Origin of the sequence: Pseudonocardia oroxyli (genome assembly GCF_900102195.1) — a bacterium.
GTDB lineage: Bacteria > Actinomycetota > Actinomycetes > Mycobacteriales > Pseudonocardiaceae > Pseudonocardia > Pseudonocardia oroxyli.
In genome coordinates, this window is sequence record NZ_FNBE01000006.1 from 1 (window position 1) to 56,078 (window position 56,078).

Annotated in this window: 50 protein-coding genes, 4 tRNA genes, 1 rRNA gene and 1 pseudogene (1 of these 56 running past the window's edge); 26 read left to right on the forward strand and 30 right to left on the reverse strand. The window is 74.3% G+C overall.

The features are described 5' to 3' along the window. The 3 genes from BLS43_RS10510 to BLS43_RS10520 all read right to left on the reverse strand — a co-directional run. Positions 1–268 (reverse strand): 16S ribosomal RNA (locus tag BLS43_RS10510); the annotation flags it as partial. Positions 269–778: 510 nt separating this feature from the next. After that, the gene (locus BLS43_RS10515) at positions 779–2,950 is read right to left on the reverse strand and encodes a bifunctional copper resistance protein CopD/cytochrome c oxidase assembly protein (RefSeq protein WP_093081425.1); all 2,172 of its coding nucleotides are present in this window, start codon (positions 2,948–2,950) and stop codon (positions 779–781) included. Between the two features lie 42 nt (positions 2,951–2,992). Then, on the reverse strand, positions 2,993–3,784 hold the full coding sequence (locus BLS43_RS10520; RefSeq protein ID WP_093081430.1) for a PP2C family protein-serine/threonine phosphatase: 792 nt from the start codon (positions 3,782–3,784) through the stop codon (positions 2,993–2,995). A gap of 153 nt (positions 3,785–3,937) precedes the next feature. On the opposite strand from BLS43_RS10520, the gene BLS43_RS10525 reads away from it, so the two are divergent. Continuing rightward, a tRNA-Arg gene (locus BLS43_RS10525) sits at positions 3,938–4,011 on the forward strand. A gap of 125 nt (positions 4,012–4,136) precedes the next feature. Next, positions 4,137–4,490, forward strand: a complete 354-nt coding sequence (locus BLS43_RS10530) for a GNAT family N-acetyltransferase (protein WP_218129779.1) — start codon at positions 4,137–4,139, stop codon at positions 4,488–4,490. 6 nt (positions 4,491–4,496) lie between these two features. Here BLS43_RS10530 and BLS43_RS10535 read toward each other — a convergent pair whose 3' ends face one another. The 4 genes from BLS43_RS10535 to BLS43_RS10550 all read right to left on the reverse strand — a co-directional run bounded on the left by BLS43_RS10535 (position 4,497) and on the right by BLS43_RS10550 (position 7,229). Continuing rightward, positions 4,497–5,129: a hypothetical protein gene (locus tag BLS43_RS10535; RefSeq protein WP_093081444.1), complete on the reverse strand. Its 633-nt coding sequence runs from the start codon at positions 5,127–5,129 to the stop codon at positions 4,497–4,499. After that, entirely contained in the window at positions 5,126–5,389 is a 264-nt protein-coding gene (locus BLS43_RS10540; protein ID WP_093082550.1) for a WhiB family transcriptional regulator, read from the reverse strand. The genes BLS43_RS10535 and BLS43_RS10540 overlap by 4 nt, the downstream gene beginning before the upstream one ends. 194 nt (positions 5,390–5,583) lie before the next feature. Then, positions 5,584–6,141, reverse strand: a complete 558-nt coding sequence (locus tag BLS43_RS10545; protein ID WP_093081449.1) for an isochorismatase family protein — start codon at positions 6,139–6,141, stop codon at positions 5,584–5,586. Then, positions 6,138–7,229, reverse strand: a complete 1,092-nt coding sequence (locus BLS43_RS10550; protein ID WP_143029999.1) for an App1 family protein phosphatidate phosphatase — start codon at positions 7,227–7,229, stop codon at positions 6,138–6,140. Before BLS43_RS10550 ends, BLS43_RS10545 begins: the two co-directional genes overlap by 4 nt. A 135-nt stretch (positions 7,230–7,364) precedes the next feature. On the opposite strand from BLS43_RS10550, the gene BLS43_RS10555 reads away from it, so the two are divergent. From BLS43_RS10555 to BLS43_RS10565, 3 genes are read left to right on the forward strand one after another with little or no spacing between them, the layout of a single operon-like run. After that, positions 7,365–8,033, forward strand: coding sequence for an ABC transporter ATP-binding protein (locus BLS43_RS10555; protein WP_093081458.1), 669 nt, complete (start codon positions 7,365–7,367; stop codon positions 8,031–8,033). After that, the gene (locus BLS43_RS10560; RefSeq protein WP_093081463.1) at positions 8,030–9,238 is read left to right on the forward strand and encodes an ABC transporter permease; all 1,209 of its coding nucleotides are present in this window, start codon (positions 8,030–8,032) and stop codon (positions 9,236–9,238) included. Before BLS43_RS10555 ends, BLS43_RS10560 begins: the two co-directional genes overlap by 4 nt. Before the next feature lie 13 nt (positions 9,239–9,251). Beyond that, complete coding sequence (locus BLS43_RS10565; protein WP_093081467.1) at positions 9,252–10,820, forward strand: HlyD family efflux transporter periplasmic adaptor subunit; 1,569 nt, start codon at positions 9,252–9,254, stop codon at positions 10,818–10,820. A 76-nt stretch (positions 10,821–10,896) separates the two neighbouring features. Here BLS43_RS10565 and BLS43_RS31640 read toward each other — a convergent pair. Next, positions 10,897–11,508 (reverse strand): annotated as a pseudogene (locus BLS43_RS31640) (NAD(P)H-dependent flavin oxidoreductase); the annotation flags it as partial. Between the two features lie 100 nt (positions 11,509–11,608). Between BLS43_RS31640 and BLS43_RS10575 the strand changes: the two are divergent. Next, positions 11,609–12,226 carry a hypothetical protein gene (locus BLS43_RS10575; protein ID WP_143030000.1) on the forward strand — a complete coding sequence of 206 codons (618 nt, stop codon included), beginning with the start codon at positions 11,609–11,611 and terminating at the stop codon, positions 12,224–12,226. Here the strand turns inward: BLS43_RS10575 and BLS43_RS10580 are convergent. Next, on the reverse strand, positions 12,190–12,759 hold the full coding sequence (locus tag BLS43_RS10580; RefSeq protein WP_093081479.1) for a class I SAM-dependent methyltransferase: 570 nt from the start codon (positions 12,757–12,759) through the stop codon (positions 12,190–12,192). The genes BLS43_RS10575 and BLS43_RS10580 overlap by 37 nt on opposite strands. 98 nt (positions 12,760–12,857) lie before the next feature. Between BLS43_RS10580 and BLS43_RS10585 the strand changes: the two genes are divergently transcribed. Further along, positions 12,858–13,151 carry a YciI family protein gene (locus BLS43_RS10585; protein WP_093081483.1) on the forward strand — a complete coding sequence of 98 codons (294 nt, stop codon included), beginning with the start codon at positions 12,858–12,860 and terminating at the stop codon, positions 13,149–13,151. 5 nt (positions 13,152–13,156) lie between these two features. Here the strand turns inward: BLS43_RS10585 and BLS43_RS10590 are convergent, their stop codons facing one another. Then, positions 13,157–13,942, reverse strand: coding sequence for a sigma-70 family RNA polymerase sigma factor (locus BLS43_RS10590; protein WP_093081487.1), 786 nt, complete (start codon positions 13,940–13,942; stop codon positions 13,157–13,159). Between the two features lie 159 nt (positions 13,943–14,101). Between BLS43_RS10590 and BLS43_RS10595 the strand changes: the two genes are divergently transcribed. After that, positions 14,102–14,923 carry an enoyl-CoA hydratase/isomerase family protein gene (locus tag BLS43_RS10595; RefSeq protein ID WP_093081491.1) on the forward strand — a complete coding sequence of 274 codons (822 nt, stop codon included), beginning with the start codon at positions 14,102–14,104 and terminating at the stop codon, positions 14,921–14,923. Here the strand turns inward: BLS43_RS10595 and BLS43_RS10600 are convergent. From BLS43_RS10600 to BLS43_RS10610, 3 genes are all read right to left on the reverse strand, one after another. Further along, positions 14,908–15,495, reverse strand: coding sequence for a hypothetical protein (locus BLS43_RS10600; RefSeq protein ID WP_143030001.1), 588 nt, complete (start codon positions 15,493–15,495; stop codon positions 14,908–14,910). The two genes, BLS43_RS10595 and BLS43_RS10600, sit on opposite strands and share 16 nt — an antisense overlap. A gap of 112 nt (positions 15,496–15,607) precedes the next feature. Beyond that, positions 15,608–16,702, reverse strand: coding sequence for an alpha/beta hydrolase (locus BLS43_RS10605; RefSeq protein ID WP_245707418.1), 1,095 nt, complete (start codon positions 16,700–16,702; stop codon positions 15,608–15,610). Positions 16,703–16,723: 21 nt separating this feature from the next. Beyond that, a complete protein-coding gene (locus BLS43_RS10610) occupies positions 16,724–17,734 on the reverse strand; it encodes a CobW family GTP-binding protein (RefSeq protein ID WP_093081499.1) in 1,011 nt (336 codons plus the stop codon). A gap of 33 nt (positions 17,735–17,767) precedes the next feature. Here BLS43_RS10610 and BLS43_RS10615 point away from each other — a divergent pair, with 33 nt between their 5' ends. Genes BLS43_RS10615 through BLS43_RS10625 form a run of 3 tightly spaced genes read left to right on the forward strand, consistent with a single transcriptional unit; the run spans position 17,768 to position 20,176 of the window. Beyond that, entirely contained in the window at positions 17,768–18,205 is a 438-nt protein-coding gene (locus BLS43_RS10615; protein WP_093081502.1) for an SRPBCC family protein, read from the forward strand. After that, a complete protein-coding gene (locus tag BLS43_RS10620; RefSeq protein ID WP_093081506.1) occupies positions 18,202–19,239 on the forward strand; it encodes a winged helix DNA-binding domain-containing protein in 1,038 nt (345 codons plus the stop codon). Before BLS43_RS10615 ends, BLS43_RS10620 begins: the two co-directional genes overlap by 4 nt. After that, the gene (locus tag BLS43_RS10625; RefSeq protein WP_245707419.1) at positions 19,232–20,176 is read left to right on the forward strand and encodes a carbohydrate kinase family protein; all 945 of its coding nucleotides are present in this window, start codon (positions 19,232–19,234) and stop codon (positions 20,174–20,176) included. The genes BLS43_RS10620 and BLS43_RS10625 overlap by 8 nt, the downstream gene beginning before the upstream one ends. A 157-nt stretch (positions 20,177–20,333) precedes the next feature. Here BLS43_RS10625 and BLS43_RS10630 read toward each other — a convergent pair whose 3' ends face one another. Beyond that, on the reverse strand, positions 20,334–21,320 hold the full coding sequence (locus BLS43_RS10630; RefSeq protein WP_143030002.1) for a glycoside hydrolase family 16 protein: 987 nt from the start codon (positions 21,318–21,320) through the stop codon (positions 20,334–20,336). Between the two features lie 188 nt (positions 21,321–21,508). Between BLS43_RS10630 and BLS43_RS10635 the strand changes: the two genes are divergently transcribed. Genes BLS43_RS10635 through BLS43_RS10650 form a run of 4 tightly spaced genes read left to right on the forward strand, consistent with a single transcriptional unit; the run spans position 21,509 to position 23,998 of the window. Then, complete coding sequence (locus BLS43_RS10635) at positions 21,509–21,898, forward strand: cupin domain-containing protein (protein WP_093081515.1); 390 nt, start codon at positions 21,509–21,511, stop codon at positions 21,896–21,898. Between the two features lie 44 nt (positions 21,899–21,942). After that, entirely contained in the window at positions 21,943–22,278 is a 336-nt protein-coding gene (locus BLS43_RS10640; RefSeq protein ID WP_093081518.1) for a YciI family protein, read from the forward strand. Next, complete coding sequence (locus tag BLS43_RS10645) at positions 22,275–23,456, forward strand: RNA polymerase sigma factor (RefSeq protein ID WP_093081522.1); 1,182 nt, start codon at positions 22,275–22,277, stop codon at positions 23,454–23,456. Before BLS43_RS10640 ends, BLS43_RS10645 begins: the two co-directional genes overlap by 4 nt. Next, positions 23,453–23,998, forward strand: a complete 546-nt coding sequence (locus tag BLS43_RS10650; protein ID WP_093081527.1) for a DUF1707 SHOCT-like domain-containing protein — start codon at positions 23,453–23,455, stop codon at positions 23,996–23,998. Before BLS43_RS10645 ends, BLS43_RS10650 begins: the two co-directional genes overlap by 4 nt. 7 nt (positions 23,999–24,005) lie before the next feature. On the opposite strand, the gene BLS43_RS10655 is transcribed toward BLS43_RS10650, so the two are convergent. From BLS43_RS10655 to BLS43_RS10680, 6 genes are all read right to left on the reverse strand, one after another. Further along, on the reverse strand, positions 24,006–25,010 hold the full coding sequence (locus BLS43_RS10655; RefSeq protein ID WP_093081532.1) for a PHP domain-containing protein: 1,005 nt from the start codon (positions 25,008–25,010) through the stop codon (positions 24,006–24,008). Positions 25,011–25,081: 71 nt separating this feature from the next. Beyond that, positions 25,082–26,554 (reverse strand): CYTH and CHAD domain-containing protein, encoded by a 1,473-nt coding sequence (locus BLS43_RS10660; protein ID WP_143030003.1) that lies wholly within the window; start codon positions 26,552–26,554, stop codon positions 25,082–25,084. 36 nt (positions 26,555–26,590) lie between these two features. Next, positions 26,591–27,997 carry an AMP-binding protein gene (locus BLS43_RS10665; RefSeq protein WP_093081542.1) on the reverse strand — a complete coding sequence of 469 codons (1,407 nt, stop codon included), beginning with the start codon at positions 27,995–27,997 and terminating at the stop codon, positions 26,591–26,593. A gap of 37 nt (positions 27,998–28,034) precedes the next feature. Next, positions 28,035–28,976 carry an NAD(P)/FAD-dependent oxidoreductase gene (locus BLS43_RS10670; protein WP_093081546.1) on the reverse strand — a complete coding sequence of 314 codons (942 nt, stop codon included), beginning with the start codon at positions 28,974–28,976 and terminating at the stop codon, positions 28,035–28,037. Positions 28,977–29,052: 76 nt separating this feature from the next. Next, positions 29,053–29,988 (reverse strand): o-succinylbenzoate synthase, encoded by a 936-nt coding sequence (locus BLS43_RS10675; RefSeq protein WP_093081551.1) that lies wholly within the window; start codon positions 29,986–29,988, stop codon positions 29,053–29,055. A 15-nt stretch (positions 29,989–30,003) separates the two neighbouring features. Then, entirely contained in the window at positions 30,004–31,449 is a 1,446-nt protein-coding gene (locus tag BLS43_RS10680; RefSeq protein WP_093081556.1) for a flavin-containing monooxygenase, read from the reverse strand. 63 nt (positions 31,450–31,512) lie between these two features. Between BLS43_RS10680 and BLS43_RS10685 the strand changes: the two genes are divergently transcribed. Further along, entirely contained in the window at positions 31,513–32,103 is a 591-nt protein-coding gene (locus BLS43_RS10685) for a TetR/AcrR family transcriptional regulator (protein ID WP_093081561.1), read from the forward strand. A gap of 55 nt (positions 32,104–32,158) precedes the next feature. Next, positions 32,159–32,884 carry a siderophore-interacting protein gene (locus tag BLS43_RS10690; RefSeq protein WP_093081564.1) on the forward strand — a complete coding sequence of 242 codons (726 nt, stop codon included), beginning with the start codon at positions 32,159–32,161 and terminating at the stop codon, positions 32,882–32,884. Between the two features lie 25 nt (positions 32,885–32,909). Here BLS43_RS10690 and BLS43_RS10695 read toward each other — a convergent pair whose 3' ends face one another. Beyond that, entirely contained in the window at positions 32,910–34,433 is a 1,524-nt protein-coding gene (locus BLS43_RS10695) for an acetyl-CoA acetyltransferase (RefSeq protein WP_093081568.1), read from the reverse strand. Positions 34,434–34,541: 108 nt separating this feature from the next. Between BLS43_RS10695 and BLS43_RS10700 the strand changes: the two genes are divergently transcribed. The 7 genes from BLS43_RS10700 to BLS43_RS10730 all read left to right on the forward strand — a co-directional run bounded on the left by BLS43_RS10700 (position 34,542) and on the right by BLS43_RS10730 (position 44,823). Further along, positions 34,542–35,285, forward strand: a complete 744-nt coding sequence (locus BLS43_RS10700) for a response regulator transcription factor (RefSeq protein ID WP_093081573.1) — start codon at positions 34,542–34,544, stop codon at positions 35,283–35,285. A 4-nt stretch (positions 35,286–35,289) separates the two neighbouring features. Further along, complete coding sequence (locus BLS43_RS10705; protein WP_093081578.1) at positions 35,290–36,726, forward strand: sensor histidine kinase; 1,437 nt, start codon at positions 35,290–35,292, stop codon at positions 36,724–36,726. Positions 36,727–36,791: 65 nt separating this feature from the next. Continuing rightward, positions 36,792–38,774 carry a glycosyltransferase family 39 protein gene (locus BLS43_RS10710; RefSeq protein ID WP_093081584.1) on the forward strand — a complete coding sequence of 661 codons (1,983 nt, stop codon included), beginning with the start codon at positions 36,792–36,794 and terminating at the stop codon, positions 38,772–38,774. A gap of 156 nt (positions 38,775–38,930) precedes the next feature. Beyond that, on the forward strand, positions 38,931–40,214 hold the full coding sequence (locus BLS43_RS10715; RefSeq protein ID WP_093082559.1) for a bifunctional glycosyltransferase family 2/GtrA family protein: 1,284 nt from the start codon (positions 38,931–38,933) through the stop codon (positions 40,212–40,214). Between the two features lie 10 nt (positions 40,215–40,224). Then, positions 40,225–42,270 carry an ArnT family glycosyltransferase gene (locus tag BLS43_RS10720; RefSeq protein ID WP_093081589.1) on the forward strand — a complete coding sequence of 682 codons (2,046 nt, stop codon included), beginning with the start codon at positions 40,225–40,227 and terminating at the stop codon, positions 42,268–42,270. A gap of 46 nt (positions 42,271–42,316) precedes the next feature. Next, positions 42,317–43,885, forward strand: coding sequence for an AMP-binding protein (locus tag BLS43_RS10725; RefSeq protein ID WP_093081594.1), 1,569 nt, complete (start codon positions 42,317–42,319; stop codon positions 43,883–43,885). 56 nt (positions 43,886–43,941) lie between these two features. Beyond that, positions 43,942–44,823: a ferredoxin family protein gene (locus BLS43_RS10730; RefSeq protein WP_093081599.1), complete on the forward strand. Its 882-nt coding sequence runs from the start codon at positions 43,942–43,944 to the stop codon at positions 44,821–44,823. A gap of 44 nt (positions 44,824–44,867) precedes the next feature. Here the strand turns inward: BLS43_RS10730 and BLS43_RS10735 are convergent. The 4 genes from BLS43_RS10735 to gltX all read right to left on the reverse strand — a co-directional run bounded on the left by BLS43_RS10735 (position 44,868) and on the right by gltX (position 46,713). Then, positions 44,868–44,940 (reverse strand) — tRNA-Glu (locus BLS43_RS10735). A 60-nt stretch (positions 44,941–45,000) separates the two neighbouring features. After that, a tRNA-Glu gene (locus tag BLS43_RS10740) sits at positions 45,001–45,073 on the reverse strand. 44 nt (positions 45,074–45,117) lie between these two features. Beyond that, positions 45,118–45,189 (reverse strand) — tRNA-Gln (locus BLS43_RS10745). Positions 45,190–45,246: 57 nt separating this feature from the next. Continuing rightward, a complete protein-coding gene (gene gltX, locus BLS43_RS10750; protein WP_093081610.1) occupies positions 45,247–46,713 on the reverse strand; it encodes a glutamate--tRNA ligase in 1,467 nt (488 codons plus the stop codon). Positions 46,714–46,778: 65 nt separating this feature from the next. On the opposite strand from gltX, the gene BLS43_RS10755 reads away from it, so the two are divergent. Next, a complete protein-coding gene (locus BLS43_RS10755; RefSeq protein WP_093081615.1) occupies positions 46,779–48,053 on the forward strand; it encodes an FAD-dependent oxidoreductase in 1,275 nt (424 codons plus the stop codon). Between the two features lie 91 nt (positions 48,054–48,144). Next, a complete protein-coding gene (locus BLS43_RS10760; protein ID WP_218129780.1) occupies positions 48,145–48,459 on the forward strand; it encodes an EthD family reductase in 315 nt (104 codons plus the stop codon). A 75-nt stretch (positions 48,460–48,534) separates the two neighbouring features. On the opposite strand, the gene BLS43_RS10765 is transcribed toward BLS43_RS10760, so the two are convergent. The 5 genes from BLS43_RS10765 to ilvC form a co-directional block, all read right to left on the reverse strand. After that, positions 48,535–49,578, reverse strand: coding sequence for a 3-isopropylmalate dehydrogenase (locus tag BLS43_RS10765; RefSeq protein ID WP_093081625.1), 1,044 nt, complete (start codon positions 49,576–49,578; stop codon positions 48,535–48,537). A gap of 236 nt (positions 49,579–49,814) precedes the next feature. Beyond that, positions 49,815–52,817 carry a S8 family peptidase gene (locus BLS43_RS10770; RefSeq protein WP_143030004.1) on the reverse strand — a complete coding sequence of 1,001 codons (3,003 nt, stop codon included), beginning with the start codon at positions 52,815–52,817 and terminating at the stop codon, positions 49,815–49,817. A gap of 190 nt (positions 52,818–53,007) precedes the next feature. Then, the gene (gene serA / locus BLS43_RS10775) at positions 53,008–54,615 is read right to left on the reverse strand and encodes a phosphoglycerate dehydrogenase (RefSeq protein ID WP_093081633.1); all 1,608 of its coding nucleotides are present in this window, start codon (positions 54,613–54,615) and stop codon (positions 53,008–53,010) included. A gap of 95 nt (positions 54,616–54,710) precedes the next feature. After that, positions 54,711–55,718 carry an LLM class flavin-dependent oxidoreductase gene (locus BLS43_RS10780; RefSeq protein WP_093082564.1) on the reverse strand — a complete coding sequence of 336 codons (1,008 nt, stop codon included), beginning with the start codon at positions 55,716–55,718 and terminating at the stop codon, positions 54,711–54,713. 154 nt (positions 55,719–55,872) lie between these two features. Then, positions 55,873–56,078 carry the 3' end of a ketol-acid reductoisomerase gene (gene ilvC / locus BLS43_RS10785; RefSeq protein ID WP_093081638.1) on the reverse strand. 799 nt of this gene lie beyond the right edge of the window, so only the last 206 of its 1,005 coding nucleotides appear in the window; its start codon lies off the right edge, out of view; the stop codon is at positions 55,873–55,875.

The following is a 56,078-nucleotide window of genomic DNA, read 5'->3' on the forward strand; positions in this document are numbered from 1 at the left end:
GCCTTGGTGGGCCATCACCCCACCAACAAGCTGATAGGCCGCGGGCCCATCCCCCACCGAAAAACTTTCCACCAACCCCCATGCGAAGGAAGGTCATATCCGGTATTAGACCCAGTTTCCCGGGCTTATCCCAGAGTGGAGGGCAGGTCGCCCACGTGTTACTCACCCGTTCGCCGCTCGTGTACCCCGAAAGGCCTTACCGCTCGACTTGCATGTGTTAAGCACGCCGCCAGCGTTCGTCCTGAGCCAGGATCAAACTCTCCAACAAAAACTGGCTCTAGCTGACAGGCTCGCCCCCGACGGGATCGGAGAAACGAGCCCCAAAAAGAACTGGCACAAACCGCCAGTCCCGATAATCTAGCTCGACACACTGTTGAGTTCTCAAAAGACACCCGCACACCATGGAACGCCTCACGAGGAGGTGAACGTCCGGGGCGTCAGTCGTTCTGTTCGAGAGCCTACCAGAACCTGACCGGCTCGGAGGCAACTCTCTTATGTTACTTCGTTCGGAGCGCCGGGGCAAGCCCTGGTTTCTCCGGCCGAAGCCCGCGTGACTCCACCCTGCTGGGTGTCGCTTCCGCGGAGGTGGTCCCCATCTCGGCTAGCGGACCCGTTCCGGAGATCCGGCCCGTTTCGTCTCGCTGCCCGCCGTGGCGACGAAGAGAAAGTTACACACCCCCTCCAGGGCCACGCAAATCGCCCCCCTGAAACGTGGTGTGACCTGCGAAAACAGTCCGAAACCGGGGTCACGGAAGATGATCTTGGATGCGCCGAACGGTCAGCCCTGACGGAGCTCGTCCGACGGGCTCCGACCAGGCTCGACGTCCTCGGCCACGCTCGCCGGAGCACGCACCGAGGTGCCCTCCGGGCGTCGTTCGTCGGGCGCCGCGGCCTCCGAAGAAATCTCGGAAATCTCCGGAGACGCGCCGGACGGTGCCTCTCCCCGGGCCAAGCGGCGCAGCATCGCGTTGTACGCCTTGAGGTCCGCATCGCCGTCGGCGTCGGCCCGACGATCATCGCGTCGTGCCGACCGCTCGTCGTGGCGCGACCATTGGACGAGCAACGCGACCAGGACGATCAACAACGGCACCTCGCCCGAGGCCCACGTGATCCCGCCGCCCAGGCGTTGGTCCACCAGCGGGTCGGTGACCCACGGCAGGGCCAGCGAGCGGTAGAAGTCGCCCCCGATGACCTGGTCCGCTCCCATCAGCGCCACCCCGAAGAAGGCGTGGAAGGGCACCGACAGGAAGAGCACCCCCAGCTTCACCACGTGGTTGAGCCGCCGCGGCGCGGGGTCGACCCCGATGATCGGCCAGAAGAAGATCAGGCCCGCCAGCAGGAAGTGCACGTTCATCGCGACGTGCGCCCAGTGCTCGTTCAGCGCCCAGGCGAACAGGTCCGAGAAGTAGAGCGCGTAGTAGGACCCCACGAACACCGGCAGCGCGAAGAGCGGGTGGGTCACGAAGCGCGCCACCGGCGAGTGCACCGCGGCGAGGATCCACTCCCGCGGCCCCGGCGGGTTCCCCCTGCCCGCCACCGGGATCGCGCGCAGCGCGAGGGTGATGGGCCCGCCGAGCACCAGGAGGATGGGCACCACCATCGACAGCATCATGTGCATCGCCATGTGGGCGCTGAACATCGCGGGCGCGTACTTGCCGACCCCCGAGCTCGTCGCCACCAGGAACACCGCGCACCCGGCCAGCCAGGCGATCGTGCGCCCCACGGGCCAGGCGTCCCCGCGGCGCCGCAGCCTCCGCACGCCGAGCAGGTAGAGCACCGCGAGGAGCACCGCGGCGGTGCCGAGCAGCAGGTCGAAGCGCCAGTCGAACACCAGCCGCGCGAGGGTCGGCGGCCCGTCGAGGTCGTACCCGATCACCACCTCCGTCCTCGACGGCGGCGCCGCGGCCGTGGCGGGCGGCGCCGAGCGGCCGAGGGCGACGGCCAGCCCGATCGTCGCGAGCATCAGCAGCACCTCGACGCCGCCGAGTCGCAACAGTGCCCGCCGTTCGCCCCGACCCGCAGCGTCCACGGTGTGCCTGCGGTGCAGGGCTCCCAGGCCACCCAACGCCAGCAGGGCCACGGTCTTGCCGAGCAGCAGGGCGCCGTAGGTGGTCCCCACCAGGTCGGGCAGTGGCACCCGGATCAACGCGTTGATCACACCGGTGGCGGCGAGCACCACCCAGCACCACAACGCGACCCGGGAGAACCGCCGCACCGCCACCCCGAGCACGTCGGTGTCCCGGTGCGCCGCCAGGGACAGGACCGCCACGAGACCACCGACCCACACCGAGGCGGCGAGCACGTGCAACACCAGGCTGTTGGTCGCGACGTCGTGCGCCCCGCCGGAGGCGGAGTGCCCGGTCAGCGCCACCGGTAGCGGGCCGGCCAGCGCGAGGCCGAACGCGACGACCGTCCACCCCCACGTCAGCACCACCCGGGTGGCGACCAGGACGAGCAGGGCGACGATCGCCGTCAACAGCCACGACAGCGAGTCCGACAGCTGCGGGATGAGGCTCAGCAGCAACGACGGGTCGAGCACCTGCCCGACCGGCCTGCCCACCGCGTCCGCCGCGGTCAGCGGCACCAGCAGCAGCGCGCACGCCGCCCAGGCCGCCGCGGCCCACGAGGCGGCCCGCAGGCCCCGGTAGCCCGGGACGTCCAGGTACCCGTTCGGTCGCGGCGGCACGAAGAACGCGGCGAGCAGGAGGAACCCGATCGTGAGGACCGCAGCGACCTCCCCCGCGGCGCGCACCGCCGGGAGACCGATCGCCGTGAGCGTTCCGGGGTCCGGCAGGCCCAGGTTCTCGATGGGCCGAGACCCGGTGAGCGCGGTCAGCCCCCCGGCGACCAGCACGGCCACCGCCGTGCCGAGCCCGACCAGCCCACCGATGCCGGACGGCGGGCGTTCGGCCTGCTCGGGCGGGCGGGTGTCGGACGACGTGGCGGACATGACCCCAGGCTAGGCCGTGTCCCTCGGGCGGCGGCGCGGGCGCTAGCTGCGCACCTCGGCGGCAGCCCCGACGAGCCGCAACGGATGCGGGGCCACCTCGCTCGCCTCCACGACGTCCGCGACGATCGCCGTGATGTTGTCCGGTCCCCCGCCGTCGTTCGACAGGGTGATCAGCTGGTCGACGGCCACCTCGGGCGGGGTGGGAGCGGCCAGCACGTCGAGCACGGCCTGGTCCGGCAGCACCGCGGTCACCCCGTCGGAACACAGCAGGAAGCGGTCGCCGGGGCGCGGGTCGAGGAACTCGAGGTCCGCCTCCACCGGGTGGTCGGTGCTCAGCGCGCGCATCAGCACCGAACGCCGCGGGTGCACGAGCGCCTCCTCGGGCGTGATCTGCCCTTCGTCGACGAGTTGCTGGACCATCGTGTGGTCGCGGGTGATCTGGGTGAGCGCCCCGTCGCGGCACAGGTAGATGCGGGAGTCGCCGACGTGCGCCAGGGCCAGCCGGTCGCCGTCGAGCAGCAGCGCGACGACGGTCGTCCCCATCCCCTGGGTGTCGGGATCGGTCTGGGCGTGCTGGGCCAACCGCGCCGAGGCGTCGTCCACCGCGGCGGTCAGCTCGGCGAGCAGATCCAGCCCCGAGGCGTCCGCGGGCAGCCGCTCGTCCATGTCGATCATCGCGGCCACGGTGAGCGCGCTGGCGAGCTCACCGTGCGCGTGTCCCCCCATGCCGTCGGCGACGACGAGCAGGCGGTCCCCGGCCGCACCGGAGTCCTCGTTCGCGGTGCGCCGACGCCCGACGTCGGAGCCGATCGCGGAGCGCAGTCCCAGTGCCATAGGGGACAGTATGGATCTCGCCCCCCGAGGCCGTGCGGGCGGACACCGCCGAACCACCGGGTGACGTCGGGGAACGGCGCCCACCGCACCCGGACGGGGTGATCGGAGGGGCGGGCATGCCTTAGGCTCTGGCCCGGCGGCCACCGGCCCCAAGCCCTCGTAGCTCAGCTGGATAGAGCAAGAGCCTTCTAATCTCTAGGTCGCAGGTTCGAGTCCTGCCGGGGGCACACATGAGGCGAATCGCGCCCCTGCCCGGCCCGCGGTGGTGTGCCGCGTTCGTGCAGGTGCGCCCGGGAGGGCTCGCGGTTCCGCCCTCCCGTCACGTCATGCTGCCGATGAGCCCGGCCCGGCGGTGAGCGACGTCGAGCCGTGGGCACGGCAGGTGCACGACGCGCGCAGCCCCTACCCCGCACACGCCCACTGGCTGGAGATCGGCTGGGCCGTCCGCCACCGGTTCCGGGGGCAGGGGTACGCGACCGAGATCGGACGGGCCGGCCTGGTCTTCGCCTTCGACGTCCTCGGCGCCCGCGCCGTGGTCTCCTGCACGCTCCGCCACAACGACCGCTCGCGCGCCGTCATGGAACGCCTCGGCATGAGGCTCGCCGGTGAGATCGCGAGCCGCGGCCTGGTCGAGGGGGCCGTCCGCGAGCAGGACGACGCCCCTTACGTCGTGCACGTCCTGCTCCGCCACGAGTGGCCCGGATAGGCCCCCTCAACGGTCGCTGCCGAGGTGTCGGCGGGGGTCGCTGTTGGCTCGGGGGTGGGAGGCGAGCCACCGGCCGAAGCCGTGGGGGTCGCGGCGTTCGAGCTCGTCGAGCAGGGCCTGCCGGATGGCCGCGACCTCGCAGCGTTCCTCGACCGGCATGTCCTCCAGCACCCAGAAGCTGCGTTGCCACGCGATGCAGAGGGACGCGGTGCTGAGCCGGTGGGTCCGCGCGGGCAGCGGCCCGGCCGGCGCCGACCCCGCCGGGTGTCTGGAGGGCCGGGGCCGGGGGGCCACGAGCCGCTCACGCCACCGGCGGCGGAGACCGCGATGCCGCCACGCCCACACCGCGGCCGCGGCGACCGCCACGAGGATCACGGGCGCCGTCGCGGGCCCGAGCACCACGCCGACGCCCGCGACCACGCAGGACGCCGGTATCGCGACCCCGGTGGCGACGGCGCCGCGGCGCGCGGCGAGGGCAAGGTCCGGGCGGACGCCGTACACCAGGAACGCGACGGTCGGGCCCACGACGAGCAGCGCGACGATCCACAGCACCAGCACCGCGGACGGCGCCCCGACCAGCCCGACGGCGGCGGCGAGGGCCGCGGCCGACGCCGCCAGGGCGCGCAGGACGCGGTTCACGATCCCGCCCGCCGCAGGACCGTCCGGTCGTGCTCGTCGGTGCCGCCCCAGATCCCGACGCTCCGGGTCGACAGCGCCCACCGCAGGCAGTCCGTCCGCACCGGGCAGCGGCGACACACCGTCTTGGCCATGGCCCGTTGCAGCAGGGCGGGGCCGCTGGTCCCGGTGGGGAAGAACAGCTCGGGATCGATGTCCTCGGTGTGACACACCCCCCGGTCGGTCCAGGCCGCACTCGGACGCCCGGGGCGGGTCGGGCTCATCGCCACCACCGGCCCCGCGGGAGGCACCCCGTCGAGCGGGGGCGGGCTGACTGGGATGCCATCGATGACCTCGGCTCTCCGGAGGAGGGGACACGGAGCGGACGACGACGGCCGGACCACGGGGACGTGGTCCAGCACTTGCCCGGCCGGTCCGGCCTAAACCACCGGATTCGCAGAAGCCGCGGCGGCCTCCCTCACCAGGTCACGTCGGCCGCCGGGACCACCTCGGTGCGCACCCCCGGGTACTCGGTGTCGCCGACGACGAAGTTGGTGAACGCGACCATCTCGCGCGCACCGACCGGCACCGAGCTGCCGTCGGGCAGGGGCAGGTCCCACGGGCCCTCGTCGGTGGTGTGCCCGTCGGCGACCAGCACCGTGTCGTAGCCCTCGATCTGCGACCGGGCGGCGGTGCTGCGGATGCACGCGTCGGTGGCCGCGCCGCACAGCACCAGCCGGGTCACCCCCAGCGCGTCCAGCCGGGCCTTGAGGTCGGTGTCGGCGAAGGAGCCCAGGTAGCGCTTGCCCAGCACGGTGTCGCCCGCGCCGGGCCGCACCTGCTCCAGGATCTGCCAGGTGTCGGACCCGGGGACGAAGGGTCCCGCCTCGTGCTGGATCCAGATCACCGGCACCCCGTCGGCCCGGGCGCGGTCGATGAGCCCCGCGATGCGGCCGACGACCGCGTCGCGGTCCCAGCCCTCGGCCGTGTTGCCCTGCTGGACGTCGATGACGAGGAGCGCGGTGGTCGGGGTCATCGTTCTCCCACGGTCTCGGTGCGCACGGCGGCGACGGCGGCGGGCTGCAGCAGCCCGATCCGCGCGGCGTGCACGGCGATCTCGGTGCTGTCGCCCACGGTGAGCATCGGGACGCCGAGGGCGGTGATCCGCTGCGCGAGGGCGCGGACCTCCCGGTCCCGGCGCACGTCCCAGGCCGCGGTGCGGCGCACGTAGATGGCGCGGACGCGGTCCGGGGCCGCCTCGGCGACGGCGGCGTAGATCTCGGGATCGAGCTGGCCGGTGTCGCCGACGAGGACGAGCGCGAGGCCGGGGTGCTCGTCGAGGATGTGCCGGATCAGCCCGGTCTTGTGCTCGCGCGCGCCGATCCGGAACAGGTTGCCGTGGCCCGGGCCCCAGTCGGTGAGCAGCAGCGGCCCGAGCGGGAAGCGGCGCAGCGCGATGAACTCCAGCAGGGTGCTGTGCAGGTTCCACGGGCTGGTCGACACGTAGAACACCGGCCGCGGGACCTCGGTGTCCACCAGCGCGCGGTACAGCGCCGCCGAACCCGGCAGCGGCGCCCGGTCCTTCGTCTCGGTCAGCAGCGAGGCGCGCAGGAAGGCCAGCCCGCGACCGACCCCGGTCTCGAGGATGGTGTCGTCGACGTCGCTGACCAGGGCGACGTCCGCGCGCGGGTCCACCACGAGCACCTGCGCGACGGAGGTGGTGCCGTCCGCCAGTCCGATGTCGACCTTCCGCCAGCCGGGCTCCAGCCCGGGCCGGTCGATGACGGCGTCGACGTAGCCCTCGGCGTCCGCCCGCACCTCCTGCTCCCCCGCCGGGGTGCGGATCAGCACGCGCGCCCGCGGGATCTCGATGGTGAAGAACCGGCTGAGGCTCTCCAGCAGCACGCGCCGCCGCGACGGCGGCCCCGGGTCGCCGGGTTCGGTGTCCGCGTCCGGGTGCCCCATGGCGATCCGGGCGCCGATCCGCACGCGTTCGGGGGTGCCGTGCCCGAGGAACGGGATGACCAGCGGCCTGCGCCGCCCCCGCACGAGCACCACGAGGATGACCACCCGGCCGAGCAGCCGCTCCGCCAGCTCGGCGACGCGGACGAGGACGGCCTTCACGTTCACAGGATGCAGCCTGACGGGGCGACGATCTCGGCGCCACTCCGGGTGCTCACCCACAGCGACCCCCCGTGTCCACCGAACGGGACGATCACTGCGACCCGCTCCGCTCGTTAGGCCGAACGGGGGAACAACATGATCGAGCTGGAGCACGTGTCCAAGGTCTACCGGACCGGGGACATCGAGCTGCGCGCGCTCGACGACGTGTCCCTGCGCATCGACGACGGGGACCTCGTCGCGATCATGGGGCCCTCGGGCTCCGGCAAGTCGACCATGATGAACATCCTCGGCTGCCTGGACGTTCCCAGCTCCGGCACCTACCGGCTCGACGGCGTGGACGTCGGCGGGCTCTCGGACAACCGGCTCGCCGACATCCGGCTGGAGAAGATCGGCTTCGTCTTCCAGTCGTTCAACCTGCTGCCGCGGACCTCGGCCATCCGCAACGTCGAGCTGCCGATGGTCTACGCCGGGATCAAGAACCGACGTGGGCGGGCGCAGCGGGCGCTGGCCAGGGTCGGCCTCGGCGACCGCACCCACCACCAGCCCAACGAGCTCTCCGGCGGCCAGCAGCAGCGCGTCGCCGTGGCCCGGGCGCTGGTCACCGACCCGTCGATGATCCTCGCGGACGAGCCGACGGGGAACCTGGACACCGCCTCCACCGTGGACGTGATGACCCTGTTCGTCGAGCTCCACGAGGCCGGCCGGACCGTCGTGCTGATCACCCACGAGCCCGAGGTGGCCGAGTTCGCCAAGCGGGTGATCACCCTGCGGGACGGCCGCGTGGTCGAGGACGTGCGCCGGTGACCGTGTGGGAGTCGGCCCGGATCGCGCTGCGCGGGCTGCGGGGCAACACGCTCCGCTCGGCGCTGACCATGCTCGGGATCATCATCGGCGTCGCGGCGGTGATCATCCTGGTGGCCTTCGGCAACGGGCTGCAGCGCTTCGTCGCCGACGCCTTCGGCCCGCTCGCCAACCAGATCCAGATCGGCAAGGACCAGGGCGGGGTGGGCGCGAAGGACCTGACCGACGCGGACGTCCGGGCGCTGCGGGACACCGCGCGGGCCCCGGCGATCGGCACGGTCAGCGCGTCGGTCGCGGGGTCGGCGCAGCTGCAGCTCGCCGGCGGCGGCTCGTACCGGACCGGGATCAGCGGCGTCGAGGCGGACTACCTCGACGTGAGCAACCGCGAGCTGCTCGTCGGCTCCTTCTTCGACGACCGGCAGGCCACCGGCAAGGCCAAGGTCGTGGTGCTCGGACCCAACCCGGTGGCGTCGCTGTTCGGCGGGCAGGCCGGGGAGGCGCTGGGCCGGGACGTCCGGATCGGGCGCACCTCCTTCCAGGTCGTCGGGGTGCTCGCGCCCAACGGCCAGCAGGACGACGTCGCCGTCATGCCGCTGGGCGCCGCGCGCAGCTACCTGCTCGGCGGCGGGGACGTCGTCGACTCGGTCACCGTGCGCGCGGTGTCCACCGACGCCGTGCCCCAGGCCGTCGAGCAGGCGACGGCGATCCTCGACCAGCGCCACGGCATCCGCGACGCCGAGGACCGCGACTTCACCGTCACCGCTCTGCAGAGCCTGCTCGACCAGTCCTCGCAGGTCCTGAGCTTCGTGACGATCTTCGTGGCGGCCGTGGCGGGCATCTCGCTGGTCGTCGGCAGCATCGGCGTCGCCAACATCATGCTCGTCACCGTCACCGAGCGGACCCGGGAGATCGGCATCCGCAAGGCCATCGGCGCGCGCCGCCGCGCCATCCTCCAGCAGTTCCTGATCGAGGCCATGGTGCTCACCGGGATCGGCGGGGTCATCGGGATCCTGCTCGGCATCGGGATCTCCGCCGTGGCCGGGATCGTGCTCCCGCAGGCGATCCCGGACTTCCCCCCGCCGTCGGTGTCGGTCGGGTCGGTGGTGCTCGCGTTCGGGGTGAGCCTGCTGATCGGCCTGCTCGCGGGCGGGTTCCCGGCCAACCGCGCGGCGCGGATGCGCCCCATCGACGCCCTCCGGCACCAGTAAGGGGTACCTCCACATGTCTCGCACCCGGCTCGCGTGCAGTCTGCTGCTCGCCGGACTGTTCGCGACGGCCTGCACCTCCGAGCAACCCCCCGCGCCCACCGTCGTCGTGGACCGCGGTGCGGTGTCGCAGGTCGTCTCGGCGTCCGGCTCGCTGGTGTCGATCACCCAGCAGAACCTCGGCTTCGCCGACGGCGGGCAGGTCGCCGAGCTCCTGGTGAAGGTCGGTGACACGGTGGCCGCGGGCCAGCCCCTGGCCCGGCTCGACGACGCCGCGGCCCGCTCCCAGATCGCGAAGGCCCAGGCGGGCCTGGACCAGCAGAACGCCACGCTCGGCAAGGTGAGCGGGGCGAACACGGTGGCGTCGGCGCAGGCGGCCCTGGACTCGGCCCGCTCGGTCCTCGACGCGACCCGGTCCCAGGTGGACGCCACGAACGCGGCGGACGAGTCGGCCGTGCGCCGCGCCCGGGTCCAGCTCGACTTCGACCGGTCGCAGCTGGAGCGGGCGAAGAAGCAGCTCGCCGCGGCGAAGGCGGCCTGCGCCTCCCCGACCACGCCGACGACGACCGCGCCGCCCGCGCTGCTCGCCATGGGTGGTACCGAGGGCAGCGCGGACGCCGCGGATCCCGCCGCCGCGTGCCAGGAGCAGGTCGCGACGGCCCAACAGGCCGTGCAGACCGCGAAGGGCACCGTGATCGCGTCCGAGACCGCCCTCGACTCCGCCGAGGGCAAGCGGAGCGTCGACGCCGCGTCCGGCCGTGTCTCGATCGCCAACGCCGAGCAGGCGGTCTCCAGCGCCGAGCAGCAGCGGGCGGGTGCCGCGAACGACGCCCCCGCGGACGTCGCCGTCCAGGACGCCGTCGTGGCGGACGCGCGCAACACCCTCGCCGACGCGCAGCGGGCCCTCGCCAACACCGTCCTGCGCGCTCCGGTCGCGGGCACCGTGTCCGCGATCAACGGGGCGGTCGGGGACTTCCTGTCGGCCGCCGGCGGCGCGAGCGCGCTCGCGCCCGGCAGCGACGCCCGCATCCCCGAGGCCGTCGGGACCGCGACGGCGGGCGGCGCGGCGGCCTCCCCGGCCGCGAGCGCCTTCATCACCCTCAACGACCTGCAGACCTACCAGCTGGTGGTGCCGTTCGAGGAGAGCGACGCCGCACGGGTGACCGCGAACCAGCCGGTCGACGTCTCCGTGGACGCGGTCCCGGACCTGACCCTGCCGGGCACCGTGGTCGCGGTGGCGCCGACCGCGGACCAGATCTCGGGCGTCGTCAGCTACTACGCGACGGTCGTGCTCAACCAGACCGACCCGGCGCTCAAGGACGGCCAGACGGCCCAGGCCGACGTCCGCACCGACACCCGCGAGAACGTGCTCCGGGTGCCCGCCTCGGCGGTCCGCCAGGAGGGCGGGAAGTCGGTCGTCAGCGTGCCGGGCCCGGACGGCACCCCGGTGACCAGGGAGTTCACCCCCGGCCTCGTCGGCGACCGGTACACCGAGGTGCGGTCCGGCCTGGACGAGGGCCAGCAGGTGCTGCTGCCCCAGGCCACCGTGGGTGCGACCCCGCAGGGCGCCCGCGGCGGCGGGTGAGGCCCGGGGGGCCACCCCACGGTGGGATAGCGGTCAACCCGCGAGATGGCGCCGCGCCAGCGACGCGCACGTGCACCGGGGACTCCCGCGTGGCGACCATCCGCGTGCCCATCTGCACCCCCTCGGCGCCGAGCGCGAAGGCCGCCGCCATCGAGCGACCGTCGGCGATCCCGCCCGCGGCGATGACCGGCACCCCGACCTGGGACGCGACCAGCGGCAACAGCACCATGGACGAGACCTCGCGCGGGGCCTTGAACCCCGCGCCCTCGCTGCCCTCGACCACCAGCCCGTCGACCCCGGCCTCGATCGCCTTCCGCGCGCCCCGCAGCGACGGGACGACGTGGAACACCGTGAGCCCCGCCTCCTTGAGCCGCGGGGTGTGGGCGGTGGGCGACCCGGCGGACGTCGTGACGAAGCGGATCCCCTCCTCGACGATCATGTCGACGATCGCGGGGTCCTTGACGAACGCCAGCGGCAGGTTGACCCCGAAGGGCTTGTCGGTGAGCTCGCGGGTGCGGCGGACGTCCGCGCGCACCTCGTCGATCCCCGACGACCCCGGGACCAGCCCCATCGCGCCCGCCTCGGAGACCGCGGCGACGAGCGTCGGCTTGGCGATGAACCCCATCGGCGCCTGCAGGATCGGGATGTCCACGCCGAGCAGCTGCGTCACGCGGTTCGCGAAGGCCACGACGTCAAACTAGACGATCGTTCACTCAGTTGTCGAGGTTGCTCCACGAAACGATACGACCGTATTGACGTCGGCGGACCGTTGTCCATACGATCGTATTGTGAAAACGACCGGATTCGGTGCGGTGGCCGCGATGGAGCGGGACGGCTGGGCGAGCCTGGGGCGCTGGGTGCGGCGCCGCCCGGACGTCGAGCCCGACACGCAGACGTTCGCCTACCACGGCGCCACCCTGCCGCTGATGATCGTGTTCACCGTGGTCTCGGCGCTGGAGGTCGTGGCGGTCGACGTGATGGTGCCCTGGTCGCCGGCGTGGCTGTGGCTGCGGGTCACGCTGCTGGTCGTGGGGGTCTGGGGCGTCACGTTCGCGCTCGGGATGGTGGCCGGGGTGCTCGTGCACCCACACACGGTCGGACCGGACGGGATCCGGATCCGCGGCGGGCGCGCGCTCGACATCCGGCTGCCCACCCCCGCGATCGCGCGCGTGCGGGCCGCCCGACGCACCCGGGACGGGAGGTCCGTGCAGGTCGAGGACGGCGTCCTGTACCTGCCCGCGGCGAGCCAGACCACCGTCGAGATCGAGCTGACCGAGCCGCGCGCCCTGACCGTGCCGCGACTCGGGGAGGTCACCGTGCGGGCGATCCACCTGCACGCCGACGACGCGCGCGGGTTCGCCCGCGCCGCTCAGCCGGACCGCTCGACGGGCCGTCGGGCGCAGTAGACGAGCGCGGGCGGCACGTTCGCCCAGATCGTGCGGGTGAGCACGAGCTCGTCGAACGCCGCCCGCAGCTGCCCGAGCTGGCGGCGCGACGGCGGGGCCCACCGCGTCCAGGTGTAGGTGAACTGGGTGAACACGCCCTGCGGGCCGAGCACCGAGGCGATGGTGCGCGGCAGGTCACCCCCCGCGTAGGCGGCCCACGGGAGCCCGCTGACGACCGCGTCGACCGTCCGGACGCCGCGCTCGGCGAGCATCGCGGGGAGGTCCTGCGCGCTGCCGGTCACCACCTCGACCTGCGGGAACCGCTCCCCCAGGGCCGCCGCGAGCCCGCGGTGCAGCTCCACGGCGACGTGTCGTCCGGGCGCCCGCTCCTGCAGCGCCGCGGTGAACACCCCGGTCCCCGGACCGAGCTCGACGACCACCGGCGCCGCCCGCGGCACCGGCCTGACCATCGCCCGGGTCAGCGCCGCCGAGCTCGGGGTGATCGAGGCCGTCGCGAGGGGGTCGCGGACGAACTCGCGCAGCAGGACCGTCATGCCCACCAGCCTCGACGCCGCACCTGAACAGGTCGTGAGCGGCGATCGTCGCCATAGCGACCATCGCCGCTCACGGCGGGACCTCTAAGGTTTCGTCCATGGCCTTCTTCGCCGTGACCTACAGCTATTCCACCGACGACGCCACCCGCGACCAGGTGCGCGCCGAGCACCGCGACTACCTGCGCGAGCTCGCGACGGAGGACGCCCTGCTGCTCTCCGGCCCGTGGGCCTCGGGCGAGCTGCCCGGCGCCCTGCTGCTCTTCCGGGCGGACGACCGGGCGGCGGTCGAGGAGATCGTGGCGAAGGACCCGTTCACCGAGGCGGGCGTGATCAGCGAGTACTCGGTCACGGAGTGGGAGCCCGTGCTGGGCACCCTCTACAGCGAGATCTGACCGGACTACGTCAGCCCCTTCCGGAGCTCGGCGAGGGTCTTCGCCAGCAACCGGGAGACGTGCATCTGCGAGATGCCCATCCGCTGCGCGATGGACGTCTGGGTCATCTCGTCGAAGAACCGCAGGATCAGGATCTCCCGCTCGCGTGGCGGGAGCTCGTCCAGCAGCGGACGCAGGGCCTCGCGGTTCTCGACGAGCTCGAGCCGCCCGTCCAGGTCGCCCAGTCGGGCGACGGGGCTCACACCGTCCGGGTCGTCGCCCCCGTCGAGGGTGCCCGCGTGCTGGTTGGCCTGGGCGTCGAGGGCCTCGATGATCTCCTCGACGTCGACGCCGAGCCGCGCGGACAGCTCGCTCGGTCGCGGCGCGCGGCCGAGCTCGTGTGACAGCGCCCCGGTGGCGTGGCGGATCGACACGCTCAGGTCCTTGAGCCGCCGCGGCACCCGCATCGACCAGGTGCGGTCGCGGAAGTAGCGCAGCATCTCCCCGCGCACGCACGGGACCAGATAGGACAGGAAGTCCCCGCGGGAGCGCTCGGGGTCCCACCGGTCCACCGCCGTGATCAGCGCGATCGTGCCGACCTGCTCGAGATCCTCCATGCCGCCGGGGTAGCCGCGGCCGTGTCGGCGGGCGAGGTTGCGCACCACCGGCAGGTAGCCGAGCACGAGCTCGTCGCGCAGGGTCTGCCGCTGCGGGTCGGCGGGATCGAGTTCCGAGAAACGCTCGAGGACGGGCATCAGCTCGGCGTACTCGTCGAGCCCCTGGACGTGCTTGTGCGGGGCGACGGTCGTCATCGTGGGTACGGCCCTCCTACGGTGGTTGATCACCGACTGCGGAAGGGCGGACTTCTTCACCCAGGTCTCCCGACCGTACCCACACCCGAGCAGGACGGCATCTGGTGCGCGGCCCGGCCGTCGTTTAACGTTCGTTCGTTCGGCTACGAGGAGGTAGGCATGTCCGTGGTGGAGGTCGACCGTCCCCGCGAGGGGATCGTCCGGATCACGCTGAACCGTCCCGAGCGGCTGAACACGCTGACGGGCGAGCTGGTCGCCGCGCTCTTGGCGGAGCTCACCCGACTCGCGACGGACCGGACCTGCCGGGTCGTGGTCCTGACCGGGGCCGGTCGCGGGTTCTGCGCGGGCCTGGACCTGACCGGCTACACCGGCACGCAGGAGCAGCCCGCCGACGAGGCCCCCGCCCCGCACGTCGACCCCATCGCGGGCCTGGACCGCCAGCGGGACATCGCCCGGCTGGCCGTGCAGCTGCACCAGCTCCCGCAGCCGGTGATCTCCGCCATCAACGGGCCCGCCGCGGGCGGCGGACTGGCGCTGGCCTGCGCGAGCGACATCCGCATGGCGGCGACGGGGGCGGTGTTCGCCGTCGGGTTCCTCCGTGCGGGCTTCTCCGCCTGCGACATCGGGCTCTCCTGGCTGCTCCCGCGCATCGTCGGGACCGGGCGGGCCCACGAGCTGATGCTGACCGGGCGGCGCTGGGACACCGCCGAGGCCCTGCGGATCGGCCTCGTCACCCACGTCGCCGAGCCCGAGGACCTCATGGACCTGGTCCTGGAGGAGGCCGCGGAGATCCTGCGGAACCCGCCCTTCTCGGTGGAGCTCACCAAGCAGGGCATGTGGGCGTCGGTGGAGAACCCCAGCTTCACCAACGCGGTGGAGTTCGAGAACCGCCAGCAGATCCTGTCCAGCCTCACCGCCGACCGCGCCGAGGCCGCCCGGGCGTTCCTGGAGAAGCGGGATCCCGACTACGTCTGGGGGTGAGCGACCCGCAGCTCGGGCCTGCTGGGCGGGTCGGCCAGGCGGCCGATCTCGGCGGCCGCGTCGCCCGAACCCTGCACGCCCGCCCACAGCAGCTCGGGGAGCCTGCGCTGCCGGTCCACCCGTCCGGTGACCCACGAACGGGTGGCGGCGAGGCGCTCGGCCTGCTCGCACAGCGCCCACGGGCGCGAGCCCCGGTCGGTCACGTCCGTGAAGTGGGGCGCGCCGCCGGTACGCCTGCGGTAGCCGCGCTCCGGGCCGGACACGGCGTGCACCAGGGTCAGACCCAGTCCGGCCAGCCCGGTCGCGGCGACGACGCCCGCGAGGAACCAGAGCAGGCCGAGCAGCCAGCCGTCGGCGAGCAGGAGGGCCGTCGCGGCGCCCGCGGCGAGCACGGCCAGCGCCGTCGTGCCCGCGGGCAGCCGGGTCCAGACGAGGGTGCCGTCGTCGTCGATCACGTAGCGGGTGCCCGCGATCAGGGCGGGATCGAACACCCGGTACCCGTGGCGGGTGCGGATCAGGGTGGGGAGTCGGTCGACAGGGGTCTGCCTACGGAAATCGGGGGACGTGCTCACTACTGCCTCGTACGAAAAGCGGGCCGACCGGGAACGCAGGGGCGGTCTCCCGCCCCTGCATTCATCGCAACCGAGAACACCCCTGTTACGTGCCGGAAACGTGATCGAGACCTCAGGCCGTCCGGCGTGTTGCGAGCGTGTCGCGACCCGACCCGGTGAGGGCCAGGGCGGCGCGCAGGGCGCTGGCGGCGTCGAACGTCGCGTCGTGCGCGGCCCGGCTGAGCGCGGTGAAGCTGGCGTAGCCGTGGGTCAGCCCGGCGAACCGCCGCGCGACGACGGGCACGCCCGCCTCGCGCAGCCGCTCGGCCAGCTCCTCCCCCTCGTCCCGCAGCGGGTCGAAGCCCGCGGTGGAGAGGTAGACCGGCGGCATGCCGGAGAGGTCGGTGGCCCGCAGGATCGCACCGCGGTCGTCGTCCACCGGGACGCCCTCGGGCAGGTACATCTGTTCCATCTCGGCCAGCGACGCGGCGGTCAGGCCGAAACCGCTGCCGAAGTCCGCCCGGGAGCCGCCGGTGCGGTCGGCGTCGGTCGCCGGGTAGAGCGCGACGACGAACGCGGGCACCGGCTGGTCGGCCACGGCCTGCTCGTGCGCCACGACGAGCGCGAGGTTCCCGCCCGCGCTGTCGCCGCCGGTCGCGATCAGCGTCTTCTCGGCGCCCAGGTCCTCGGCGTGGTCGCACGCGTACCGGAACGCGGCCAGCGCGTCGTCGAGCGCCGCCGGGTAGGGGTTCTCGGGCGCGAGCCGGTACTCCACCGACAGCACCCGTACACCCGCCTGCGCGCACAGCAGGCGGCACAGGGGGTCCGCCGAGGCGATCGAGCCGTAGACGAACCCGCCGCCGTGGTAGTAGACGAGCAGGCCGGAGCGCCCGTCGGCGCCCGGGGGCGTGTACAGCCGGGCCGGGATGGGGTGGGCGGCCCCGTCGACGAGCAGGTCCCGGGCCACCACGTCGTCGAACACCCCCTCGGCGGCCAGCTCCGCGGCGTCGTCCGCCTGGCGGCGCTGCTCGGCCAGCGCGGCCGTGCCGACCTGGGTGCTCGCGTACCAGCCGAGCGCGGTGTTGAGCAGCTGCAGGTCGAGGTCCAGGAGCTGGCCCTCCAACCGCACCTCGCGCCCGGCGAGCACCCGCTTGAGGGGCCGCGGGAGCCCGAACAGCAGCCGGATCGCGAGTCGCCACATGAGGACCCGCAGGGAACGCGTGATCACGCCCCCGATGTTACTCGCGAGTCACCCACCGAAGGTGTACCGCAGCACCGGCAGCATGGCGTCCGGGTCGGTGCGGCTGTCGTCGTCGACGACGCAGGCCGCCAGCTCGGCGCGGATGGCCGCGGTGTCGATCCCCGACCCGATGAGGACCAGGCTGGTGCGGCGCGGCTCGCCCGCAGCCCAGCGGGTCCGGCGGAAGCGGACGTACCGCCCGACCGTGTGCAGCACGTAGCGCTGCCGGTGCCCGGGCACGCCGAAGGCGACCACCCCCTTGATCCGGTACACCCCGGCCGGGCGCCGGTCGAGCAGGTCCCGCAGGCGCTGCGGGTCCAGCGGCTCGTCGCTGGTGAACGACACGGAGTCGTAGGTCGCGTGCAGGTGCGCCGCGTGATCGTCGGCGTGGTCGATCGCCTCGCCCAGCATCAGCTGCCTGCCGGGGACGACGGTGATGTCGAAGAGCAGCCGGGGGTCCACGGCGGAGTGGGTGGCCGGGACGATCGGGGCGGCGTCGTTGAGCTCGCGCAGCAGCCTGCGCACGCGCCAGACCTTGCCGGGGTCGGCACGGTCGACCTTGTTGAGCACCAGCAGGTCCGCGAGCCCGACGTGCTTCTCGACCGTGGGGTGGCGGCGCAGCAGCGCCTCGAACTCCACGGCGTCGACCATCTCGACCAGCCCGCCGAACACCAGGCGCGGGTTCCCCGCCGCCAGGACCATCTGGACGAGCGTGCCCGGCTCGGCGATCCCGCTCGCCTCGATGACGATCACGTCCGGGCCGTCCCGGTCGTCTCGCACCAGGCGGTCCAGGACCGGCCCGACGCCGTCCTCCCCCACCGCGCAGCACAGGCACCCGTTGTCCAGCGAGATCGTGCCGCCCGACCCGGACACCAGCATGGCGTCGATGCCGACGGCCCCGAAGTCGTTGACCACCACGGCGATCCGCGCGCCCCCCGAACGGGCGAGGAGGTGGTTGAGCAGCGTCGTCTTCCCCGAGCCCAGGAACCCGGCGACGACCACGACCGGGATCCTCCGCATCCGCCTAGAACTACCAGAGGGCAGGATGAGCCCATGGCACAGGTGACCGCGACCGCCGAGAAGACCGTCCCCGCCCCCGTCGAGGCCGTGATCGCGGCCGTCGCCGACTACGCGACGACCCGCCCGAAGATCCTCACCGAGCAGTACACCGACTACGCCGTGCTCAGCGGCGGGCAGGGCGACGGCACGTCCGCGACCTGGAAGCTGCACGCCACGAAGAAGCGCACCCGGCACGTGAAGGCCGAGGTCACCCAGCCCACGCCGGAGACCGTGGTCGAGAAGGACGCGAACTCCTCGATGGTGACCACGTGGCGGGTCGTTCCCGCGGGCGAGGGCGCCTCGCAGGTCTCGATCACCACGACCTGGAACGGCGCGGGCGGGATCGGCGGGTTCTTCGAGAAGACCTTCGCGCCCAAGGGCCTCGCCCGGATCTACGACGGCGTGCTGGAGAACCTGCGCAAGGCGGTATGAGGACGCTCTCCGCCGAGGCGCAGCGCAAGGCCCTGCTGGGCAGGCAGCTGCTCCTGGAGCGCGCGCCGCTGGACCCGGTGCGCGCGGTCGAGAAGGTCGGCGGGCTGCAGACGCAGTACTCGCCGTCCGGCTACGTGGGGCTGTGGTCCCGGCTCGCCGCGTTCTCCCGGGACGATCTCACCGAGGCCTTGCACCGCGGGCGGATCGTGCAGGGCTGGATGATGCGCTGCACGATCCACATGGTGTCCGCGGCGGACTGGGCCCCCCTCACGGAGGCCGTGCGGGAGGCGCGTCGCGCGCTCTGGCTGCGGACGGTGCCGGCGGCCCGGGAGCTGGACATGCCCGCCGTGGCGGCCACGGTGGCGGAGCTCCTCGCGGACGGGCCGCGCAAGCAGGCGGAGATCACCGCGCGGCTGGTCGCGGACGGGTTCCCCACACTCGCCTGGCAGGGCGTGCAGCTGTGGCTGGACCTGGTGCGCATCCCCCCGGCCGGGACCTGGGACTCGCCGCGGGCGCACGTCTACGAGCTCGCGTCCCGGTGGCTGCGCGCGCGGTCGGTCACCGACCCGCAGGAGCTGCTGGTCCGCCGGTACCTGGGCGGGTTCGGGCCCGCGACCCCGCAGGACGTCGCCCGGTACGCGGGCTGGTCGATCACCGACACCCGGGCCGTCCTCGCGCGGATGTCGCTGCGGGAGTTCGCCGACGGGTTGGTCGACCTGCCCCGCGCCCCCCTGCCCGCCCCGGACACCCCGGCACCGGTCCGCTTCCTCGGCCCCTGGGACGCCGTGCTCCTGCTCGGGCACGCCAAGCGCACCGGGATCCTGCCCGCCGAGCACCGGGACAAGGTCTTCCACGTGCGGATGCCGCAGTCCACGCCCACCTTCCTGGTCGACGGCCGGGTGGCCGGGACCTGGACCCACCTCGACGGGGCCGTGCGGGTCACCCCGTTCGCGCCGCTGTCCCCGGCGGCGCGGGACGAGGTGGACGCCGAGGCCGCGCGACTGGCGGCGTTCTACGCTGTCGGGCGTGGCTGATGTGATCGCGGTCGCGGGCGAGGCGTTGGTCGACGTCGTCCCGGCCCCTGCCGACGGGTACTTCGAGTTCGCGCCCGGGGGCAGCCCGGCCAACGTCGCCGTCGGGCTGTCCCGGCTGGGCGTCCCGGCCCGGATGCTCGCCCGCCTGGGCACCGACCTGCTCGGCCGCCGGTTGCGGGCCCACCTGCAGGACAACGGGGTCGACCTCACGCACGCCGTCGAGGCGACCGAGCCGTCCTCCCTGGCGATCGTCGAGGTCTCCGCGGACGGGGTCGCGGACTACGACTTCCGCATCGACGGCACGGCCGACTGGCAGTGGACGGCGGCGGAGCTCACCGGCGCCTTCGACGACGTCGTGGCCGTGCACTCCGGGTCCCTGGCCCTGACCCAGGAGCCGGGGGCGTCGGTGCTGCGGGCGGCGCTGGCGAAGGCCGCCGCCACCGCGACGATCAGCTACGACCCCAACGCCCGCCCGCGCCTGATGGGCGACGCCGCGGGCGTCCTGCCGGGGGTGTACGAGCTGCTGGGCGTCTCGGACGTGGTCAAGGTCAGCGACGAGGACCTGCGCTGGCTGCTCCCCGGGACCCCGCCCGGCGAGGTCCTCGACGACTGGCTCACCCGCGGTCCCGCGCTCGTCGCGATCACCCTGGGCGGCGACGGGGTGCTGGCGGGCACCTCCGCGGGGCTGCGGACGACGGCGCCCGGCCGCGCCGTCGACGTCGTGGACACCGTGGGCGCCGGGGACTCGTTCTCGGCGGCGCTGCTCGCCGGGCTCGCCGGTCGCGGGCTGCTGGGCGCCGCCCGCCGCGCGGCGCTGCGCGAGGTCGAGCCCCTGGTGCTCGACGAGATCCTCGAGGAGGCGGTCACCGCCTCGTCGATCACCTGCTCCCGCCGCGGGGCCCAACCCCCGACGCGCTCCGAGCTCGACCGCGGCTGACGCCGCCCGTGCGTGGTAAGTGGTGCCAGAGCACCACTTACCACGCACGACCGCACGCGCACGGGGACGGCGACGAGGGCTCCCCAGCATCGTCGCCGTCCACGTGGTTCACGGGAGCGAGGCGGCCCCAGTACCTTTCGCCCCGCCCCCGTGAGTCTCAGTCGCCCCGGCCGGTCCGCGCCGCGCCGCCCGCGCTGCCCGCGCCGTCCGGGACGGCGGCCGCGGGCAGCTCGTCGAGCGGCTTCGGGGTGCGGTCGGGGTGCAGGTCCCCCTGGCCGGTGGCCGGGGCGCCCGGGGCGAGTGACAGCTGCGCCGGGACGCTCTCCGGCAGCGCCCACTGCCGGGCCCAGTCCAGCTGCATCGAGGTCTCGCCGAAGACCGGCGGGAACATGTCGAGCTGGACGGTCATGTTCATGGCGCCGGGCGGGAAGTGGCCGGTCTCCGTGGTGGAGTACCACTCCTTGCCGTCGACGTAGGCGGTGATCCGCTCGGGGGTCCACTCCAGCGCCCACGCCGTCCACTCGGTGGCGTCGTGGGTCACCGTGCCGTACTCCTGGTCGTTGTTCTCGCCGTAGTGCAGGAAGAAGTCGGCGTCCTGCCGGTCGTCCGCGCTGATCTCCATCCAGTCGATCTCGCCGCCGACGGGCCAGTCCTCCTTCACCGGCCACAGCAGGATGACCGGGTGGTAGCCGCCCGCGCCCGGGGCGGAGCGCACGCAGGCCTCCCAGCGGCCGTACTGCTGACCGGGGTGCCAGCTCATCGCGCCGGTGTCGCCCTGCTCGTCCCCCGCGACCGTCACGACGCCGTCGGCCACCGTGATCTGCTCCGGCGTCCGCTGCCCCTTCTTGTCGTGCCCGGGCTCGGGGCCGTAGGCGTGCCAGTCCGGCGGCAGGCTCGTGCCGTCGAAGTCCGACTGCCGGGTGGGCCGCCCCCAGCCGAGGGTGTCCGCGGCGGTCGTGGCGCAGTGGGACGGCTGCGTGCCGGACGGGGCCGGCTCGGCGGCCGGGACGGGAGCCGGCTCGGCGGCCGGGACCGGGGTCTGCTCGGCGGCCTCGGCCGGGGTCGCGGCGAGGCCGGTCAGTGCCACCACCGCGCACCCACTCAGCGCGAGGGCGAGCATCCGCGACCGGACCGTGGAGCGCATCACGAGCACCTCTTGTCACATCTGCATCAGGACTGCGCTCATTTCACACCAGATCGTGAGGGATTCCAGCCCAGTCACCCGGTCGCGCGCCACCCTTTCGTGGCCGAGCGCACTCGCGACACTGCTCACCGTCACCACGGGTCACGGTGGACTCTCACCACCCGTGACCGGCCGGCAGACTCGGGCGAATGCCGCCACCCGCGCTCGCCACCGCCCTCGACCTGGCCCCGCACCCCGAAGGAGGGTGGTACCGCCGCACCTGGACCGCGCCCGTCACCGTCCAGACCGAGTACGGTCCGCGACCGAGCGCCACCGCCATCCTGTACCTGCTCGACGGGGAGTCACAGCGCCATCGGGTCCGCTCGTCCGAGCTCTGGCTGTGGCACTCCGGCTCCGGGGTCGAGCTGTGGATCGACGGTGGCCGCTACTCCCTCGACGCCCACCACCCCCAGCAGCTCGTCCCGCCGCACGCGTGGCAGTCCGCCAGGCTCGCCGGGCCGGAGCCCGCCCTCGTCTCCTGTGTGGTGTCCCCCGGCTTCGACTTCGCCGACTTCGAGCCGGCTGTCGATCCGGGCTGATCCCGTTCGTCGTCACCACGACCGACCGACAGACGGAGGACATCGTGAAGTACATGCTGCTGATCTTCGCCGGCACCGACGTGACCGAGCCCGAGTGCACGTTCCAGGACTGGCAGGTGTGGGACGAGACGCTGCGGGACTCCGGGGTCAAGGTCTCCGGCGAGTCCCTCGCCGATCTCGTCACCGCGACGACGGTGCAGGTGAGGCAGGGTGCCCGCACGGTGACGGACGGCCCGTTCGCCGAGACCCGCGAGCTGCTCGGCGGGTTCGTGGTGATCGACGTGCCGAACCTGGACGTGGCCCTGGACTGGGCGGCCTCCTGCCCCGGCTCCCGAGACGGCGGGGCGGTCGAGGTCCGGCCGGTCGCCGACTTCGGATGATCGAGCAGGTCTTCCGCGAGGAGCGCGGGCGGCTGCTCGCCGCCCTCGTGCACCGCTACGGCGACCTCGACCTGGCCGAGGAGGTGTGTTCCGAGGCCGTCGAGGCCGCGCTACGCACCTGGCCGCGAGACGGTGTGCCCGCGAAACCCGGTGCCTGGCTGTTGACCACCGCCCGCCGCAAGGCCCTCGACCGGCTGCGCCGGGACAAGGCCTACGCGCAGCGGCTCGCCCTGATCGCGGCGGAGGGCGAACGCCACGAGCCCGCGCCGGAGCTCGCGGACGGCCTGCCCGACGAGCGGCTGCGCCTGTTCTTCACCTGCGCCCACCCCGCGCTGGCGCCGGAGGACCGCACCGCGCTGACCCTGCGCTGCCTCGCCGGGATGGAGACCCCGGAGGTGGCCCGCGCCTTCCTCGTACCCACCGCGACGATGGCGCAGCGGATCGTCCGGGCGAAGAAGAAGATCCGGCAGGCGCGGATCCCGTTCCGCGTCCCCGGGCCGGACGAGCTGCCCGCGCGGCTGCCCGGCGTCCTGCAGGTCGTCTACCTGGTCTTCACCGCCGGGTACGCCGACGACCGGGTGGACCTCGCGGAGGAGGCGGTCCGGCTGGGCCGGATCCTGCACCGGCTCCTGCCGGCACGCGAGGTCGCCGGCCTGCTCGGGCTGATGCTGCTGACCCGCGCCCGGAACGGGACGGTCCCGCTCGAGGAGCAGGACCGGACCCGGTGGGACGCCTCGGCGATCGCCGAGGGCACCACGCTCGCCGAGACGTCGCTGACCGGCGGGCCGCCCGGACCCTACGGGGTGCAGGCGGCGATCGCCGCGCTGCACGCCGAGGCCCCGTCGGTCGCGGAGACCGACTGGGCGCAGATCGTCGCGCTCTACGACGTGCTGTACCGGCTGAGCCCCGGCCCCGTCGTCGCGCTGAACCGGGCGGCGGCCCTCGCCCTGCGGGACGGGCCGGAGGCCGGGCTCGCGGCCCTGCCCGCGGACGCCGAGCTCCGGACCTACCCCCTGCTGCCCGCCACCCGCGCTGACCTGCTCGAACGGCTCGGTCGCACGGCCGAGGCCATCGCGAGCTACGAGGAGGCGCTGCGCCTGGCGGGCTCCGACGCCGAACGGGACCGGCTCCGGAACAGACTGGACCGAATCGGACAAAACACTAAGCTCGGGGAATGACCGCCGCGCTCCCGGACGATCTCGAACCCCGCCGCCGCGCGGCCCAGCAGCAGCTGGAACGGGCGGTCGGCGAGGGCCGCCTGACGCTCGACGAGTTCACCGACCGGGCGGGCGCGGTCTGGGCCGCGGGCTCCGGGGCCGAGATCGAGCGGACCACCGCGGACCTGCCGGTCCCCGTCGTCGGCGGCACGAAGCCGGGGCGCTCGGCCCTCATCGGGGTGATCGGGGACATCACGCGCCGCGGACGCTGGTCCCTGCGCCGCAGGACGACGGCCGTGCTGCTGATCGGAGACGTCGACCTCGACCTGCGCGGCGCCGTCGTCGAGCAGGGGACGGAGCCGATCACCGTCGGCACCTGGTCGGTCCTCGGGGACACGGTGCTCACCGTGCCGGAGGGGGTGGAGGTGGAGGTCGGCGGCTTCACCCTGCTCGGGGACCGCAAGGTCGATCTCGCCCCCGTGCCGCGCGTCCCGGGGACCCCGGTCGTGCGGGTGCGGGTGTGGGGGCTCATCGGGGACGTCACGGTCCGCTCCGCCCGCTGAGGCCCGCTCAGGCGAGCAGCTGCTCCACCGGTCGGGTGTTGCGGATCCGCTCCGCAGGCACCCCGCACTGCACGGCGCGGGTGCAGCCGTAGTCGAGCCAGTCCAGCTGTCCGGGGGCGTGGGCGTCGGTGTCGAGGGTGAACTCGCACCCCGCCTCGACCGCGAGCCGGAGCAGCCGCTTCGGCGGGTCCAGCCGCTCCGGGCGCGAGTTGATCTCCACGGCGACGCCGTTCTCGGCGCAGGCGGCGAACACGGCGTCGGCGTCGAACTCCGACTCGGGCCGCGTGCGCCGCCCGGTGACCATCCGCCCGGTGCAGTGCCCCAGCACGTCGACGTGCGGGTTCGCCACGGCCGTCAGCATCCGCTCGGTCATCTCCGCGCGCGGCATCCGCAGCTTCGAGTGCACGCTCGCCACGACGACGTCGAGCTGGGCGAGCAGCTCCTCCTCCTGGTCCAACGCCCCGTCGTCGAGGATGTCCACCTCGATGCCGGTGAGCACCCGGAACCCGCGCAACCCGGCGTTGAGCTCGGCGATCTGCTCCAGCTGGCGGCGCAGCCGCTCGGGGGACAGGCCGTTCGCGACCGTCAGCCGCGGCGAGTGGTCGGTGATCACCACGTACTCGTGGCCCAGCGTGATCGCGGTCTCGACCATCTCCCAGAGCGGGGAGCCGCCGTCGGACTGGTCGGTGTGGCTGTGGCAGTCCCCGCGCAGCGCCTCCCGCAGCGCGACGGCGGCCTGGTCCAGCTCCACGCCCTCGGTCGCCTCCAACCGGCGCAGGTAGACCGGCACCTCCCCCGCCAGCGACTCGGCCACGCAGCGGGCGGTCACCTCGCCGACACCCTTGACGTCCCGCAGGTCCAGCGTCGCGACGTCCTTGCCGCGCGCCGCCTCCGTCCGCAGCGCGGCGGCGGCGTTGCGGAAGGCCCGGACCCGGTAGGTCGACTCGTGCGCGCGCTCCAGCAGGAACGCGATCCGGCGCAGATCGGCGATCGGGTCCCGGGCGGCCGTCATCGTCTCATTCTGCGGCTTCGCCGCCCGTGCGTGGGAAGTGGTGCCAGAGCACCACTTCCCACGCACGACCGTCAGCGGGAGGCGAGGCCCTCCTCGATGCGGGCGGCGTCGGCGAGCGCGCGGCCGTAGAGGATGCCGAAGGTGAAACCGTTCTCGCCGTCGGTGTGCGCGCGGGCCCCCAGGTCGCGCAGGACCTCGCGGCTCACCACGGCGTCCTGGTGCTCGCCGAGGGCTCGCGTGTGGGCCTTGAGCGCCGTGGGCTTGCGGCCGGCCACCTCGACGGCGTAGCGGGCCCGCTTGCCCGCCTTGCGGGCGTCGTGGAGGGCGACGTCCGCCCCTTCGCCCGCGACGAGCGCGCGCCGCGCCGCCTCCAGCCGCCTGGTGAACCGCTTGCGCGCCTTCGCCTCGCCCGCCTTCAGCCCCTTCGTCGACCGGGCGTCCTTCGCCAGCGGCGGGTCCTGCAGGAACCGCTCGAGCGCACCGCGCAGCGCGGTGTAGCGGTCAGAGTCGAGCGCGGCGAGCGTGGCGGCGCGCGCCTCGGCGCGGGCCCGGGCGAAGTGCCGGGTGACCTGCGCCTGCACCGACCCGAGCACGAGCTCCGCCGGCAGCGCGTCGATCTCCCGCACGATCCGCTCCTCCTGGACCTCCAGGTCGCGGGCCCCCGCGAGCGCCCGGCCGAGCCAGCGCAGCTCCTCGGCGAGCGCGTCCGCCCGCGGACCCCGCAGCAGTGAGTCGTAGGCCTTGAGCGCGCTGCGGATCCGGCGGGCCGCGACGCGCATCCGGTGCACGGCGTCCTCCTCGTCGCGGCGGGCGCCGATGTCCGCGGCGGCCAACCGGTCCGCGTGGGTGCCGAGGTAGACGAGCAGCGCCGCACCCGCGGAGCCCTTGCGGCCACGGGCCCGTTCGGGCGCGGGGGCCGCGGTCCGGCGCAGCAGGGCGTCGAGCTCGGCCTCGGCCGTCGCGTCCGTGGGGACCGCCGCGGCCTGGGCCAGGCGCTCCCGGAGCGCGTCGGCGAGCGCCGGACGGCTGGTGGTCACCTCCGCCTCGGACCAGTTCTCGAGGGCGGTCTCGGCGCCGAGGGTCGCGAGCTGGACCTCGTCCCGCACCAGCGCGGCGATCTCGCGGTTGTTGCCCCCGCGCAGCGACGCCCGGGTCCGCACCCGGCGGATCCGACCGACCGGCCCGACCTCGGCGCCGCGGAGCACGCCGCGGACCAGCTCGTGCAGCTCGTCGGGCAGGGCGGGGTCGACGCCCTCGACGTCCGGCGGCGGCGCCGGGACGCGGAGCTGCTCCCCCTCGACGGCGTCGGGCAGGTCCAGGTGCCAGTGCGCCTCGGTGCTCGAACGGTGCACGGCGAGCACGATCCCCGAGGTGGCCAGCCGCAGGTCCGGCGAGTCGTAGCGCTCGACCTCCAGGACCTCCTGGTCGCCCTCCGCCACGGACCGGACGCCTGCCAGCCCGCTCAGGTTGGGCGCGCCCGCCCGGGCGGGGGCGCGGTAGTGCACGGACGAGGACGCGGCGGAGGTGGTCGTGCGCACAGACATGCTCCAGGGGTGCCCGACCCGGCCGCGCGTCAATCGTCAGGGTGACAGCAGCTTCTTCTGGACCTTGCCCATGGCGTTGCGCGGCAGCGCGTCGGTGTAGCGGATCTCGCGGGGCCGCTTGTGGGGTGCGATCAGCGACGCGACGTGGTCGATCAACACCGACGGCGCGGGCGGCACCCCCGTCGCGACGACGTGCGCCACGATCCGTTCGCCCAGGTCCGGATCGGCGACCCCCACCACGGCGGCCTCCGCCACGTCCGGGTGCTCCAGGAGGGCGTTCTCGATCTCCCCGGCCCCGATCTTGTAGCCGCCGGACTTGATCAGGTCCGTGGCCTGCCTGCCGACGAGGGCGAGCAGGCCGTCGTCGGTCCAGCGGCCGATGTCGCCGGTGCGGAACCAGCCGTCCGCGGTCCGGGCGGCGGCGGTCGCGTCGGGCAGGTCGAGGTAGCCCGAGAACAGCTGCGGCCCCCGGACCTCGACGGCCCCGAGCCCGTCGCCCTGGTCGACCAGCCGGACCTCGGTGCCGGCCAGCGGCCGTCCGACGGTCCCGACCACCGGTTCCTCGTCCGCCCTGGCCGCGGTGAGGATGAGGGTCTCGGTGAGCCCGTAGCGTTCCCGGACGGCGAGCCCCGTCGTCTTCTCGATCCGCGCGTGGTCGACGGCGGTGAGCGCAGCGGAGCCGGAGATCAACAGCCGGGCGCCGCCGACCGCCTGGGCCGCAACGGGATCGGCCTCGAAGTCCGCCGCGAGCCGGTGGTAGTGGGTCGGAACGCCGAACACCATCGTGGCGCCGCCCGCGACGGCGGCGGCCAGCGCGGCGCCCGAGATCGCGCCGAGGTGCAGCAGCGAGCCGCCGCGGCGCAGCGGGCCGATCGTGCCGAGGACGAGGCCGTGCACGTGGAAGATCGGGAGGGCGTGGGTGAGGCGGTCCGCGGCGGTCCAGGCCCAGGCGTCGGCGAGGGCGTCGAGGTCGGCGGCGAGGGCGCCGCGGGAGAGCACGGCGCCCTTCGGCGGGCCCGTCGTGCCGCTGGTGTAGACGACCAGTGCGGGGCTCGCGGGGTCCGGCTCGGCCGGGACCGGCGCGGGCTCCGGGCGGGCGGCCACGTCGACGGCGATCCGCGGCAGGTCCACGGGGACGTCCTCACCGGGCGCGGCCAGCACCAGCTCCGGCGCCGAGTTCGCCACGATGTGCGCCAGCTCCCGTGAACCCGCCTTCGGGTTGATCGGCACCACCGGGACCCCGGCGCGCAGCCCCGCGACGATCCCGGTCGCCGCCGCGAGCGTGGGCGTGGCCCACACCGCCACCCGGCTGCGCCCGGCCAGCCGCGCCCCGAGGTGCGAGGCGAGCGCCGCCAGCTCCCGGTAGGTCAGCGCCCCGTCGGGGAAGGCGAGCGCGGGAGCGTCGGAGGGATCGAGCAGGCCGGGCAGCAGCGCGTCGGGCATGGGCGCATTATGCGTGGCCGACCCGACCCGGCCCGGGTCAGCGGGTGTGGCGGCGGGCGATCTCGCGGCCCAGGAGGTGACCCGAGCGCCAGGCCGTCTCGATGCGGGAGCTGCCCCACCCGTCGCCCGCGAGCGCGATCCCGTTCTCCCCCAGGTGGAACGGCTCGGCGCGGGCGTGCTCGGGGGCGGCGAAGCGCCAGCGGTGCGCGTCGGTCCAGACGGGGTCGTCGGTGAGGTCGAGGAGCTCCCGCACCGCCTCGACGACCATGGGCACGGCCGCGGCGGGGTCCGCGTCGAACCGGCGCGCCACCTCGGCGGTGGTGTGCGACACCAGGACCGGGACGTCGTCGCCGCGCCGGGCGCCGTCGTCCGCGACCAGGGTGAGGACGGGATGGTCGTTCACGAACGCGGCGGCGAGCTCGGGCCAGGCCCGCGCCGGGTACCCGGCGGCCACGGTGACGGTCGGCCGCCACGGCCGGTCCGCGAGCAACGCGACCTCGGGGAGCCCCGGGTCGAGGACCCGGGCGGCCTGCGGATCGGGCATGGCCAGCACGACGACGTCCGCGGGCTCGCCGTCCACCCGCGGGCCGGCCTCGACCCGGCCGACCTCGCGGCGCAGCTCGACGTCCAGCCCCTCGGCGAGCGCGGCGACCAGGCTGCGCAGCCCGGCGGGCGCGGCCCAGCGCATCGGGCCCGGCGCACGCGAGCGGTCGCCGTGCTCCAGGACCGCGAGCTCGGCGGTCCACGGCCGGGCGAGCCCGGCGGACCGCCACTCCGCCACGACCTCGGCGAACTCCGGGTCCCGGACGGTGAAGTAGGCGGCGCCCATGTCGACCGGGCGTCCGTCGTGCGGGGAGCTCGCCATCCGCCCGCCGACCGTGGCGGCGCGGTCGACCACCCGCACGGGGATCCCCGCGGCGGCGACCGCCCGGGCACACGCGACCCCCGCGAGCCCGGCCCCCACCACCACGACGCTCATGACGGGGCCAGCCTAGAACCGATTCCACCGCGGGCCCAGCCCACGCCCGAGTGACCACATCCCGGCCCGATGGCGGTCAGGTGATGAGGCGGCCGGCTCTCTCCCGCCACCACCGCGTGCGTTCGGCGTCCGCCGCGACCTGGTGGCGGCGGACGGGGTCGGGGGCGCGGCGCAGGACCGGGAGCTCGCCGTTCACCGGGAGCAGGCGGTCGGCGTCGGCCACGACGTCGGTGGTGAACAGCCGCCCCGTCCCGAGGCCGCAGGCGTAGTCGAGCGACGGGAGCGCCGCGGCCAGCGCGATCTCCGCGGCCAGCCCCACACTGGACTCCAACGCCGAGGACACCACGCAGGGCAGCCCGACCGCCTCCGCCACCTGCAACGCCCGACGCACTCCGCCGAGCGGGAGGGCCTTGAGGATCGCGACGTCCGCGGCGTCGGTCAGCGACACCCGCAGCGGGTCGGCGGCCCTCCGGATGGCCTCGTCCGCCGCGATCGGCACGTCCACCCGGCGCCGCACGGCCGCGAGCTCGTCGAGGGTCGCGCACGGCTGCTCCACGTACTGCAGTCCCCCCGCGGCCCGGTCCAGGGCCCGGATCGCGACCACGGCCTCGTCCACGGCCCAGCCCGTGTTGGCGTCCACCCGGACGTGCCCGGCGGACCCGAGGGCGTCTCGCACGGCCGCGACCCGCTCGAGGTCCTCCCCCGCGGAGTCCGGGTGGTCGGCGACCTTGACCTTCGCCGTGGCACATCCGCTGGCGCGCACCATGTCCGCGGCCTGCTCGGGCCCGACGGCGGGGACGATGCAGTTCACCGGGACCATCTCGCGGACGGGCGCGGGCCAGCCGTCGAACGCCGCCTCCCGCGCCCCGGCGAACCAGGCCGCGGCCTCGGCGTCGGGGTACTCCGGGAAGGCGCAGAACTCACCCCATCCGGCGGGGCCCTCGATCAGCAGCCCCTCGCGGACGGTGGTCCCGCGGAACCGGGTGGTCAGCGGGATGGCGTAGACGTCCACGGCGCCCGACGGTACTCAGGCGATCATCTCGTGGTGCCCCGGGTCGATGCGGCGGGTGCGTCTGCGGAAGCTGAAGGTGTAGCCGGGCCACAGGGTGCGGTTGCGGCCGTGCTCGTCGAGGTACCAGCTGGCGCAGCCGCCGGTGGCCCACACCGCCGTCGACAGCCGGTCCTGGATCTCGGCGTTGAACCGGGCCTGGGCCTCCGGCCGGGTGTCGATCGCGACGGCGCGGTGCCGGTCGACCGTGCGCATGGCGTCGAGCACGGTGTCGACCTGGGACTCCACCATGAACACCATCGAGCTGTGGCCCAGCCCGGTGTTCGGGCCCACGATCGTGAACAGGTTCGGGAAGCCCGCCACCGTGGTGCCGAGCAGCGCCTCCGGGCCCTCGGCCCAGGCGTCGGCCAGCTTGACCCCGTCCCGCCCGGTGATCGCCATGCTCGCCAGCCCGTCCGCGACCTTGAACCCGGTCCCGAACACGATGACGTCCGCGGGGTGCTCGACGCCGTCCGCGGTCACCACGCCGGTCTCGGTGACCCGGGAGATCGCGGCGGTCTCCACCGCGACGTTCGGGCGGCGCAGGGCCGGGTAGTAGTCGTTGGACATCAGGATGCGCTTGCAGCCCATGGTGAAGTCGGGCGTGACCGTGCGGCGCAGGTCGGGGTCACCCGCGAAGACCTTGCGCAGGTAGGCCTTTCCCAGCCCCTGCACGGCCCGCATGATCCGCGGGTGCAGGAAGCCCGCGACCAGTGCCTCGTGCCGCCAGTAGAGCGAGAGCCGCTGCAGGCGCTGGAGCAGCGGGAACCGGCGGAACCGCCGCCGCGTCGACGAGGAGATGGGCCGGTCCGGCTTCGGCAGCACCCAGGGGGCGGTGCGCTGGAAGAGGGTCAGCCGCGCGACGTCCGGCGCGATGGCGGGCACGAACTGGATCGCGCTCGCGCCGGTGCCGATCACCACGACCCGCTTGCCCGCGAGATCCACCGAGTGGTCCCACTGGGCGGAGTGGAAGGCGGTGCCCGCGAAGCGGTCCAGCCCCTCGATGTCGGGGACCTGCGGCTCGTGCAGGGCGCCGGTGCCGAAGACCACGAACCGGGCGCGCAGGGTCTCGCCGTCGGCGGTGCGGACGTCCCAGGCGGTGCCGTCCCACTCGGCCCCGACGACCTGCACGCCGAACCGGATCCGGTCGCGCAGCCGGTAGCGGTCGGCCGTCGCCTCGAGGTAGGCGCGGATCTCCGGCTGGCGGGCGAAGGTCCGGGTCCAGTCCGGGTTGGGGAAGAACGAGAAGGAGTAGAGGTGGGACTCGACGTCGCACGCGCAGCCCGGGTAGACGTTGTCCCGCCAGGTGCCGCCCAGCGAGTCCCCCTTCTCGAGGATCAGGAAGTCCCGGCGGCCCGCCTCGTCCAGCTTGACGGCGGCCCCGAGACCGGCGAACCCGCTCCCGACGATCAGCGTGTCGATCATGGCGTCCCCTCCCTTGGGTGTTACCGGCGGTAACTTACCACCGGTAACCTGTAGGGTCGAGCCATGAGGACCCGGTTCACCCGCGCGGAACGGGAGGCTCAGATCCTCGACGCGGCCGTGGCCGTGTTCACCGAACGGGGCTACGCCAACACCTCGATGGACGCCGTGGCCGAGCGGGTCGGCGTCACCAAGCCGGTGTTGTACACCCATTTCGGCAGCAAGGAGGGCCTGCTGCTGGCGTGCGTCACCCAGGCGCGGGCGCAGCTGCTCGAGGCCACCTCGCAGGCCGCGATGGAGGCGAGCGGGCCGGAGGACATGCTCCGCCGCGGCACGCTGGCCTTCTTCCGGTTCCTCGACGATCGGCGCGGTTCCGCGCTCGTCTACGCCGAGTCGAGCGTCACCGCCGAGGCGATCGAGGACATCCGGGCGCAGCAGACGGACTTCATCGCGTCCCTGCTCGGGGCCGCCGACCCGACCGCGGACCCGCAGCGCCTGCAGGGCTGGGCACGGGTGATCGTCGGCGCCTGTGAACGGTTGGCGCACTGGCGCAAGCAGGACCCGTCGGTGACCGCCGAACAGGCCACCGAGTACCTCATGGACCTCGCCTGGCAGGGCCTGGGCGCACGCGCAGGCGATTCGGGTCGTGCGCGGTAAGTGGTGCTCTGGCACCACTTACCGCGCACGGGCGACGAAGTCGCAGAATAAGACCGTGACGACGACCGCCCCTCGCCTGCTCCAGGTGCGCCGCCGCACCGACGTGACCCCGCGCATGATCCGGGTGACCCTCACCGGTGACGAGCTCGCGGGCTTCCCGGGCGAGGGCCCGGACCGTCGGATCAAGATGTTCTTCCCGGTCGAAGGGCAGCTGCGGCCCGCGGTCCCGCGGGCGAGCACGGGTGGTCCGGTGTGGCCGACGGGTGAGGCGCGCCCCACCATCCGCACCTACACGGTCCGCCGCTTCGACCCCGCGGCCGCGGAGCTGGACGTCGACTTCGTGGTGCACGACGGCTACGGGCCCGCCGCCGCGTGGGCGCAGGCCGCCGAGCCCGGGGCCTGGGTCGGGGTGTCGGAGCCCGGCGGGCGCTGGGAGCCGCAGGAGGCCGACTACCACCTGGTGATCGGGGACGAGTCGGCGCTGCCCGCGATCGCGACGGTGCTCGAGGCGCTGCCCGGCGCCACCGTGCTCGGGTTCGTCGAGGTGGCGGACGCCGCCGAGGAGCAGGACCTGCCGGTGACCTGGGTGCACCGCGGGGACGCCCCCGCCGGGGAACCGCTCGTGGCGGCGGTCGAGAACGCGGTCCTCCCCGAGGGCGTGGGCCAGGCGTGGCTCGCGGGCGAGTCCGCCGCGGTGAAGGAGATCCGCGCACACCTGTTGGGCCCCAGGAGGTTCGACCGGCGCAAGGTCTACGCGACGGGGTACTGGCGGGCGCGCTGACCGCCGTAGCCGGATCAGCTCGGGATCACGGTGCCGGGTCCACCTGGATGCGCTCGCCGACCCGCGTGACCCGCACCCGCCGCCCGACGACGGCCTCCCCCGGTTCCCCCGCGGGGCCGTCCGGGAAGAGCGTGAGCGTGCGGGCGCTGGCGGCGTCGCCCTCCGCGGTGCACCCCGCGATGCGGTCGCCGTCGTCGGTGAGCGCGATCAGGTAGGCCTGGGCGGGGTGGCCGTCCCGGTCGTACTCGACGGTCGCGGCCTCCACCGTGACCTCCCCCGCCGCGTCCACCAGGCGCGGGCCCGGCTCCGCCGCGTCGTGCGGGACGGGATCGCCGACGTACCCGTCGACGTGCGGTTCCGCCGCCAGGACGACGGCGTGCTGGCGCGTCAGGTACCCGCCGTTCGCGTGCACCAGCGCCGTCCGCGCGCCCGCCCGGATCCGGTGGGCGCAGGCGGCGAGCGAGTGCAGCGTGTAGCTCGACAGCGGCCCGCCGAAGGCCGAGTGGCCACCGGTCGCGCCCGCCGTCGCCTCGAGGGGCAGCCCGAGGTAGCGCGCCGCCAGCCGCGGGACGACCGGGAAACAGCAGTAGACGTCGACGAGGTCGAGCTCGTCGGCCGCGAGACCCGCCGCGGCGAGCGCCCGGTCGAACGTCGAGCACAGGGCGGGCGATCCCGCGAGGTCCGCGCGGCTCAGCACGTCCGCGGTGTCCGCGGCGCCCGCGCCGCCCCACACGTGCACCATCCGGTTCTCGGGCACCCCGTGCTCGCGGGCGGTCTCGACCGAGGTCACCAGTAGCGCCGCGGCCTGGTCGACCAGCGGCATCGCGTTCATCGCGAGCGGGTAGGGCTCGCAGATCATCCGGTTCTCGGGGCGGACCGAGGCGACCTCGGAGGCGTTGCGCACCAGGGGGTTCCAGGCGTACTCGTTCTCGGCCGCCACGCTGGAGAGCGCCGCGAACACCCCGGCGCCCGCCGCCATCGTCTCCGCCGGGCTCTCCCCCAGCGCGTGCCCGAGCGCCGTGTCGACCATCGGGTAGAAGCGCCGCGGCAGCGCGATCCCGGCGGCGAGCATCGCGGGCGAGCCCAGGTCGTCCGGCCCGATGGGGGCCGGACCGCCGGGGTCGGTGGTCCAGCCCAGGTCCGCTCCGGGGTCGACGCCCGCCCGGTCCAGCACGGTCGTCGACGCCGCCGCCTCGGCCCCCGCCACCAGCTCGATCCGGGTCTCCCCGGCGGCGATCCGGGCGGCGGCGGCGTCGAGCAGCGCGGCGGGCTGGTGTCCGCCCACCGGTGCCGACTCCCGCCGCGCGGGCTCGGCGGCGAGCCGGTCGGCGAGCAGCCGCGGCAGGTCGTCGTAGGCCCAGCTGGCGGTGTGGGTCAGGGAGATCGCGTCGAGCTCGCGGAGCATCCGGGTGCCGCGGGCGTCCGCGGCGGCGGCCTGCACGGCGTCCGCGAGCAGGCGCAGCGGCTCGCGGGCCCCCGCCACGGTCCGGTCCCGGTTGCCACGCACCTGGCCGATCCCGACCAGCACGGGCGATCTCTCCGGGAGCACCGGCGAAACCTAGTACAGCGCGGCGGCGCCGCGGCCGGTCACCCCGTCCACAGCCGATGCACAGGAGACGCTCACCGCCACCACAGCGGTCGGGGGCACGCTCCTATCATGTCCGAGGTGAGCGAGCAGTCCGCACCACTGCGCCGGGCCGACGGCGGGCCCGTCCGCGTGCTCGTGGTGGACGACGAGGCCACGCTCTCCGACCTGCTGCAGATGGCGCTGCGCTACGAGGGCTGGGAGGTCCGCACCGCGGGCGACGGCCGCGCCGCGGTCCGCACGGCGCGGGAGTTCGCGCCGGACGCGGTCGTCCTGGACATGATGCTGCCGGACCTCGACGGGCTCGAGGTGCTCAAGCGGCTGCGCGCGAGCGCCCCCGAGGTGCCGGTGCTGTTCCTCACCGCGAAGGACTCGGTCGAGGACCGGGTGGCGGGGCTGACCGCGGGCGGCGACGACTACGTGACCAAGCCCTTCAGCCTCGAGGAGCTGGTCGCGCGGCTGCGCGGGCTGCTGCGCCGGGCCGGGATGACGGCGGCGCGGCAGGGCTCGGAGCTCGTCGTCGGTGATCTCGTGCTGGACGAGGACTCCCACGAGGTCCACCGCGGCGACACCGCGGTCGAGCTGACCGCCACCGAGTTCGAGCTGCTGCGCTTCCTCATGCGCAACCCCAAGCGCGTGCTGTCGAAGGCCCAGATCCTCGACCGCGTGTGGAACTACGACTTCGGCGGCCAGTCCAACGTCGTCGAGCTCTACGTCTCCTACCTGCGCAAGAAGATCGACGCGGGCCGCGCACCCATGATCCACACCGTCCGGGGGGCCGGCTACGTGCTCAAACCGGGGACCGCATCGGGATGACGGCATGACGCTGCGCGCCCGGACGCTGCGCGCCCGGCTGGTGGCGACGGTCCTGCTGCTGCTCGCGCTGGTCGGCGCCGTGATCGGGGTGGCGACCACACTGGCGTTGCGCGGTTTCCTCTACGGACAGCTCGACGCCGAGGTCCTCAGCGCCGCCAGCCGGTTCGCCGTGTCGCGCAGCCAGCCCGCCCCGCCGGGGGCGCCGACGGACTTCCTCGGTCCCGCGCAGCGTCCGCGCACGGTCGGCGCGGTCGTCGTGGGAGACACCGTGCAGGACGCGGCGGTCACCGACCGGCGCGGCTCGTCCAGCCCGGTGTCGGCGGCGGACCAGGCGGTGCTCGCCGCCGTCTCCCCCGGTCCGTACCCGCGGACGGTCGACCTGTCGCTGGGTGCGTACCGCGTGGTGGCGCTCACCACCGCCGACGGGGTCCTGGTGGTGGGGCAGCCCGCCGAGCAGGTCACGGACGTGGTGAACCGGCTGGTGGTGATCGAGCTGATCGTGATCGGGGTGGCCCTCGCGGGCGCCGCGGCGGTCGGTCTGGTCGTGGTGCGCCGGGAGCTCCGCCCGCTGGAGGAGGTGGCGGGCATCGCCGCCGCGGTGTCCACGATGGAGCTGGACTCCGGGGAGGTGGACCTGGCCACCCGGGTCCCCGAGCCCGACGACCGGACCGAGGTCGGTCAGGTCGGGGTCGCGCTGAACCGCATGCTGGACAACGTCTCCGGTGCGCTCGACGCCCGTCAGGAGAGCGAGACCCGGCTGCGTCGCTTCGTCGCGGACGCCAGCCACGAGCTGCGTACCCCGCTCGCCGCCATCCGCGGGTACGCCGAGCTGAGCCTGCGCGACCCGGCGGGCTCGGCGTACCCACTGGCGCGCATCACCTCCCAGGCCGAGCGGATGTCCGCCCTGGTCGAGGACCTGCTGCTGCTCGCCCGGCTGGACGCGGGCAGGCCGCTAGAACGCACCGAGGTCGACCTGACCCGCCTCGTGCTCGACGCCGTCTCCGACGCCCACGCCGCGGGGCGCACCCACCGCTGGGAGCTCGACCTCCCCGACGAGCCGGTGACCGTGACCGGGGACGCCTCCCGGCTCACCCAGGTGCTCACGAACCTGCTCGCCAACGCCCGCACCCACACCCCCGCGGGCACCCACGTCACGGTCGGCCTGCGCCCGGGCGCGGTGGTGACGGTCTCCGACACCGGCCCCGGCATCCCCGCCGACCTGGCCCCGCACGTCTTCGAACGCTTCGCCCGCGGCTCGGCGGGCCGGGCCCGGGCCGGCAACGACACCCCCGGCACCGGTCTGGGCCTGGCCATCGTCGACGCGGTGGTGGCCGCCCACGGCGGCACGGTGCAGCTGACCAGCCGCCCCGGCCACACCGCGTTCACCGTCCGCCTCCCGATGTCCGACTCGCGTGTCGAGAGTGGGGGACTCGCGGGATAGGACGCACAGCCGCCGCACAGGTGGAGCACCGTCGGGGCACAGCGGGCCCGGCCAGGGTCGTCCGTGTGACGAGCACTCTCTCCCGGCCGACCGCCCCCGACACCCCGGCGCCGCCGTCGCGCGGCCGGGCTCTGGAGCGGGCCTCGGTCGCCGCACTGCTGATCGGCACGGGGGTCCTCTACCTGGTGAACCTCGCGGCCTCGGGGTGGGCGAACGCCTTCTACTCCGCGGCCGCACAGGCGGGCGGGGAGAACTGGGAGGCGTGGTTCTTCGGGTCCTCGGACGCCGCGAACTCGATCACCGTCGACAAGACCCCCGCGGCGCTGTGGGTCACCGGGCTCGCGGTCCGGGTCTTCGGGCTGAGCAGCTGGAGCATCCTGGTGCCCCAGGCGCTCATGGGGATCGGCGCCGTCGCCCTGCTGTACACGACGGTCCGGCGCACGTCGGGACACGCCGCGGGGCTGCTCGCGGGCGCGGTGCTCGCGCTGACCCCGGTCGCGACGTTGATCTTCCGGTTCAACAATCCCGATGCCCTGTTGGTCCTGCTCCTGGTGGCCGCGGTCTGGGCGACGCTGCGGGGCCTGGAGCACGGCCGGGGCCGCTGGCTCCTGCTCGCCGGGGTGTTCCTGGGCCTCGGCTTCCTCACCAAGATGCTGCAGGCCTGGCTGATCGTCCCGGTCCTGGCGGCGGTGTGGCTGGTGGCCGCCCCGACGGGGATCGGACGGCGCGTCCGGGACGTGCTGCTCGCCGGCCTCGCGATGGTCGTGAGCGCCGGCTGGTGGGTGCTGGTCGTGGAGCTGTGGCCCGCCGGGTCGCGGCCGTACATCGGCGGGTCGCAGCACGACTCGGTGCTCGAGCTCGTGTGGGGCTACAACGGCCTCGGGCGGCTGACGGGCGACGAGACCGGCAGCGTCGGCGGCGGCGCGGGGGGCGGGTGGGGACAGACCGGGCTCACCCGGCTGTTCGGGTCCGAGATGGGGTCGGAGGCGTCCTGGCTGCTGCCGACGGCGCTGATCCTGCTGGCCACGCTCGTCTGGTTGACCTGGCGGCGGCCCCGCACCGACCGGCTGCGGGCCGCGGTGCTCGCCTGGGGCGGCTGGTTGCTGGTCACCGGGCTGCTGTTCAGCTACATGGCCGGGATCATCCACCCGTACTACACGGTGGCCCTGGCGCCCGCGATCGCCGCGCTCGTCGGGATCGGGGCGGTGGAGCTGTGGCGGGTCCGGGACCGGGCGGCGCCACGGGTGCTGCTGGCCGCCTCCGTGGCGGCCGCCGCGGTGTGGGGCGCCGTCCTGCTGGGCTCCTGGCAGCCCTGGCTGAGCTGGACGTCCCTGGCGCTGGGCCTCGCTGCCGCCTGCGCGCTGCTCGGCGTGCACCGGCTCCCCCGGCTCCTCACCGCAGGTGTGGTGACGGTCGCGGTCCTCGCCTCGCTGGCGGGCTCCGCGGCCTGGTCGATCGCCACCGCGGCCGAGCCGCACACCGGGGCCATCCCCAGCGCAGGGGCGGCGAGCGCCGCCCGCGCCGGGTTCGGCGGACCCGGCGGACCCGGCGGGTTCGGCGGGTTCGGCGGGCGGCCGGGCGGCGCGCTGCGCGGCGGCGGTCTCGGGGGCGGGCCGGGTGGTCTCCCCGGCGGCCCCGCCCGGGGCGGTGGCCGCGCGCCGGGGGGCGGGTTCGCGGGCCTCCTCGGCACCACCACCCCGTCCGCGCAGGTCACGGCTCTGCTCGAGGAGAACGCGGCGGACTACACCTGGGTCGCCGCCGCCGTCGGGTCGAACACCGCGGCGGGCTACCAGCTGGCCACCGGGAGCCCGGTCATGGCGGTCGGCGGCTTCAACGGCACGGACCCCTCGCCCACGCTCGCGCAGTTCCAGCAGGACGTCTCGCGGGGCGAGATCCACTGGTTCGTCGGCGGCGCGATCATGGGCGGCACCGCGACGGGTGGCAGCGACGCCGCGGCCCGCATCGCCGAGTGGGTGCAGCAGAACTTCGCCGCGACGACCGTCGACGGCGTCACCCTCTACGACCTGAGCGGCGGCACCACCGCCTGACGCCTGCGCCCGAGGACCATCGGCAAGGAGACCGGCCCGCGCCCACCAGGGCACGGGCCGGCCGTCGTGCGCGGCGACCCCCGGGGCCCGCCGTTCACAGCCGGCGCACAGGCGGGTCCCACGGCCCGGACAGCGAGGGCCGGAACCGTGATCGTCATGAGCCCAGCCACCACCGAGCCCGCAGACCCGACCAGGTCTCCCGGGCGGGGCGGCCGCGTCGTGCTGGACATCGTCGTCCCCGTCTACAACGAGGAGGCGGACCTCGAGCGGTCGGTGCGCCGCCTGCACGCCCACCTCCGCGCCACGTTCCCCTACACGTTCCGGATCACGGTGGCGGACAACGCCTCCACCGACTCCACGCCGCAGATCGCCGCCCGGCTCGCCGCCGAGATCCCCGAGGTCCGGCCGACCCGGCTGGAGCAGAAGGGGCGGGGACGGGCGCTGCAGACCGCGTGGTCGGCGTCGGACGCCGAGGTCCTCGCCTACTGCGACGTCGACCTGTCCACCGACCTCGACGCCGTCCTGCCGCTGGTGGCGCCGTTGATCTCGGGACACTCCGACCTGGCGATCGGCACCCGGCTCGGCCGCGGCTCGCGGGTGGTCCGCGGGGCCAAGCGCGAGTTCGTCTCCCGCTGCTACAACCTGATCCTGCGCAGCACCCTCGCGGCCGGGTTCTCCGACGCGCAATGCGGGTTCAAGGCGATCCGGGCGGACGTCGCACGCCGGCTGCTCCCCCTCGTCGAGGACACCGGCTGGTTCTTCGACACCGAGCTGCTGGTGCTGGCCGAGCGCGCGGGCCTGCGGATCCACGAGGTCCCCGTGGACTGGGTCGACGACCCGAACTCCACGGTGGACATCGTGGCGACGGCGGTCGCGGACCTGAAGGGGGTGTGGCGCGTCGGACGGGCGCTGGCCGCGGGCACGCTGCCGATCGCCGACGTCCGCGCCCAGCTCGGGCGCGCCCCCCTGCAACCGGACGTCGCCGGTGTCCCGAAGGGCCTGCCGACCCAGCTGGTCCGGTTCGCCGCCATCGGCATCGCCAGCACGCTCGCGAACCTGCTGCTGTTCCTGCTGTTCCGGACCTTCGCGGGCCCGATCGCCGCGAACGTGGCGGCGCTGCTGCTCACCACGATCGCCAACACCGCGGCCAACCGCCGTCTGACCTTCGGCGTGCGCGGGCGCGCGGGCGCGGCGAGACACCAGGTCCAGGGGCTGATCGTGTTCGGCCTCGCGCTGGGCCTGACGACCGGTGCGCTCGCCCTGCTCGGCGCCCTGCTCCCGGACGCCCACCAGGCCGTCGAGGTCGCCGCGATCGTCGCGGCGAACCTGGTCGCCACCGTGTTGCGGTTCGTCCTGTTCCGCGCCTGGGTGTTCCGGCCCCGAGCCGCGGCGGGCACCGCGGCCGCGGCGACACCCACCACTACCCGCATCGCCGCCTGAGAGGACCTCGTTGACCGCCACCCTGGCCACCCGGCCCGTCCACGGACCCTCCCCGCACGAGCCCCGCGCCACCCGCGGCCACCGCTGGGCGGTCGCCGCGCTGCTCGTCGGCACCGCCGTGCTCTACCTCCAGAACCTCGCGGCCTCGGGGTTCGCGAACTCGTTCTACGCCGCCGCCGCGCAGGCCGGGACGCAGGACTGGACCGCGTTCTTCTTCGGTTCGCTCGACCCGGGCAACGCGATCACCGTCGACAAGCCGCCCGCCGCGCTGTGGGTCATGGCGCTCTCGGGACGGATCTTCGGGTTCAGCTCGTGGAGCATGCTCGCACCGCAGGCGCTCATGGCCGTGGCCGCGGTGTGGGTGCTGTACTGCGCGGTCAAGCGGGTCGCGGGCCTGGGCGCCGGACTGCTGGCGGGGACCGTGCTCGCGCTGACCCCCGTCGCGGTCCTCATGTTCCGCTTCAACAACCCCGACGCCTTGTTGGTGCTGCTCCTGGTTCTGGCCGGGTACACGACGGTGCGGGCGCTCGAGAAGGCCTCCTGGCGGTGGCTGCTGCTGACCGGACTGGTGCTCGGGTTCGCGTTCCTCACGAAGATGCTCCAGGCCTTCCTGGTCGTACCCGGCTTCGCGCTGGCCTACCTGTGGGCGGCGCCGACGACCGTGGGCAGGCGGATCCGGGACGTGCTGGTCGCGGGCGTCGGGATCGTGGTCGGCGCGGGCTGGTGGCTCGCCGCGGTGGCCCTGTGGCCCGTCGGGTCCCGGCCCTACATCGGCGGCTCCACCGACAACTCCCCGCTCGAGCTGGCCTTCGGCTACAACGGCCTCGGTCGGATCTTCGGTGGGGAGGGCGACCGTGGCGGGGCGGGCCCCGCCGCCGCCGGCGAGCAGGCCGGGGGCTTCGGTGGCGGCTTCGGTGGCGGCTTCGGTGGGGGCATGTTCGGTGGCCAGCCCGGCCTCGGTCGGCTGTTCACCACGTCGTTCGGCACCCAGATCTCGTGGCTGCTACCGGCCGCGCTGATCCTGGCGGTCGCCGCGTTCGTCCTGACCCGGCGGGCGCCGCGGACCGACGCCCTGCGGGCGTCGCTGCTGGTCTGGGGCGGCTGGACCGTCGTGACCGCGCTCGTGTTCAGCTTCATGAGCGGCACCATCCACCCCTACTACTCGGTGGCGCTCGCCCCCGGGATCGCGGCGCTCGTCGCGCTCGGCGGCCGCGAGGCCTGGCGGGCCCGCGACACCGGGCTCGGCCGCGCCACCCCGGCCGTGGCGACCGCGGTGACCGCGGTGTGGGCCTTCGTCATGCTCGGCTGGTCCCCGGCCTTCCTGCCCTGGCTGCGGTGGGTCGTGCTGGTCGCCGGGCTGGTCGTGGCCCTCGCGTTCCTGGTCCCGATCGGGCGGTGGCGCTGGGCGGGCGTCGTCGCCGGCGCGGCGGTGGTGGTCGGTCTGCTGGCGCCGACGGCCTCCGCCGCCGTCACCGCGGGGACGGCCCACACCGGGTCCATCCCCTCTGCGGGACCGGCCGTCGAGGACAGCGGGGTCACCGGGGCGGCCGGTGGGCCGGGCGGGGCGTGGCGCGGGCCCCGCGCCGGTGGCGCCGAGGCACAGGGGGTGCCGGAGGGCGGTCCGGTCGACCTCCCCGGTTTCCCCGGCGGCGTCGGTGACATCGGCGGCTTCGGGGGCGGCTTCGGGGGCTTCGGCGGACCAGGCGGCGCCGAGACCGTCGATCCCGACCTCGTCACGCTGCTGCAGAACGCGGGCACCCGCTGGGCCGCCGCGACGAGCGGCTCCCAGGGCGCGGCCGCGATGGAGCTCGCCTCGGGCGCCTCGGTGATGGCCATGGGCGGGTTCACCGGCTCCGATCCCTACCCGACGCTGCCGCAGTTCCAGCAGTACGTGGCGAACGGCGAGATCCACTACTTCGTCGGTGGGGGGACGGGCGGCGGTCCGGGCGGGCGCGGCGGGGTCTCCGCGGAGATCACCACCTGGGTCGAGCAGCACTTCACCGCGCAGACCGTCGGCGGCCGGACCGTCTACGACCTGACCGCCCCGACGGGCTGACCCGACCGGCGGGTGATCACGGCCGGGTCCACCCCCGCGTGGTGTGATGGGGGCCGTGACGCTCCGCTCCGCGCTCTCCGCCGCGCTCGGGACCTCCCGGGCACTCGTCGCGCTGACCCGCTCCGGAGTCGTCCGGCCGGTCCGGCCGGACCGGCTCGTCACCGGGCTGGCCGGGCTCGCCCGGTACCGGCTCACCCTGGCGGGCGGATACGCGTTCGGCGCCGCCCGCCACCCGGACCGGCCCGCGATCGTCGACGACGCGGGCACCCTCACCTACGCCGACGTGCACCGTCGCACCGAGGGGATGGCCCGCGGTCTGGCGCGGCGCGGGGTCACCGCGGACACCCGCGTCGGGGTGTTGTGCCGCAACCACCGCACGGCCGTCGAGGCCATGGTGACCGGGTCGAAGCTCGGGGCGGACGTCGTCCTGCTCAACACCGGCATGTCCCCCGGACAGCTCGCCGAGGTCGCCGCCGAGCTGACCCTGCACACGGTCGTCGCGGACGAGGAGTTCGCCTATCCCGACGCCCTGACCGACACCGAGTTCGACGCCCTCGCCGACACCCCCGGCGCACCCGTCCCGCGGCCCGCCCGCGAGGGTCGGATGATCGTGCTCACCTCCGGCACCACCGGCACCCCGAAGGGCGCGCGCCGCCCACCGATCTCGAACCTCGGGCCGGCGGCCGCCATCCTGTCCGTCATCCCGCTGCGCGCCGCCGATCCCGCGCTGATCGCCGCACCGCTGTTCCACACCTGGGGCAACGCGGGCCTGCTGCTGATCCTGCTCCAGGGCGGCACCGTGGTGCTGCGCAGGAAGTTCGAACCCGAGGACCTCCTGGACACCGTCGAGCGCGAGTCCGTCGAGGTGATCATCGGGGTGCCGGTCATGGTCCAGCGGCTCTACGAGACCGGCGAGCCGTGGCGCGGGCACCGCCCCCGCGTCGTCGCGGTGTCGGGATCGGCGCTGCCGAGCGGGCTGGCCGAGCGGTTCATGGACCGCTACGGAGACGTCCTCTACAACCTCTACGGCTCCACCGAGGTGTCCTGGGTCAGCATCGCGAGCCCGCGCGACCTGCGGGAGGCACCCGGCACCGCGGGGCACCCGCCCGCGGGCACGGTCCTGCGGATCCTCGACGAGGACGGCCGGGCCGTCCCGCCGAACACCGAGGGCCGCGTCTTCGTCGGCAACGACATGCCGTTCGAGGGCTACACCCGTCCCGGCGCCGAGATCGAGACGCACGACGGCCTCATCGGCACCGGGGACGTCGGGCACCTGGACGACGCGGGCCGCCTCCACCTCACCGGCCGCGGCGACGACATGATCGTCTCGGGCGGCGAGAACGTCCACCCCGGACCGGTCGAGGACCTGATCGCCGCGTCCGACGACGTGCGGGAGGTCGCCGTCGTCGGGGTGCCGGACGAGCGTTTCGGCCAGCGCCTGGCCGCCTACGTCGTGCGCGCGCCGGGGGCCACCGTGGACGAGGACGGCATCCGCGACCTGGTCCGTGCGAAGGCCGCCCGCTACGCGGTCCCCCGGGACGTCGTCTTCCTGGACGAGCTGCCCCGTAATCAGACCGGGAAGGTCGTCAGCAGAGAGTTACCAGGCGTGCGCTGAGCGCGTCGTTCCAGGTCACCCGTGCGATTTAGGTGACCCTTAGGTAGAGTCCCGTCATGGCCGGGGAACCGCTGGAGCGCTGCTCGGGGGTCGCGCGCCTGCTCGCCGAACCCCTCCCCGGTACGGCCCCGGTGGCGCAGCGACTGGTGTTCGTGGAGAGCGTCGGGGCGTGGCCGCGGTCGGTGGACCGCCATCCCGATCCGGCGATCGCCGGGCTCGCCGCCCGGGCCGCGGACGCCGGGCGGAAGGTCCTCCTGATCCGCAGGCCGGGCCGTCGTCTCGCGCCGGACGCGCCGCGCACGGTGCTGGTCGCGGACGTCGCGCCGGGTGCCGCGCGGGTCGGGCGCTTCCTGGTCGACGGACCCGCCAACCTCGCCGCACTCCCCCTGGACACCGGCGGGGAGCCCGTCACCCACCCGTCCCTGCTGGTCTGCACGCACGGCACGCGGGACGTGTGCTGCGCGATCGAGGGCCGGGCGCTGGCCGCGGCGGTGGCCGAGACCGGCCAGGTGGACGTCTGGGAGTGCTCGCACCTGGGCGGGCACCGCTTCGCCCCCACCGCACTCGTCCTGCCCACCGGCTACCTCTACGGGCGCCTGGACCCGGCGAATGCCGTCGCCGCGGCCAAGGCCGCGGGCGCGGGCGAGGTGGAGACCGCGCACTGCCGCGGGCGGATGGCGTGGACGGCGGCGGGTCAGGTCGCCGAGCTCGCGGTCCGTGAGCACACCGGCCTGCGGGATGCGGACGCGCTGGGCGTGACCGAGGTGAGCATGAGCACGGAGCCGTTCACCCGGGTCGTCGTGTCCGGGATCGGCGCGCAGTGGGAGGTGCGGGTCGAGGAGCAGCGGGGTCCGGCGCGGCCGCTGTCCTGCGCGGGAACCCTCGAGCGGTGCGCCCCGCTGGTGGCCACCGCGGTCCATTCGGTGACCCGGGCATGAAAGAGATCCCCATCCCGGCGCACCGGAATGGGGATCTCGTTCTGTAGTCCCGACGGGATTTGAACCCGCGCTACCGCCTTGAGAGGGCGGCGTCCTAGGCCGCTAGACGACGGGACCAGGAACAGCACACAACACTTTCTCCAGCATCGAAAACCGCAGCTGTGCTGGGCTTTCGCGTAGTCCCGACGGGATTTGAACCCGCGCTACCGCCTTGAGAGGGCGGCGTCCTAGGCCGCTAGACGACGGGACCTGGACATGCTGATGAAATTGCTGGAAACAGTGTGTGTGTTTCCGCTGGGGTACCAGGACTCGAACCTAGACTAACTGAACCAGAATCAGTCGTGCTGCCAATTACACCATACCCCAAGGAGACAGCCGGACAGTCTGCAGTAGCCCCGCCCGGCGTCCCTTGCAGAGAAGACTCTAGACCACGCCTCCCGAGCCCTGCACGGCACCCCCCAGTCGGCGCAGCGAGACCACCCGACCCAGCAGTTCCATGGACTCGTAGAGCGGCGGCGACACGGTGCGGCCGCTGATCGCGACGCGGATCGGGCCGAACGCCTTCCGCGGCTTGAGCCCCAGGCCCTCGACGAGGGACTCCTTCAGGGACTCCTCGATCGCCGCCGTCGTCCACTCCGGGAGGGACTCGAGACCCTTGATCGCCGCGTCGAGGATCGGCCCGGCGTCCGGGCCGAGGTTCTTCGCGGCGGCGTCGGGGTCGATCTCGAGCTCGTCGACGAAGAGGAAGGCCAGCATGCGCGCCGCGTCGGACAGCACGACGGAGCGTTCCTGCACGAGCGGCGCCGCGGCGGTGAGCACCGGGTCGTCCGCGGCCACGGTGAGGCCGATCGCCGCCAGGTACGGGACCACCCGCGCCGCGAAGTCCGCGGGGTCCAGGGCGCGCAGGTGCGCGGCGTTGATCGCCTCGGCCTTCTTCAGGTCGAAGCGGGCGGCGTTCGAGGAGACCCGGGAGACGTCGAACGCCTCGACCATCTCGGCGAGCGAGAAGACGTCCCGGTCCTCGGCGATCGACCAGCCGAGCAGCGCGAGGTAGTTGAGCAGGCCCTCCGGGAGGAACCCGCGGTCGCGGTAGAGGAACAGGTTGGACTGCGGGTCCCGCTTGGAGAGCTTGCGGCTGCCCTCGCCGGTGACCAGCGGGAGGTGCGCGTAGGTCAGCGGGCCCTCGCCGATCCCGACCCGCGCCAGCGCTTCGAGCAGCGCGATCTGCCGCGGGGTGGAGGCCAGCAGGTCCTCGCCGCGCAGGACGTGGGTGATGCCCATGAGCGCGTCGTCGAGCGGGTTGGTCAGCGGGTAGAGCGGCGTGCCGTCCCCGCGGGCCAGCACGAAGTCCGGCACGGTGCCCTGCTTGAACGTGATCTCGCCGCGGATCAGGTCGGTGAACACGATGTCGCGGTCCGGCATGCGCAGCCGGTAGACGGGCTTGCGGCCCTCGGCGCGGAAGGCCTGCTTCTGCTCCTCGGTGAGCGCACGGTCGGCGTTGTCGTAGCCCAGCTTCGGGTCGCGCCCGGCGGCCCTGTGGCGGGCCTCGATCTCCTCGGCGGAGGAGTAGGACTCGTAGACCTCGCCCGCCTGCACGAGCCGCCCGAGCGCGTCCCGGTAGAGGTCGCCGCGCTCGCTCTGCCGGTAGGGGCCGTGCGGGCCGCCCTGCTCGGGGCCCTCGTCCCAGTCGAGACCGAGCCAGCGCAACGCGTCGAGGATCGCCTCGTAGCTCTCGACGCTGTCCCGCTGCGCGTCGGTGTCCTCGATCCGGAACACGAAGTCGCCCTGGTGGTGGCGGGCGTGCGCCCAGTTGAACAGGGCGGTGCGGATCAGCCCGACGTGCGGGGTGCCGGTGGGCGAGGGACAGAAGCGGACGCGGACTCTACTCATGGTGGGGCCGAGAATATCCCTGCATCGCTGGTGCTCGCGGGCGGTGGGAGCGTACATTTCAACGCATGATGAATAACGCGGTGATCGTCGGTGGTGGTCCGGCCGGGATGGTGCTCGGCCTGCTGCTCGCCCGGGCGGGCGTGGAGGTCACCGTGCTGGAGAAGCACGCGGACTTCCTGCGCGATTTCCGCGGCGACACCGTGCACCCCTCCACCCTCGAGCTGCTCGACGAGCTGGGTCTGGGCGAGCGGTTCGACGCCCTGCCCCAGCGTCGGATCTCGTCGGTGAACGCGGTGCTCGACGGGGGCACGCTCCGGATCGGGGACTTCGGCCTGCTGCGCTCCCCGCGGCCCTACGTCGCACTCGTCCCGCAGTGGGACTTCCTCGACCTGCTGGCCGAGGCCGCCGCCGCGGAGCCGACCTTCACCCTGATCCGCAACGCGGAGGTCACCGGGCTGGTGCGCTCGGGGGACCGCGTGACCGGGGTGCGGTGGACGGATCGGTCGACCGGCGCGGAGCACACGCTGGAGGCCGCGCTGACGGTCGGGTGCGACGGGCGGCGGTCCGTGGTCCGGGCGGCGGCCGGGCTGCGCGGGCGGGCGTTCGGGGTCCCGCTCGACGTCGAATGGTTCCGGCTGCCCCGGGAGGCGGACGACCCCGTGGGCGGGCTCGGCCGGTTCACCCGCGGCCAGTTCGCCGTGATGATCGACCGCGGGGACTACTGGCAGTGCGGGTACCTGGTCCGCAAGGGCGGCGACGGCCCGCTGCGGGCGCTCGGCATCGACGCGCTACGCCGCAGGCTCGCCCGTCTGATCCCGTTCACCGCGGACCGCGTGGGCGCCCTGCGGTCCTGGGAGGACGTCTCGATGCTCGACGTCCGCATCGACCGCCTCCGCCGCTGGTTCCGCCCGGGCCTGCTGCTGATCGGCGACGCCGCGCACGCGATGTCCCCGGTGGGCGGGGTGGGCATCAACCTGGCGGTCGCGGACGCCGTGGCGGCGGCCCGGCACGTCGCGCCCGCCCTCCGCGTCGGGTCGGCCTCGTCCGTGCCGCTCGCGCGTGTGCAGGCTCGGCGGTGGCTGCCCGCCGCGGTCATCCAGACCGTGCAGCGGGCCGCCCACCACGTGCTCCTGTCCCGGTCGCTGCGCATCGACCCGGACGCGGCCCTCCCCGAGCGGACGGAGCTGCCCGCGCCGGTGCGGTTCGTGCAGCGCCACCCGCGCCTGCAGATCGTCCCGGCGAGGCTCTTCGGCCTCGGCCTGCTCCAGGAGCACGCCCCCGCCTGGGCCCGCCGCGCCCCCGCAGTCGACGGTGGTGTGATCGTCGGGTCCACATCCTGAGATGACTTGCCGGCAGTCGGTGGGGCGCCTCGAAGATGGAGGAGCACCGCGGCACATCGGCGTGCCGCAGGCCCGAGTCCCGGGAGGAACCGTGCCAGTCAGCTTGACCGTCCTGTACCACCACCCCGCCGACGCGGCGGCGTTCGACAAGCACTACACCGAGGTGCACGCGCCGCTCGCGGCCAAGATGCCGGACCTGCAGTCCTACACGGTCGTCCGGCCCGGGCCCGGCCCGGACGGGTCCGCGCCCGCCTACCACCTCGTGGCGACGCTGACCTGGCCGTCGCCGGAGGCGATGCAGAGCTCGATGGCCGGCCCGGAAGGCCAGGCGGGCAACGCCGATCTCGCGAACTTCGCGCAGGCCGGGACCACGTTCCTCATCGGCGGCGTCGAGCAGGTCGTCTGAGGATCCGCGCCTTCGGCGCCCGTGCGTGGTAAGTGGTGCCAGAGCACCACTTACCACGCACGGGCGCCGGAGGCGCTAGTTCGCCGCGGCGGTGTCCCGGCTCGACACCAGGGCCGCGAGCCGGTCGCCGATGGCCTGGGTGTGGCCGGTCGCGCTGTGGTCGCGCGTCGCGAGGTCGAAGGCCACCGCGGCCTCGATGCGCCGCGCGGACTCCTGCTGGCCGACGTGGTCCAGCAGCAGGGCGACGGACAGCACCGCCGCCGTCGGGTCCGCGATGCCCTGGCCCGCGATGTCCGGCGCCGAGCCGTGGACCGGCTCGAACATCGACGGGTTGCGGCCGGAGGCGTCGATGTTGCCGCTGGCCGCGAGCCCGATGCCACCGGTGACGGCCGCCGCGAGGTCGGTGAGGATGTCGCCGAACAGGTTGTCGGTGACGATGACGTCGAACCGGCCCGGGTCCGTGACCAGGTGGATCGTCGTGGCGTCGACGTGCTGGTAGGCCACCGAGACGTCCGGGTGCTCGAGCGAGACCTCCTCCACGATCCGGGACCAGAGGGCCCCGGCGAAGGTCAGCACGTTGGTCTTGTGCACCAGGGTCAGGTGCTTGCGGGGGCGGCGCTCGGCGCGGGCGAACGCGTCCCGCACCACCCGCTCGACGCCGAACGCGGTGTTCTGGCTGACCTCGGTCGCGATCTCGTGCGGGGTGTCCTTGCGGAGCAGGCCGCCGGTGCCGACGTACGGGCCCTCGGTCCCCTCGCGCACCACGACCAGGTCGATCTCGGCGTTGCCCGAGAGCGGGCCGCGCACGCCGGGGTACAGCCGCGCCGGGCGCAGGTTCACGTGGTGGTCGAGCTCGAACCGCAGGCGCAGCAGCAGGCCGCGCTCGAGGATGCCGCTGGGGACCGACGGGTCGCCGACGGCACCGAGCAGGATGGCGTCGTGCTGCTGGAGCTCGGTCAGGACCGTCTCGGGCAGCAGCTCGCCGGTGGAGTGCCACCGGGCCGCGCCGAGGTCGTACGTCGTGGTCTCCACGTCGGGGGTCACCTCGGTCAAGACCTTGAGGGCCTCGTCGATGACCTCCGGTCCGATGCCGTCGCCGGGAATGACCGCAAGACGCATGCTGCTCGACTGTCCTCTCTGATCCGGCCGCACTCGTCGCGGCCGTGGGGGCGATCGCACGCTACTAGCCGGAACCGCCGCCGAACGCCACCGTCCACCCCATCGGGGTCACCCGGGACGGTGAACTCGTGCCACCCGGCCCGCCGGCACCCGACCGACACACCCCCGAGTGGGTGTGATTGTGCGCCCCGGCACCGACACGCCCGACGGCGGGGTCCCCCACGGTCGCGGCCCACTCACCCGTTCGGGTCAGGCAGGACCGCCGCTCGGGTGCCCTCCCCGTTCTGCGGGACCACTACCAGCAGCGCTCCGCCGGGGTCCGGGAGGCGGGTGCCCGCGTCGGCGGGGGTCAGCAACGGAGCGTCTCCGGCGGGGACCCAGGGCGCGAGATCGACCACGTCGACCGGTGCGGTGGGCTCGCCCCCCGGCGTCGTGACGTCCACCGGCCCGTAGTCGCCCTCGACCCTGACCTGCATGGACAGCGGTCTCCCCGGCGCGGCGCCGAGCACGGACAGCCGCACCGGCAGGACCCAGGTGTCGGTGTCGAAGACCCGGGAGTCGACGTCCCCCGGGAGCCCGTTGACCGGGAGGGTGTCCAGCTCGCGGCCCTCGGCGTCGACCACCCGAGCGACCAGCACGTCGGTCTCGGGGACCTTCACCAGCCCGACGGCGCGGTCGACGACCCCGTCGCCGTCCACGTCGAACCCGACGGTCGGGACGGTCGTGGCGCCGACGTCCGGCAGGGTGCCCCACATGGACACGGCGATGCCGATCGTGTCGCCCGCCCGAGCGGCGCCCACCCAGCGGACGTCCCCGCCCCGGCCGGTCTCCCCCGTGACGCACCCGAGCGCCCGGCCCGGCGCGCAGGCCGGCAGCTCGGGGCTGCTCGCGAGCAGGGAGAACACACCCGCCCGGGACCGGTAGGCCTCGCTGCCGCTCCCCTGGTCCAGGCCCGCGCCGCCCAGCACGATCCCGTCGCCGCCGCGCTGCGCCGTGAGTGTCGAGACCGGTCTCGGGGCCGAGGTGACCGGGACGCGCACCTCGCGGCCGCCCGCGGTGAGCACGATCCGGCCGGACGCGTCCGCGACGTACTGCCGGGGTCGTCCGTGCTGGACCGGGCTCATCGTGGGGTCGAGGGTGTGTCGCAGCGCGTCGGCCTGCGCGGTGAGGGTGACCGTCAGCGCGCCGGGCACGCCCGGCGCCACGGTGATCGACACCCCGGGCACCGTCGTGATCGGCTCGTACCGGGCGGCGGAGACCGGCCCGCTGACCTGGATCGTCCGGGTCCGGGTCACGGTCTGCCCGGCGGGCACCTCGACGACCCCGAACCCGACGCCGACGGCCGCCCCGTCGCCCGCCAGGACCGGTGGGTCGAGGGCGGCCCTCGCGTCCACCCGCCCACCACCGACCCGCATCGGCGCCTGGAGCCCGCTGGGCGCGGTGGCGGCTCGGACGTCCGCGGCCGTGGTGACGATCGCCGTCTTGACCTGCGTCGGCGTCCAGTCGGGGTGGGCCTCGCGGACCAGCGCCGCGACGCCGGCGACGAACGGCCCGGCCATGGACGTGCCGGTCTCGCTGATCCGGCCCGAGCCGGTGCCCGCGGCGGCCGACACGATCGTCTCGCCGGGCGCGGCCACGTCCGGCTTCACCCCGGGGCCGCGGGTGCCCCGCGCGGAGCTCTCGCTGACGGTGTCGGCGATCCCGGGGACCCGGGTCGCCACGGTGCCCGCGAGGGTGCCGTCGAGGTGCACCCGGACCGGGCCCGCGCCGCGCAGGACGGCGGTCGAGGGGCCGTCGAGCTGGAACATCGGGATCGTGGCGTTGCCGGCGATCCGGGCGCCGCCCTGGTCACCGTCGGTGGCGAGCAGGACGCCGACCGCCCCCGCGGCCTGGGCGTTGTCCGCGCGCACGGCCGAGCCGCAGGCCCGTTCCGCGGGCCACTCCAGCAGGGCGATCGCGCCCCGCACTCCGTCGAACGGGGCGCAGCCCTCCCCGCCGACGGCCACGACCGGCGCCGTGACGTCGAGGGTCCCCGTGAAGTCGACGCCGTACTGGCCGGTCAGCTGCGGCCCGCCCACGATCTGCGCCGCGTCGAGGAGCACGCCCGCGTCCCGGACGCTCGCCACGGCGATCGCGCCGGGTGCGGTCGCCGGCGCGCCGACGGCGTCGGTCACGTCGCCGCCGTTCCCCGCGGCGGCGACCACGGTGACCCCGGCGTCGACCAGGCGTGCGACGAAGTCGTTCACCGGGTCGTCGGCGGGCGCGAAGTCCGTGCCGAGGGAGAGGTTGACGACGTCCAGCCGGTCGGTGAGGTCGCCGTCGCCGTCGGGGTCCAGGGCCCGGTCGAGGGCCTGCGGCAGGAGCGCGGTCGCACCCGCGCAGCCGAAGACGCGGATCGCGTAGAGCCGGGCCTGCGGCGCGGCGCCGGGCCCGATCCGCATCGCGTCGAGGCTCTCGGGGCCCAGCGCGGAGTAGTCGCCGGTGAAGGTGCTGCCGTCCGCGTTCACGCCGTAGCCCGCGGCGCTCCCGGCGACGTGGGTGCCGTGGCCCTCGCAGTCGAGCGGGTCGTCGTCGGGGCGCGGGACGGTGCGGGACGGGTCGGTGCTCGCCGAGTCGTAGTCGTCGCCCGCGAGATCGACGCCGCCGACGACCTTCGCCGTCGGGAACGTCCGGGGCCCGCGGAAGGCCTCGACGGTGCCGGGTCCGCCGAAGTCCGCGTGCGTGTAGTCGATGCCCGTGTCGACGATCCCGATCCGGACGCCCGCGCCGAGCCTGCCGGTGTCCTGCCAGGTCCGCATGGTCCCGGCGAGCTGGGCGGCCGAGGCGTTGCTCGGGCGGGCGTCGCTGATCCGGCGGACCGAGCGCACCCCCGGGAGCGCGGCGATCCGGGCGGCCGCGGCGGGGTCTGCGCGGACCGCGACGCCGGGCACGGCGTTGTGGGTGCGGTAGAGCTCGCGCTCGCCCTCGGCGCCGCGCAGCTGGTCCAGCACCGCGTCGGCGTGGGCGTCGACGCGGGCGCGGGTGCCCTCGACCATCCGACGGGCGGCGTCCTCGCCCCGGGGCAGCGCGGCCCGCCAGTCCGCCTCCGCGGCGCTGTCGTCGAACTCGACGAACACGGCGCTCGGCGCGGTGCTGGGCGCGGTGACAGGCGCGGTGACAGGCGCCGCTTCCGCGGGTGGCGCGACGACGACCACCGCCAGCACCGCCGCGACGACCACCATCACCCTGCGCCACGGCACCCGCGTTCCCCTCCCACCGATCGGTGAGCGAAACGTAGATCAGCACAGGCAGGGTGACGCCGAGTCACACCCGATCCGCTGACCCCCGCCCGTGAGCGGCGATCGTCGCTCGAGCGACGATCGCCGCTCACGACGGGGTGATGGCCCGGGCCGAGCAGGCCCTCCCCCCGTCGGGAGAAGAGCCGCGCGCTCAGTCGTCGAAGCTGATCATCCGGGTGGTGCTCGCGCCGACGGAGGCGCCGATCGGCTCGAGCACGCCCGGGTCGATCGCCCGGTCCACGCGCAGCAGCATGATCGCGTCCGCGCCGTCCGTGGTCTGGCTGATCTGCGCGGCCTCGATGTTCACCGCGGCCTCGCCCAGCAGCGAGCCGACCCGGCCCATGACGCCGGGGCGGTCCGCGTACTCCAGGAGCAGGACCTCCCCCTCGGCGCGCAGGTCGAAGTGGCGGCCGTTGACCTCGACGAGCTTCTCGACCTGCGCGCGGCCGGTGAGCGTGCCGGAGACGGTGATCGCCTCGCCGTCCGGCATGGCGGCGCGCAGCTGCACGACGGAGCGGTGGTTCTCCGACTCCGGGGCGGTGGTCAGCTCGACCGAGACGCCGCGCTCGGCGGCCAGCGCCGGGACGTTGACGAAGGTCACCTGGTCCTCGACGACGTGGTGGAACACGCCGCGCAGGGCCGCGAGGGACAGCACCGAGACGTCCTCCGACGCGAGCTCACCCGCGACGTCCACCGTGACGGAGGTGGGCACCCGACCCGCGACGGCGTGCAGCACGGTGCCCAGCTTCTGCACCAGCGGCAGCCACGGCCGGACCTCCTCGCCGACGGCGCCGTTGATCTGCACGTTCACCGCGTCCGGCACGAACTCGCCCGCCAGGGCGAGCTGCACCGAGCGCGCGACGTCCGTGCCCGCGCGGTCCTGCGCCTCGGTCGTCGAGGCGCCGAGGTGCGGGGTGACGGTGATGTTCTCCAGCTCGAACAGCGGGCTCGAGGTGGTGGGCTCGGTGACGTAGACGTCCACGCCCGCGCCGCCGACGTGCCCCGACCGCACGGCCTCGGCCAGCGCGTCCTCGTCGATCAGGCCGCCGCGGGCCGCGTTGACGATGATCACGCCCGGCTTGGTGAGCGCGAGCTGGTCCTTGCCGATGAGGCCGAGGGTCTCGGGGGTCTTCGGCAGGTGGATGGTGATGAAGTCCGCGGTCGCGAGGAGGTCCTCGAGGCTGAGCAGCTCGATGCCCAGCTGCGCGGCCCGGGCCGGGGCGACGTAGGGGTCGTAGGCGACGAGCCGGACGTCGAACGCGCCGAGGCGCTGCGCGACCAGCTGGCCGATCTTGCCCAGGCCCACCACGCCGACGGTCTTGCCCTGCAGCTCCACGCCGCCGTACTGCGAGCGCTTCCACTGCCCCTGGCGCAGCGAGGCGTCCGCCGCCGGGATGTGCCGGGCGGTGGCCAGCAGCAGCGCGACCGCGTGCTCGGCGGCCGACACGATGTTCGAGGTGGGGGCGTTGACGACCATGACGCCGCGGGCCGTGGCGGCCGGGACGTCCACGTTGTCGAGGCCGACGCCGGCGCGGGCCACCACCTTCAGGCGGGTCGAGGCGGCGAACACCTCCGCGTCGACCTTGGTGGCCGAGCGGACCAGCAGCGCGTCCGCGTCCGCCACCGCCTCGAGCAGGGCGGGTCGGTCGGTGCCGTCCACGTGCCGGATCTCGACCTCGGATCCCAACAGCTCCACGGCGGAGGGCGCGAGCTTCTCCGCGAGCAGGACGACGGGACGGGTGGCGGCTGCGCTACTCACGATGCTCCACAGGTGGGCGGACGGGTCACCAGGAGTCTAGGAGGCCCCGCCGACGGTTCTCGCCCCGAGGTGGCGCACCCGATACCACGCGGCGGTCACGCGTGGGTGAACTGTGCCGAATCGGACATGAGCCCGGCCAGGAGCTCGAAGCTGCGGAACCACCCGGCCCGGTCGACGACGGGGCAGGCGACGATCAGCTCGTCCACCCCGACCCGCTGGGCGAAGTCCTCCAGCCAGGTCTCCACGGTGTCCGGCGTGCCGACCGCGGTGTACTTCATCATCCCGAGGATCTGGCGGCCGGACGGCGTGCTCAGCACGGCCTCCGCCTCCTCGTCGGTCAGCCGGTGGCCACCGCGGGAGAGGAAGAGCTTGACCCGGCTCAGCTGCGCCCGGTGCTGCCGCTCGGCGGCCTCCTCCGCGGAGTCCGCGGCGATGACGTTGACCCCCGCCAGCACCCGCGGCGCGGCGAGGTGGGCCGACGGCCGGAACTCGGAGCGGTAGGTCTGCACGGCGGCCTCGAGCTGGTCGGGCGCGAAGTGCGAGGCGAACGCGTAGGGCAGACCGAGGATCGCGGCCACCTGGGCGCCGTAGAGCGACGACCCGAGGATGAACAGCGGGACCCGGGTGCCCCGGCCCGGGTAGGCGTCGACCCCCTCGATCAGGGACTGGCCGTCGAGGAAGGCCTGCAGCTCCTGGACGTCCTGGGGGAAGGTCTCCGACGCCCGCGGGTCCCGGCGCAGCGCGCGGAAGGTGTTCTGGTCGGTGCCCGGCGCCCGGCCCAGCCCCAGCTCGATGCGGCCGGGGAAGAGCTCGGCCAGGGTGCCGAACTGCTCGGCGATCTGCAGCGGCGAGTGGTTGGGCAGCATGACCCCGCCCGCGCCGAGCGTGATCGTCGAGGTCTGCGAGGCGACGTGCCCGATCATGACGCTCGTCGCCGACGAGGCGATGGAGCGCATGTTGTGGTGCTCGGCGTACCAGATGCGCCGGAAGCCCCAGCGCTCCGCGCGCTGCGCCAGCTCCACGCTGGCCTGCAGGCCCTCGCGCACCGACTCGCCCTCCGCGACGGTCGCCAGGTCGAGGATGGACAGCGGGGGCAGGGACACGACGGGCACCTTCCGATCGGGATCACTCCCCCGTGCCAACACGCCCGCGCCCCGATCTCTTCCGCACACACGAACGGCGCCCCCGGGATCCGGGAGCGCCGCCGGTGGTCGTGAGTGGCGATGGTCGCTCTGGCGACCATCGCCGCTCACAGGGTCACTTGGCCTTCTCACCCACCCAGCTCATCAGGCCGCGGAGCTTCTCGCCGACGACCTCGATCGGGTGCTCCGACCCCTCCTTCTGCAGGCGGGTGTAGTTCGGGCGGCCTGCCTCGTCCTCGGCGACCCACTCCTGCGCGAAGCGGCCGTCCTGGATCTCGGCGAGGATCCGCTTCATCTCCTCCTTGGTCGCGGCGTTGACCA

Bases quoted from the DNA above. Each gene is read 5' to 3' on its own strand.
- BLS43_RS10515 (WP_093081425.1), bottom strand. From the start codon at position 2,950: ATGTCCGCCACGTCGTCCGACACCCGCCCGCCCGAGCAGGCCGAACGC.
- BLS43_RS10670 (WP_093081546.1), bottom strand. From the start codon at position 28,976: ATGAGCGTCGTGGTGGTGGGGGCCGGGCTCGCGGGGGTCGCGTGTGCC.
- BLS43_RS10540 (WP_093082550.1), bottom strand. From the start codon at position 5,389: ATGAGCCCGACCCGCCCCGGGCGTCCGAGTGCGGCCTGGACCGACCGG.
- BLS43_RS10555 (WP_093081458.1), top strand. From the start codon at position 7,365: ATGATCGAGCTGGAGCACGTGTCCAAGGTCTACCGGACCGGGGACATC.
- BLS43_RS10715 (WP_093082559.1), top strand. From the start codon at position 38,931: ATGAGCCCAGCCACCACCGAGCCCGCAGACCCGACCAGGTCTCCCGGG.
- BLS43_RS10630 (WP_143030002.1), bottom strand. From the start codon at position 21,320: ATGCGCTCCACGGTCCGGTCGCGGATGCTCGCCCTCGCGCTGAGTGGG.
- BLS43_RS10585 (WP_093081483.1), top strand. From the start codon at position 12,858: ATGGCCTTCTTCGCCGTGACCTACAGCTATTCCACCGACGACGCCACC.
- BLS43_RS10645 (WP_093081522.1), top strand. From the start codon at position 22,275: ATGATCGAGCAGGTCTTCCGCGAGGAGCGCGGGCGGCTGCTCGCCGCC.
- BLS43_RS10655 (WP_093081532.1), bottom strand. From the start codon at position 25,010: ATGACGGCCGCCCGGGACCCGATCGCCGATCTGCGCCGGATCGCGTTC.
- BLS43_RS10635 (WP_093081515.1), top strand. From the start codon at position 21,509: ATGCCGCCACCCGCGCTCGCCACCGCCCTCGACCTGGCCCCGCACCCC.
- BLS43_RS10615 (WP_093081502.1), top strand. From the start codon at position 17,768: ATGGCACAGGTGACCGCGACCGCCGAGAAGACCGTCCCCGCCCCCGTC.
- BLS43_RS10665 (WP_093081542.1), bottom strand. From the start codon at position 27,997: ATGCCCGACGCGCTGCTGCCCGGCCTGCTCGATCCCTCCGACGCTCCC.
- BLS43_RS10590 (WP_093081487.1), bottom strand. From the start codon at position 13,942: ATGACGACCGTCGCCCCGCACAAGCACGTCCAGGGGCTCGACGAGTAC.
- BLS43_RS10660 (WP_143030003.1), bottom strand. From the start codon at position 26,554: ATGTCTGTGCGCACGACCACCTCCGCCGCGTCCTCGTCCGTGCACTAC.
- BLS43_RS10580 (WP_093081479.1), bottom strand. From the start codon at position 12,759: ATGACGGTCCTGCTGCGCGAGTTCGTCCGCGACCCCCTCGCGACGGCC.
- BLS43_RS10520 (WP_093081430.1), bottom strand. From the start codon at position 3,784: ATGGCACTGGGACTGCGCTCCGCGATCGGCTCCGACGTCGGGCGTCGG.
- BLS43_RS10700 (WP_093081573.1), top strand. From the start codon at position 34,542: ATGTCCGAGGTGAGCGAGCAGTCCGCACCACTGCGCCGGGCCGACGGC.
- BLS43_RS10725 (WP_093081594.1), top strand. From the start codon at position 42,317: ATGGGGGCCGTGACGCTCCGCTCCGCGCTCTCCGCCGCGCTCGGGACC.
- BLS43_RS10680 (WP_093081556.1), bottom strand. From the start codon at position 31,449: ATGATCGACACGCTGATCGTCGGGAGCGGGTTCGCCGGTCTCGGGGCC.
- BLS43_RS10565 (WP_093081467.1), top strand. From the start codon at position 9,252: ATGTCTCGCACCCGGCTCGCGTGCAGTCTGCTGCTCGCCGGACTGTTC.
- BLS43_RS10650 (WP_093081527.1), top strand. From the start codon at position 23,453: ATGACCGCCGCGCTCCCGGACGATCTCGAACCCCGCCGCCGCGCGGCC.
- BLS43_RS10730 (WP_093081599.1), top strand. From the start codon at position 43,942: ATGGCCGGGGAACCGCTGGAGCGCTGCTCGGGGGTCGCGCGCCTGCTC.
- gltX (WP_093081610.1), bottom strand. From the start codon at position 46,713: ATGAGTAGAGTCCGCGTCCGCTTCTGTCCCTCGCCCACCGGCACCCCG.
- BLS43_RS10595 (WP_093081491.1), top strand. From the start codon at position 14,102: ATGTCCGTGGTGGAGGTCGACCGTCCCCGCGAGGGGATCGTCCGGATC.
- BLS43_RS10755 (WP_093081615.1), top strand. From the start codon at position 46,779: ATGATGAATAACGCGGTGATCGTCGGTGGTGGTCCGGCCGGGATGGTG.
- BLS43_RS10545 (WP_093081449.1), bottom strand. From the start codon at position 6,141: ATGACCCCGACCACCGCGCTCCTCGTCATCGACGTCCAGCAGGGCAAC.
- BLS43_RS10705 (WP_093081578.1), top strand. From the start codon at position 35,290: ATGACGCTGCGCGCCCGGACGCTGCGCGCCCGGCTGGTGGCGACGGTC.
- BLS43_RS10685 (WP_093081561.1), top strand. From the start codon at position 31,513: ATGAGGACCCGGTTCACCCGCGCGGAACGGGAGGCTCAGATCCTCGAC.
- BLS43_RS10620 (WP_093081506.1), top strand. From the start codon at position 18,202: ATGAGGACGCTCTCCGCCGAGGCGCAGCGCAAGGCCCTGCTGGGCAGG.
- BLS43_RS10765 (WP_093081625.1), bottom strand. From the start codon at position 49,578: ATGCGTCTTGCGGTCATTCCCGGCGACGGCATCGGACCGGAGGTCATC.
- BLS43_RS10610 (WP_093081499.1), bottom strand. From the start codon at position 17,734: ATGCGGAGGATCCCGGTCGTGGTCGTCGCCGGGTTCCTGGGCTCGGGG.